The sequence below is a fragment of the Pseudaestuariivita atlantica genome, assembly GCF_001205715.1.
GTDB lineage: Bacteria > Pseudomonadota > Alphaproteobacteria > Rhodobacterales > Rhodobacteraceae > Pseudaestuariivita > Pseudaestuariivita atlantica.
Genome location: NZ_AQQZ01000003.1, coordinates 280,689 through 335,025 on the forward strand (window position 1 = coordinate 280,689; position 54,337 = coordinate 335,025).

Below are 54,337 nucleotides of genomic sequence, written 5' to 3' on the forward strand. Positions count from 1 at the left end.
GATGTTCGTCGATTTCAAGGACTTCAACAACAGCCAGTCGGGCGTGGCGCTCTTCATCCATGACCGCCGCCTGTATGACATCAACGGCAATGACATCACCGACGCCTACCTGACCGCGATCGACAACTCGTCGACCGGCGGCGGATTGCTGGGCGGCGGCGGCGCCACCGCGAACCCCGCCATTCGCGAAACCGATGCGGCGGGTAACGAGGTGTTGCCGAGCCTGCGGCCGGTCATCTCTCCCGACATCGCCGATGCGAATGGCGAGATGGTGGGCGAGTTGCAAAGCATCGTCACCCGGACCGACGGCTCGACCCAGACGCTGGCCACGGGCACCTATTACGCGATCATGTCCGGCACCAATGCCGAAGAGGTCGTGGGTGTGCTGGTCGTGACCGAGACCGATCCGCGCTTTAGCGGTGTAACGGCGCAGGAGACGGGTGGCTTCATCATCTACCGGCAATGATCCGGTCGCGCCTTCTGGCGCCGGCCCTTGCGGGGGTCACGGCGCTGGCCCTTGCCGTCACCACGACGCTGGCGGAAACCGTCACGCTGACCCCGGCGCAGATGCGCGTCGTGGCATCGGAATCCGTGGTCAAGGGGCTGACGCGGCAGGGCTATGACCTTGCCAGCGCGCTTCTGAAACGCGACTCCGACGATGTCGAGGCGCTTCTGATCCATTCCCGCGCGGCCCGCGACCTCGGCAAGCTGGAGGAGGCCGAAACCTCGGCGCGGCGCGCATGGTCGCTGGCCGCCGACAAGCCCGAGAAATACGCGGCGGCCAAGGCCATCGCACAGGCCCTGTCGAGCCAGCGCAAGCGCACCCGCGCGCAGCTGTGGCTGCGCCGCGCGGCGCATCACGCGCCATCGGACCTGAGCCGCAACCTTGCCATCCGCGATTTCCAGTACGTGCGCAGCCGCAACCCGTGGTCGACGCACCTGTCGTTCAACATCGCGCCCAGCGACAACATCAACAACGGCAGCCAGTCGCAGACCACCGAACTGTTCGGCCTGCCCCTGCAATTCGCGCTGAGCGGCACGTCGCGCGCCCTGTCCGGGACCGAGGTCTCGCTTGGGTTCGACACCCGCTACAGGCTGGTCGAGACCGAGCGCGGCACGCTGCACGCCACCTTCGGGCTGGACCATCGCACCTATGCCCTGTCGGCAGAGGCGCGCAGGCAGGCGCCGGGGACGCGGGGCAGCGATTTCAACACCACGCAGGCGACCGTCGGGCTGAAGGCGCGCACGGCGCTGACCGAGGACCGAAGGCTCAACTGGTCGGGCAATCTGGACACCGGCCGGGCGTGGTACGCGGGCGATCCCTATCTCGATTTCGTCCGGGTCGGCACCGGTCTGTCCTACGGGCTTTCGCCCCGCAGCCTCGTGCAGGCCGAGGTCACGCAGGAATGGCAGACGGGCATCGCGCCGCGTCCCGACGCGGATATCGCCCGCCTGCGCGCGGGCTTTGCCCACCTGTTGCCCGGCGGTTCACGCATCGACCTGTCGCTTGGCTGGGAAGAAAGCCAGTCCGCGGCCACGTACCTTGATTACACGCGCCGCGATGCCAGCCTGCGGCTGGCACTGGGCAAACCGGTCTGGGGCACGCAGGTGTCGTTCGGGGTGAACGCGTCTGAAAAGCATCACGACATGTCCGGCCTGACCGGCGGCGTGCGGACCGAGACGACGTTCGGCGCCGACATGACGGTGGTCTTCCCAAAGCTCGACATGATGGGGTTCGTGCCCTCCGTCACGCTGCGCGCATCGCGCACCGACGGCACGATCGATCTTCTCGACAAATCCGAAACGGGCATCGGGTTCGGCATCAAGTCCGCGTTCTGACGGGCAAAACCCGAATCTGTCGGCATCACGTGGGCGGGATTCGAACGCCTGCGGAAGCGCGCGAAACCTCTTCCTCACATCTGACGTTACGTTGACGTGGGCTGGCACCTACGTCATGCAATAAAGTGACGTGACGTCGTCGTTACGTCAACTTTGTCAGCCATTGTAGGGTTCTCTCGAAACACGCATGTCGGGAGCAGACAAAGAGATGTTTGACGAGTTCGTGGACATGACAGACGACACCATGACGATCCGCGCGATGTGCGACGCCTTCGATGTGACGCCCCGCACCTTGCGCTTTTACGAATCCAAGGAACTGCTGTTCCCGATCCGGGAAGGGCAGAAAAGGCTGTTCACCAAGCGTGACCGCGCCCGCCTGAAGCTGATCCTGAAAGGCAAGCGGTTCGGTTTCTCGCTGGAAGAAATCCGCCAGTTGCTCGACCTCTACGACATGGGCGATAACCAGCAGACCCAGCTGAAAGCCGCCTATGACGTCGCGCGCAATCGCCTTTCCGATCTGGAAAAGCAGCGCGCGGAACTCGATATCGCAATTGCCGACCTCAAAGACATGATGAAATGGGGCGAGGAAATCATCGCCCAGTTCAACGATTCCCGCGCGGCCTCGCGCTGACCCGAACATCCGACAGGAGGAGACACGAATGCCCAGCTACATCGCACCCGCCAAGGACATGCAATTCCTGCTGCACGACGTTCTGAAAGCGTCGGAAGCGGACATCCCCGGCTACGACGAACTGGAACGCGACTTTACCGGCGCCGTGCTGGACGAAGCCGGCAAGCTGGCCAGCGAGGTTCTGGCACCGCTGAACCCCGTGGGCGACAAGGAAGGGTGCCGGTTGGAAAACGGCATCGTCTACACGCCGACCGGGTTCAAGGAAGCGTTTGAACAGATGAAGGAAGGCGGCTGGACCGCGCTGGACTGCGACCCAGAATACGGCGGACAGGGCATGCCCTACCTGCTGGGTACCGCCGTGGGCGAAGTCTTCGTTTCGGCCAACATGGCGTTCAACATGTACCAGGGCCTGACGCACGGCGCCTATTCGGCGATCCACGCGCACGGGTCGGACGAGCAGAAGGCCAAGTACCTGCCCAAGATGGTGTCCTGCGAATGGACCGGCACCATGAACCTGACCGAACCGCATTGCGGCACCGATCTGGGCCTGATGCGCACCAAGGCGGTTCCGCAGGAAGACGGGTCGTTCAAGGTGTCGGGCCAGAAGATCTTCATCTCGGCCGGTGACCACGACATGAGCGAGAACGTGATCCACCTCGTGCTCGCCAAGATCCCCGGCGGCCCCGAAGGCATCAAGGGCGTGTCGCTGTTCATCGTGCCCAAGTTCCTCGTGAACGACGACGGCTCGCTTGGCGCGCGCAACGGCGTGTCGGTCGGCAAGATCGAAGAGAAGATGGGCATCCACGGCAACTCCACCTGCGTCATGAACTATGACGAGGCGACCGGTTACCTGATCGGGACCGAGCACAAGGGCATGCGCGCGATGTTCACCATGATGAACGAAGCGCGTCTGGGCGTGGGCCTGCAAGGCTATGCGCAGGCCGAAGCGGCGTACCAGAACGCCGTCATCTACGCCAATGACCGCCTGCAGGGCCGCGACGTGACCGGCGCCAAGAACCCCGACGGCCCCGCCGACCCGCTGATCGTGCACCCCGACATCCGTCGCAACCTGATGGATCAGAAGAGCTTTGTCGAAGGGGCACGCGCCTTCACCTTCTGGGGTGCCTCGCTGATCGACCGCGCTCACAAGAACGGCGATGCCGATGCCGAGGGCCTGATCTCGCTGATGACCCCGGTCATCAAGGGCTTCCAGACCGACAAGGGCTTCGAGATGTGCGTGAACGCCCAGCAGGTCTATGGCGGCCACGGCTATATCGAGGAATGGGGCATGTCCCAGTTCGCCCGTGATGCGCGGATCGCGATGATCTACGAAGGCGCGAACGGCGTTCAGGCGCTCGACCTCGTGGGCCGGAAGCTGGGCCAGGACGGCGGCAAGCACGTCATGGCGTTCTTCGACATGGTCAAGACGTTCTGCAAGGACAACGCGGGCGACGAGGCGTTCGACCGCGACTTCATCGAACCGCTCAAGAAGGCGTCGAAGGACCTGCAGGCGGCGGGCATGTACTTCATGCAGAACGGCATGAAGAACCCCAACCACGCGCTGGCGGGTTCGTACGACTTCATGCACATGTTCGGCCATGTCTGCCTTGGCTACATGTGGGCGCGCATGGGCCTCGCCGCGAAAGAGGCCTTGGCGAACGGCGCATCGGATGTAGACTTCTACGAGACCAAGCTCGCCACCGGTCGCTATTACATGTCCCGCCAGCTGCCCGCGACGGGCATGCACCTCGCCCGGATCGAATCCGGCGCGGACCCGGTGATGGCGCTGGAAGCGGCGAACTTCTGATCGCGCGGGCGCGCGGCGACGCGCGCCCGGTATCACTTGCGGGGGGGAACACGACCATGACAGCCCATTGGCGCACCGACGAACACCAGATGCTGGCCGATCTCACGGCCCGCTTCATCGGTGAGGAATGGGCCCCCCATTTCGATCGCTGGCGCAAACAGGGCGAAATGGACCGGGACACGTGGCAACAGGCCGGCGCGCTCGGCCTGCTGTGCCCGTCCATCCCCGAGGAATACGGCGGCGTCGGCGGCGATTTCGGGCACGAAGCGGTGATCCTCATGGAAGGGTCGAAAGCCAACCTCGCCTCATGGGGCCACGGCATCCATTCCGGCATCGTCGCGCATTACATCCTCGCCTACGGGTCCGAGGACCAGAAGCAGCGCTGGCTTCCCCGGATGGTGTCGGGCGAACTGGTGGGCGCGCTTGCGATGACCGAGCCTTCGGGCGGGTCCGACGTGCAGAACCTCAAGACCCGCGCGATCCGGGACGGCAACGTCTACCGGCTGTCGGGTCAGAAGACGTTCATCACCAACGGCCAGCACGCCAACCTGATCATCGTCGCGGCCAAGACCGACCCCACCAAGGGCGCCAAGGGCACCTCGCTTGTCGTCGTCGAAACCGACGGTGCCGAAGGGTTTTCGCGCGGCCGCAACCTTGAAAAGATCGGCTGCCACGCCGCCGACACGTCGGAACTGTTCTTCGACAACGTCGCGGTCCCGCCAGAAAACATCCTCGGCGGTGAAGAGGGCCAGGGCTTCTACCAGATGATGAAGCAGCTCCCGCAGGAGCGCCTGATCATCGCCTGCGGCGCGGTCGGTGCCATGCAGGGCGCCGTGGAACGCACCATCGCCTATTGCAAGGAACGCGAAGCCTTCGGCGGCCCCCTGACCCAGTTCCAGAACACCCGGTTCAAACTGGCCGAGTGCCAGACCAAGACCGCCGTTGCCGAGGCCTTCGTGAACGAATGCATCGCCGAACATCTCGACGGCAAGCTGACCGTCGAAAAGGCGGCGATGGCGAAATACTGGACAACCGACACGCAGGGCGAAGTGCTGGACGAATGCCTGCAACTGCACGGCGGGTACGGCTACATGCAGGAATACGCCGTGGCCGAAATGTGGACCGACGCCCGCGTGCAGCGCATCTACGGCGGCACGAACGAGATCATGAAAGAACTGATTGCGAGGGCGCTCTGACAGGCCAGATGACACCGCCGGCGGCACGGACAGGAGCCTCCGGCGGACATATTTTCAAAGAGAAGAAGACAACAGGGTACTCTCAGCTTCTTCTCTTTCAAAATATGGCACGGGGGTCCGGGGGTGTGAAACCCCCGGTCCGACACCAGGAGCGAGGACCAACCGATGACGATCAGGCTTTATTGCTTCGGGGAATCCGGCAACGCCTACAAGGCGGCGCTGGCGCTTGAATTGTCGGGGCTCGATTGGGAGCCGGTGAAGGTGGACTTCTTCGGTGGTGAGACGCGTGGCGAAGCCTACCGGACGCAGGTCAACGAGATGGGCGAGGCGCCCGTGATGGTTGACGGGGACCTGAAGCTCACGCAGTCGGGCGTGATCCAGCAATACGTGACGGACAAGACCGGCAAGTTCGGCGGGGGCGAGGATCATTACGAGGTCCTGCGCTGGGTCCTGTGGGACAATCACAAGCTGTCGAGCCAGGCCGGCATGACGCGCTTCCTGATGAACTTCCTGCCCGAGGACAAGCGCCCCGAGCCCGTGATCGCGTTCATGCAGGGGCGGCTCAAGGCAGCCTATGCCGTTCTGAACGACCACCTCGAGGGCCGCGACTGGATCGTGGGCGATGGGCTGACCAATGCCGACATCTCGTGCTGCGGCTACCTCTTCTACCCCGAACCGTTCGGGTTCGACCGCAACGACTGGCCCCATATCAACCGCTGGCTCGCCAATATTCAGGCGATCCCCGGCTGGAAACACCCTTATGACCTGATGCCCGGTTCCCCCGCGGACCGCGCCTGAGACGGAGACGACCAAGATGACCAAAGCCTATATCTATGACGCGCTGCGCACCCCCCGTGGCAAGGGCCGCAAGGATGGCAGCCTGCACGAGGTGACCAGCCTGCGCCTGTCCGCCGTGACGCTGAACGCCGTGAAGGAGCGCAACAACCTCGACGGGCACGCCGTCGAGGACGTGATCTGGGGCAATGTCACGCAAGTGGGCGAACAGGGCGGCTGCCTGGCGCGCTCTGCCGTGCTGGCCTCGGACCTGGACGAGCGCATTCCCGGCCTTGCCATCAACCGCTTCTGCGCGTCCGGCATGGAAGCCGTGAACCTCGCCGCCAATCAGGTGCAGGGTGGCGCGGGCGAGGCGTATATCGCCGGTGGGGTCGAGATGATGGGCCGCGTGGCCATGGGCAGTGACGGGGCGGCGATTGCCGTTGATCCGTCGATCGCGATGAACACCTATTTCGTGCCGCAGGGCATCAGCGCCGACATCATCGCCACCGAATACGGCTTCTCCCGCGATGACGCCGACGCGCTGGCCGTGGAATCGCAGAAACGCGCCGCCGCGGCGTGGGAAGACAAGCGGTTCGACAAGTCGGTCGTCACCGTGCGGGACATCAATGGCCTGCCGATCCTCGACCACGACGAATACATGCGCCCCGGTACCGACATGCAGGGCCTTGGCAGCCTCAAGGCGTCGTTCAAGGACATGGGCGAGGTTATGCCCGGCTTCGACAAGATCGCGATGATGAAGTACCCGCACCTGGAGCGGATCAACCACATCCACCACGCGGGCAACTCGTCGGGCATCGTCGATGGCGCGGCGGCCGTGCTGATCGGCAACAAGGAGTTCGGTGAAAAGCACGGGCTAAAGCCCCGCGCCCGCATCCGCGCAACCGCCAAGATCGGCACCGACCCCACCATCATGCTGACCGGCCCCGTCCCGGTGACCGAGAAGATCCTCGCCGACAGCGGCATGAGCATCAGCGACATCGACCTGTTCGAGGTGAACGAGGCCTTTGCTTCGGTCGTCTTGCGCTTCATGCAGGCGTTCGACGTGGATCACGACAAGGTCAACGTGAACGGCGGCTCGATCGCGATGGGGCACCCGCTGGGCGCGACCGGCGCGATCATCATCGGCACCCTGCTGGACGAGCTGGAGCGCACCGGCAAGGGCACCGGGCTTGCCACGCTCTGCATCGCGTCGGGCATGGGCGCGGCCACGATCATCGAGCGCGTGTAATCACGATGCAGGACGACACCCGCAATATCCCCTTCGCGTTGAGCGAGAAGATGGCCGATGTGCACAACATCGACCAGCTTCCCGACGCCGGGGATCGCACGGTCGTCCTGCATCCCAAGATGATCTACCAGGCCTTCATCGATGACCTGTCGGCGGTCAATCTCAGCGGCGATTTCGAGGCATGGGCCGGGATGAGCGAGTATCCCAACTCGGTCCATACCGACACCGTCGACAAGGTGATCGGCACGCCGGAAGATGCAAAGCCGTTCTTCGACATGGTCTGTGCGCTGATCGCGGAACACAAGATCGACACGTTCCACCGGGAGGCGGAAAATGCCGAGTTCCTCGATCCGTCGATGATCGTGGGGCACCACATGATCTACATGCGGTCGGGTGGCGTGGATGTCGTGCAACCGATGGCGAGCCGCATGGTGATCCGCAAGGCGACCGGTCGCTGGCGCATGATCTCGGTCACCAACGCCGTGGCCAATGACCGCTACCCCTATGACCGGCCCGAGCCGTCTGACGGGCTGATCCCCGACGCCAACGTGCGCGCCCGGCAACGTGACGCACAGGGTCCGGGGTCTGCGCGGCATCTTGGCATCGATCCGGAGGAAAGCGACCCGCTCACGATCTACGCGGCGTTCCTGACGGCCGTGACAGCGGCCAACAGGGAGGGTGATTTCGAATTGTGGGACGCGATGCATCTTGACCGCGTGCGCAAGCATACGCCCGAGGCGGACATGACGATCGACAGCCGGACCGAGCGGCGGGCGATCTTCGACGCGATAACGGACGAGATCCGCCGCGCCGGTGCGGACAGCTACGTGCGCCAGCCCGACTTTGCCGAATGGCTCGGTCCCGACCGTATTCGCGGCAAGCACAGGGCGATCATGTCCCGCGACGGTCAACTTGTCCGCCAACCCCTGGACAGCCAGTTCGTGCTGGTCCGCGAGGCCGGTGCCTGGAAAGTCGCCGACGTCACGAATTCCTTCGATCCGGGCAGTCGGGTCGACCTTTTGAGCCTGATGCAGGACCGCCTGACGCGCGAGGGAAAAACCTGATGCCCGTCCGCCTCCTGCCTCATCCCCGAACGACGCGCCAATCCTGCCGGCGCCACCACATGCAAGCGCCGGATGCCCGGCCCGCACACGTACGAAAAGGAGATATCCAATGACCGATTTCACCTACGAGGTCGACGCTGACGGCGTGGCCGTCGTCACCTGGGACGCCCCCGGCAAATCCATGAACGTGCTGACGCGCGAGGCGTTCTCGCTGGTCGAGGAATACATCGACCGCGCGCTGGCCGATGACGCGGTGAAGGGCGTTGTCATCACCTCCGGCAAGAAGGACTTTGCCGGCGGGATGGACCTGAATGTGCTCGCCTCGATCCGCGAGGAATCGGGCGACAACCCGGCGCAGGGCCTGTTCGACTTCACCATGAACGGCCACCGCATCCTGCGGAAGCTGGAACGTGCCGGGATGGACCCGAAAACCAACAAGGGCGGCAAGCCCGTCGCCTGCGCCATCAACGGCACCTGCGCGGGCATCGGCACGGAAATCGCGCTGGCCTGCCACCGCCGGTTCATGACCGACAACCCCAAGGCCAAGATCGGCCTGCCGGAAATCCTGCTGGGCATCTTCCCCGGCGGCGGCGGCACGATCCGGTACAGCCGCATGGTGGGCGCGATGGCGGCCTCTCCTGTCCTGCTCGAAGGCCGGATGATGGACCCCAAGAAAGCGAAATCGGCCCAGATGGTCGATGAAGTCAGCGCCGATCCGGTTGCGGATGCCAAGGCATGGGTCCTGTCGGCAACGGACGCCGACATCGTCAAACCGTGGGACGCGAAGGGCTACAAGATGCCCGGCGGCGCACCCTATCACCCCGCAGGGTTCATGACCTTCGTCGGTGCCTCGGCGATGGTGAATGGCAAGACGCAGGGCGTCTACCCGGCGGCCAAGGCGCTGCTCTCGGCGGTTTATGAAGGTGCGCTGGTGCCCTTCGACACCGCGCTGAAGATCGAAGCACGCTGGTTCACGCATGTCCTGATGAACCCGTCGTCATCCTCGATGATCCGGTCGCTCTTCATCAACAAGCAGGCGCTGGAAAAGGGTGCGAACCGCCCCGACGTGGCCGATCAGACCGTCAAGAAAGTTGGCGTTCTGGGTGCGGGCATGATGGGCGCGGGCATCGCGCTGGTGTCGGCGCAGGCCGGGATCGAGGTCGTGCTGATCGACCAGAACCAGGAAGCCGCCGACCGTGGCAAGGCCTATACCGCCAATTTCGCCGACAAGGGCATCAAGCGCGGCAAGACCACACCCGAGAAGAAAGAGGCGCTGCTGAACGCCATCACCGCGACCACCGATCTGGACGCGCTGAAGGGCTGTGACCTGATCGTCGAGGCGGTGTTCGAGGATCCGGGCGTGAAGGCCGAGATGACCAAGAAGGTCGAAGCCGTCGTGGGCGAAGACTGCATCTTTGCCACCAACACCTCCACCCTGCCGATCACCGATCTGGCGAAGGCATCGGTCCGGCCCGAGAAGTTCATCGGCATCCACTTCTTCTCCCCCGTCGAGAAGATGATGCTGGTAGAGATCATCAAGGGAGCGGAGACCGGTGACGTGGCCGTGGCCAAATCGCTCGACTACGTGCGCCAGATCCGCAAGACGCCCATCGTCGTGAACGACGCGCGCTTCTTCTATGCCAACCGTTGCATCATCCCCTACATCAACGAGGGCATCCGCATGGTCGGCGAAGGCGTCTCGCCCGTGCTGATCGAAAACGCGGCCCGCATGGTCGGCATGCCGCTGGGCCCGCTGCAACTGGTGGACGAGACCTCGATCGACCTGGGCGTGAAGATCGCCAAGGCGACCAAGGCCGCGATGGGCGATGCCTATCCCGACAGCGCGGTGGACGAAGTCGTGTTCTGGATGGCCGACGAGGGCCGCCTGGGCCGGAAATCGAACGCGGGCTTCTACAACTACGACGAAAACGGCAAGCGCGGTTACCTTTGGGAAGGTCTGGGCGACAAGTACCCGGTCGCCGACGACCAGCCCGACCTGCACGAGGTGCAGCACCGCCTGCTGTTTGCGCAAGTGCTTGAAGCCGTGCGCGCGTTCGAAGACGGCGTGCTGGAAGACATCCGCGAAGGCGACGTGGGCGCGATCCTTGGCTGGGGCTTCGCGCCCTGGTCGGGTGGCCCCTTCTCGTGGCTCGACATCGTCGGCGCGGCTTGGGCGGCGGAGCAATGCGACGCGCTGCAGGCCAAGCACGGCGACCGGTTCGCCTGCCCCGCGCTCCTGCGCGAGATGGCCGAAGCCGGTGACACCTTCTATGGCCGCTACGGCAACGGGGAACAGGCGAAAGCCGCCTGATCCCCGTTCACGCAACGCATGGGGCCGGCGTCCGAAAGGGTGCCGGCCCTTTGTCATTCCGGGCAGGTCCAAGGTACCGCGAGCTGCGAAAGGCGCGCCGAGCCTCTCTCACGACGCGCCCCGCCTGCACCGGGGGTAACTGGCAGCAGGCGTCAGGTCTCCGGGATCCTGTTTCAGCAGGTGCCGGTCATCCCGCCGGCACGGTGGCAAGACACTCCCGCGAGAAGGCGAAATTTCGCGGCAAATTTGATGAGAATCCGGCGGTGTTGCCAGACTGGCGACACTCCGCATGATAGACCGTGATTGTCGCGGGTTGGGAAACCAAAGCGATCAGCCGAAGCTGTAGCCGAAGGCGGCGATATCCTCGGCACAGATGTCCGCGACGAGTTCGGCGGTGGCATAGTCGTAGTACCGGCGGTAATCGCGGTGGCGCGCGCTGGCATTGGCGCGCGAAAGCTCGACCGGGAAGCCCAGATGGGCGGCCACAGGGGCAAGATCGGTGTCCAGATGCTCCAGCCTCACGAAATGCGCGCGGCAGTGGCCCGCCGCGTCCGTCACGTAGGACGCCGCGGGCGCGTTGCGGAAACTGGCGGCGATGATGCGGTCCGCGACGAATTCCCTGAACGGCAGCTCCTTGGCGAGATCGACCGCAACATGGGCAAAGTCCTGCGCCTGCAGCCAGTGATAGTAACTCACCAGCCGGTCCCACGGATTGCGCACGAGCGTGAAGATGAAAAAGGCGGCGGCCATGTCGCGGGTGACCAGCCCGTCGACATCGGCAAGGGTCGAATGTTTCCAAAGCGGCCCCGGTACCGAGATGCCCTTGAGCCGGTTGCGGCGCTTCAGCGCCTTGGGCGTGTCGCCGATCAGGATGTCGTCCTTCATCGCCCGCTCTTCCAGCGCCAGCGCCATCGCGGTGCCGCCCGTCTTGGGCGCGTGAACGAAGATGTAGCGCCGTCCCGGAGAGATGATCATTGGCCTGACCTCACGGCGATGACGGACCCGGCAAGCGCGATGAGCGCGATCCCCAGCATGGCAAGGGGCCCGACGTTCTGGCCGAAAGCCAGCCACGCGACGAGCGGTCCGAAGATGAAGACACTGTATTCGAACACCGCGACATGGCTGGGCTCACCGTTCTGGTAGGCCCAGATGATGAGCCCCACGCCCACCAGCGACAGCACCGCCTGCCCGATGATCCAGTGCAGGATCGGGCCCATCGCCCATGTCACGTCGCGGCTGATGAAATCGTCGCCACCGCCGGCCACAGCCATACCCGCCAAACCGAACACCGCCTGCGCGAGGAACATGCCCGCCAGAAGGGCCAGCGTGGGTTCGCGGGAGCAGTGGGACCGCGTGAGGACGGAGGCGAGGGCATAAAGCAGACCGCCGAGGACCGGCAGGATCATCCATGGCCGGAACGCCTCGGACCCCGGTTGCAGGACCAGAAGCACCCCGGCAAAGCCCAGCACCACGGCCAGCACGCGCCACGGGCCGATCCGGTCGCCCTGTACGAGGACGGTGATCAGAAGGACGAAGATCGGCGCGGTGAAAAGACCCGCCAGCGCCTGCGCGATGGGCAGGAACCCCAGCGCGCCGAAATAGAGGACCATCGCGGCGGCGACGAGGAGCGAGCGCAGGATCACCACGCTCCACCTGTCAGGCCTAAGGTCCGCGCCTGTCACCCGCGCGATCACCAGCACCATGGGCACGGCCAGCGCGGCGCGCACGACAAAGAATTGCCAGACGCTGATGACCTCGGCGATCTCGACCACGGTGCTGTCGATCGCGCCCACGATGGCCATCGCGCCGACCATCGCCAGCGCCGCCTTGCGGGGTTTCAGATCGACCGCGGCGATTGCCGTCATTTCGCGCCTTTCCATGGGCCGGGTTTTGCCCTTAAGTGCAGGTCTGTGACCGGCAGCGGGAGGACCACATGGGCTGGATGGCAGACGAAACCGGGCTGGGCAAGTGCGCGGCCAATTACGTGCCGCTGACACCGCTGTCGCATCTGCGGCGCGCGGCCATCGTGTTCCCCGACCGCCTCGCCGTGGTGTACGGCGCGCATCGTGCGACCTATGCCGAATATCACGCCCGCGTGTCGCGGCTGGCATCGGGGCTCAACGGCATCGGCATCGCGCCGGGCGACGTCGTCGCCACGATCCTGCCGAACATCCCCGCACAGGCCGAAGCGCATTTCGGCGTGCCCGCCTGCGGCGCGGTTCTGAACACGATCAACACCCGGCTCGACACCGACACGATCGCCTACATCCTCGACCATGGCGGCGCGAAGGCGGTGATCGTCGACCCGCAATTCCTTGGCCCGCTGAAGGATGCCATCGCCCTGATGGAAGGCTCCGCCCCCACCATCATCGAGGCGGCGGACGAGGCAGCAGGTTTCCCCGCCTCGGGCGCGCACCTGACCTATGAAGGGCTTCTTGCCTCGGGCGATCCGGCGTACCAGTGGATCATGCCGGAGGACGAGTGGGAGAGCCTGTCGCTCAACTACACTTCCGGCACGACGGGCCGGCCCAAGGGTGTCGTGTACCACCACCGCGGCGCCTACCTGATGACGATGGGCACGGTGATCTCGTGGCGGATGGTGCTGCACCCGGTCTTCATGGCCATCGTGCCGCTGTTTCACTGCAACGGCTGGAACCACACGTGGATGATGCCGCTGGTCGGCGGCACGCTGGTCTGTTGCCGCGACATCTCGGCCGAGGCGATCTATGCCGGGATCGCGGACGAGGGCGTGACCCATTTCGGCGGTGCGCCCATCGTGTTGAACATGATCGTGAACGCCCCCGCCGAGGCGCGGAAACCCTTCGACCACGTGGTCGAGGTCTTCACCGCCGGTGCGCCCCCCGCCCCGGCCACGCTCGCCAAGATCGAGAAGCTGGGGTTCAACGTCACGCAGGTCTACGGCCTGACGGAAACCTATGGCCACGTGACCGAATGCCTGTGGCGGTCCGACTGGGACAACCTGCCCGAGGCCGAGAAGGCCGCGATCAAGGCCCGGCAGGGCGTCGGCTTCCCGATGATGGAGGATATCGCGGTCGTCGATGCCGACATGAACCCCGTCGCGATGAACGGCACCGACCAGGGCGAGATCGTGATGCGCGGCAACTCGGTCATGAAGGGGTACCTCAAGAACCCCGAAGCGACGGCAGAGGCGTTCAAGGGCGGCTATTTCCATTCCGGCGACATCGCCATCCAGCATCCCGACGCCTACGTGCAGATCGCCGACCGGATGAAGGACATCATCATCTCGGGCGGGGAAAACATCTCGTCGGTCGAGGTCGAAAGCACGCTGATGGCGCACCCGGCGGTGTCGCTTTGCGCGGTCGTGGCAAAGCCCGACGAGAAATGGGGCGAAGTGCCCTGCGCCTTCGTCGAGCTTCTGGACGGGCACGACACGACCGAGGCCGAACTGATCGCCTTTGCCCGCGAACGGCTGGCCGGCTTCAAGGCGCCGAAGGCGGTCGTGTTCCAGGAACTGCCCAAGACCTCCACCGGCAAGATCCAGAAATTCGAGCTGCGCAAGTCGCTGACCGCCGGTTGATCCGGCGACGGTGTCACGCCTTCGCGTGAACCCAGATCTCCGCCTCCGGCTCATGCGGGGCGCGTGACCCGTCGGTCGTCGCGCCCAGCCGCCGCGCCACCGCACGGGAGCGGGCGTTGTCGACGTCGATATAGCTGTGAAGGTGGTCGAGCGTCAGGACATCGAAGGCCCATGATCTGACCGCGACTCCGGCTTCGGTGGCATATCCCCTGCCCTCGGCCCCTTCGAACAGGTGCCACGCCAGTTCGATATCGGGCCAGCCTTCGTGCCGGAGCAGGCCGACGCGCCCGACCGGAGCGCCTATCGCGCGCTCGACCAGCACGAAGAACCCGAAGCCGTGCCATCGCCAGTGGCCGATCCCTGCAAGGAACCCGAACCACGCCTCTGGCGCAGACACCGTTTCGCCCTGCGCCGCAAGGGACGGTGCGCTCGTCATGAAGCGGGTAAAGGGCGCAAGATCACCCTTTTCCGGCCCGCGCAAAACCAGCCTGTCGGTCGTCAGCACCGGCGCATCGGTCAAGGGCTGCTCTCTCGGGCCAGAAGGGGAGGTCATTCCGCGTCGATTGCCGCCTGCACCGCGTCCCAGAACGCGCTGCGCCCGGCGGACTGCCCTGCCGCCTTGCCGCGCGAATCCTGCCAGCTGGCATGCGTGACGGTCACCAGTTCGCGGCCCGGATCGACGAAGATGCTTTGCCCGAAAATGCCGATGGCGGCAAAAGTCCCCTGGTCGAGGATCCACCACTGGTACCCGTAATCGCGGCCGTCATCGTCCGGGATGGGCTGCTGCAGCCCCGTCGCCTCGGCGATCCAACCGTCCCGCAGGGGAGAGCCGTCGCCAATGCGCCCGTCCTCCAGCACGAACTGGCCGAACCGCGCGTAGTCCCGCGCCGTGGCCTGGATGCAGCATCCGCTGATCTCTTCGCCCGTGGACGAGGTGACCCACGATCCGTCATGCTCCATCCCGTAAGGCGTCCAGATCACCTGTGACAGGTAGGCGGCAACGCCCATGCCCACCGCTTCGGACACGAGCACGCCGACGAGGTTCGTCTCGCCGGTGCTGTAGTTGAACACCTCGCCCGGCGGATGCGCGCGCGGCAGGCGCTTCATGTAGGTGACGAGGGAGGCCTCGCCCGCCACCGGTTCGACACTGCGGAACAGCGCCACGTCCGACTGCGGGTCGGCGTAGTCTTCGAGCCAGCGCACGCCGGAGGTCATCGTTAGAAGCTGGCGGATCGACACGTTGTCATAAGCCGATCCCTTCAGCCCCGCGACATAGTCGGACACCTTGTCATCCAGCCCGCCGATATACCCGTCCCTGATCGCCGCACCCACGAGGGTCGAGGTCACCGATTTCGCGACCGAGAAACTGGTCCACCGCGCATCGCGGTCCTGGTGCAGCCCGTACCGCTCCAGCCGCAGCTTACCCTTGTGCAGGATAAGGACGGCGGCGCTGTTCTGTGCCGCCATGAAGGCGTCGATATCGACATCCAGCGCCAGCGGTGGCCCGTCCGGCAAGGGCCGTGCGGTGCCGTTCGCCGCGATGGGCCGGGTGTCGATGGTCGGGATGCGATCGGACAGGGCGAACCCGGCATCCCGCTGGCTCTGCGTCCAGAAGAGGACATTGGTGTCCGAGGGCGGATCGCTCAGGAACAATCGCCATTGCGGACCGATGGCCCACCACCCGATGCCCGCCGCCACGACCAGCACCAGAACACTCCACCCGATCTTTCGCATCACGTCCTCCCGCTGCGCGCAACTTGGCCCGGCGCGGCAGGCCTTGCCAAGCCCCTCGTGACGTCAGCGCAGGTTTGCGCCGCCCCCCGGCATTTGCTATCCTTGCCGCAATTCGAGGCAGAGCAGGCCCGCCCACATCATGACCGCGCTTGATGCGTACCAGAAGCTCGAAGCGCTCGGGCTGTGGCGCCCGTCGGAAGACGAGCAGCGGCGCGAGGTCGTCGTGGCACTGGGCGACGCGACGCTGACGGTACACTCCACCAACAACCAGCCCCTGGCGCACTGGTCGCTTGCCGCGATTGAGCGGAAGAACCCCGGCGAGCGCCCGGCGATCTTTCATCCGCACGGTGACGAGGGCGAGACGCTGGAACTGGGCGAGGATGCGGGCGAGGTCATCGACGCGCTGGAAAAGCTGCGCCGCGTGGTCGCGCGCCGCAGGCCGCGGCGCGGGCGGCTGCGGCTGGTCCTGCTGGTCGCGATGGTCCTCGCCGTGTCCGCCGGGATCTACGCATGGCTGCCGGGGGCGTTGCAGGCGCATGCACTGAACGTGGTGCCCGCCGTCAAACGGGCCGAGATCGGCGAGGCGCTGGTCGATCGCATCACCCGCGTCAGCGGCCCGCCCTGCGCCGCGCCCGACAGCCTGCCCGCGCTGCAGGCGCTCAGCCGCCGGGTGCTGGGCCAGTCGCGTGGTGATCGCCTGACCGTGCTGCATGCCGGTATCCGCCGGTCGGCGCACCTGCCGGGCGGGCGCATCCTGCTCAACAAGTCCCTTCTGGAAGACACCGAGGATCCGAACGTCCCCGCCGGGTACGTCATAGCCGAAGCGGTGCGGCTCACCGACCATGATCCGCTCGACGAACTCCTTGACCATGCCGGACTGTTCGCGACGATCCGGCTGCTGACCACCGGGACGCTGGAACAAGCGACGCTCGATGCCTATGCCGAGCATCTCGTCACCGCCGACATGCCGCCCCTTGCGACCGAACGCCTTCTCGACGGGTTCCGCGCGGCAGAGATCAGCGCCGCGCCTTACGCCTATGCGCTCGACCCGTCGGGCGAAACGGTCCTTTCACTGATCGAGGCCGACCCGTTCCAGGGACGCACGCCGCGCACGGTCCTGCCGGATTCGGCGTGGCTGCGGCTGCAGGCGATCTGCGAGGGCTGAACCGGGCGGGACCTCCGCCTTCCATTGGCCGAACCTGTCCAGCAGGCACCGGGATAAAGCGCGGCGAAGCCGCTCGATCTGGCAGGATCAGACCCGGCGGAAGGTCATGTAATGCGGCGTGCGGCCCTCGCGCAGGGCCTTCTGCTCGTACCGGGTGGACAGCCAGTCATCCCACGGCGCGCGCCAATCGCCCGGCCCTTCGGCCAGCCATTCGAACCCGGCGCGCGGCACCTCGTAAAGCGTCTGGCGCACGTAGTCGGGGATGTCCGTCGCAACGCGCAGCACCGCCCCTGGCTGCATGACGCGGTGCAGGGGTTCAAGATGTTCGGGCGTCACGAAGCGGCGGCGGTGGTGTTTCTTCTTCGGCCAGGGATCGGGGTACAGCAGGAAGGCCCGCGCCACCGATTGCGGCGGCAGGACGTCGAACAGGTCGCGCGCATCACCGGGATGGATGCGCACGTTGTCGAGCCCCTCGCGCCGCAGCTTGCCCAGAAGCATCGCGACGCCGTTGATGTAGGGCTCGCACCCGATGATCCCGACATCGCGATTCTGCGCGGCCTGGTGGACAAGGTGTTCCCCCCCGCCGAACCCGATTTCCAACCACAGGGGGCGGTCCCCGAACAGCGCCTTCAGATCAAGCGGCGTGCGGTCGGGGTTGCTGTCCCAGTCCACCGCGCCGGGGCTGAGCGCGGCAAGGTCCTCGTCCAGCCATTCGCGCTGCGACTTGCGCAGGGTCTTGCCCTTGATCCGGCCATAGAAATTGCGCCACGGCGGCGCGGACGTGCTGTTCTTCGGTTCGCTCATGCGGGGCGACCTACCGCTCCCGACCGGCGCGCGCAACCGCGTCAGTCGCGCAGGATGCCCGCCGCGCGCAACTCGGACCGGCGCGGGTACCACATGTCTTCCTCGCGCACCTTCATCGTCTTGATCGCGAAATCCGCCGTCACCCCGCGTTCGAGGTAGAATTGCAGCTCTTCATAGCTTTCCTGCTGCGTGTCGACGAAGAGCCACGCGGCGAAGTCGAACAGCGTCGTCCAGCCCTCGTCCTTGCGCCAGCGGTCGTAATAGGCCTGCAGGTCGCCCGCATCCCACGTCCGGTGGTGAAACCCGATCCGCGACCCGCCCGTCATCTGGCGCGACGTCCCGCCGAGGAACACGTAGACGCAGGAGGAAGAGCACACGCCGTCCACCACGGTTTTCAACCCGAAATCGATCACGATGTCGGCCATGCGGAACCCGGCATAGACACGCCCGCCATGGGAGTTGAGACGGAGCGTGGTGATGTCCGGGTTCGCCCGCAACAGGCGGCGCAGTTCCTTGTGGTCGCCGTGGTCGACCTCGGCATCGGGGTAGTCGTCAAGCGTGGCGGTGTCGTAGACCAGCACGGGGCCATCAACGGTGAACTTGGCCGCGCGTTCGGTCGTTTCCGCGTCGTCCTCTGCCGACGCCACGCCCGCAGCAAGGCCCATGGCCGCTGCAAGGATCAGCCCGCTCCACCGTCGCATGTCATACCCCTTCGCGTCGTCCCGACGGCAGGGATGCTACCGCGCGCGGGCGCGCGGACCAAATGCAAAGAGGGGTTGCGCCCCGGTTTTCCGGGGCGTTTGTGGCTCAGACGGCCTTTTTCAGCGCCTCGGCGAGGTCCGTGCGTTCCCACGAAAATCCGCCATCCGCCTCGGGCGCGCGGCCGAAATGGCCGTAGGCCGCCGTGCGCTGGTAGATCGGGCGGTTGAGGCCAAGGTGCTCGCGGATGCCGCGCGGCGTGAGGTCCATCGACAACGCCACCGCCGCTTCCACGGCGTCGGGTTCGACCTCGCCCGTGTCGTGCAGGTCGGCATAGATCGACAGGGGCCGCGCCACGCCGATGGCATAGCTCAGCTGGATCGTGCAGCGTTCGGCCAGCCCGGCGGCCACCACGTTCTTGGCGAGGTAGCGCGCGGCATAGGCCGCGGACCGGTCGACCTTGGTCGGGTCCTTGCCGGAGAACGCGCCGCCGCCATGGGGGGCTGCGCCGCCATAGGTGTCGACGATGATCTTGCGGCCGGTCAGGCCCGCATCGCCATCGGGTCCGCCGATCACGAACTTGCCCGTGGGGTTCACGTGCCACTCGGTCTCGCCGGTGATCCAGCCATCGGGAAGCGTTTCGCGGATATAGGGTTCGACCACGGCGCGGACGTCACCGCTGGTCATGTTCGGATCGAGGTGCTGGGTCGACAGCACGATCGAGGTCACGCCAACCGGTTTGCCGTCTTCGTACTGGACCGACAATTGCGACTTGGCATCGGGGCCAAGCGTCGGTTCGGCGCCGGATTTGCGCACCTCGGACAGCCGCCGCAGGATCGCGTGCGCGTACTGGATCGGAGCCGGCATAAGGTCGGCTGTCTCGGACGTGGCATAGCCGAACATGATGCCCTGGTCGCCCGCGCCCTCGTCCCCCTGTTCGCCGGTCACGCCCTGCGCGATATGCGCGGATTGTTCGTGCAGGAGGTTCGTCACCTCGCAGGTGTTCCAGTGGAACTTGTCCTGCTCGTACCCGATGTCGCGGATGCAATCGCGCGCGATCTGGTCGATGCGGCCCATGTATTCGGTCAGCTTGGCCTGGTCGGTCAGGCCGACCTCGCCGCCGATGACCACGCGGTTGGTGGTGGCAAAGGTTTCGGCGGCCACGCGCGCAAGGGGGTCCTCGGCGAGAAAGGCATCGAGGACGGCATCGCTGATGCGGTCACAGACCTTGTCGGGGTGCCCCTCGGACACGGATTCCGAGGTGAAAACGTAATTCTGCCGGCTCATGAAGTCGCTCCGATATATTTCGCATGAGACACCGTCAGGAAGCCGTTGGTGCCGCGTTCAAACCCGAGTACGCGGGGCGACCGGGCCGGTCAAACGGAAAGTGACCAGCGCCGTGCCGACAAGGCCCAGGACAAGCACAAGCGCCACAGGAAGATCGCCCATCCGCGCATAGAGTGTCGCGGGCAAGGCAGGCGGCAGCGCCGCGTCAAGCGCACCGTGGGTATCGAGAGGAATTTGACCCAGAACCTCGCCGCGGGCATCGATCACGGCGCTGACCCCGGTATTGGCGACGCGGATCATCGGCAACCCGTGTTCAAGGCTGCGCATGCGCGCCTGCGCGAGGTGCTGGTATGGCCCCGAAAACGAGCCGAACCACGCATCGTTGGTTAACTGGATCAGGACGTCCGGCCGTTCGGTGGCGTGGAAATATTGCGGGAAGACGACCTCGTAACAGATCAGCGGCAACGCGGTGGCAAAGCCGAGGTCGATCAGGCGCGGACCGGGTCCGGGCGTGTAGCCACCAAGCACCGCCGCCAGCCCTTCCATCCCCAGGTCGGAGGCCAGCGATTGCAAGGGCATGTATTCGCCGAACGGGACGAGGTGGTGCTTGTCATAAAGCGCCTGCGTCTGGCCGTCCTGCATGAGCACCGCCGAGTTGTAGTAGCGCTCCGCGTCATCGCGCCGCTGGACACCCACGAGGTAGGGAACGCCTGGCGCGCGCTCTGCCATGATGTCGAACGCGATCCCGGCGTGGTCGAGAAGCATAGGCAGCGCCGTTTCCGACCAGACGATCAGGTCGGGTTCGGGCCCTGCGCCAGTGGACAGCGCGATATGACGGTCGAAATAGAACTGCGCGCGGTTGGGGTCCCATTTGTCGGCCTGTGGCGCGTTCGGCTGGACCAGACGGATGATCGGCGCGTCTGCTCCGGCGGTCGGGGCGGCCCCCGGTGCCCACGTGACGGGAGATGCCAAGACCGCGACGGCAACGACCGGAGGGACTGCAGAGCGCATCGCGCCCTGCCACGGCAAAGCTCGCGCGACAAGTGCGCAGGCCACGAAGGTCAGAGCGGTTACTCCGTAGGAGCCGACAATCGTGACCGAGGACGCGACGGGTGTGTCGAGCCACGCATATCCCGGCATCGCCCATGGAAAACCGGTCAGGAGATAACCGCGCGCCATCTCTGCCAGCCCCAATGCCAGCGCGGTGGTCAGCACGCCGCCGCCAAGGCGCGCCGCGCCCCACGCCGCCGCAACCCAGAACAGGGCCAGCCCGGCAGAGAGGAACACCACCGCAAAGGGCGCCATCCAAGCGTGCCGCGCGGCATCGACTAGGAAGGGTTCGAACACCCAGTGCAGCGCGACAAGGAAATATCCCGTCCCGAAGGCCCATGTCACAAGCGCGGCGCGGCGCGGCGACGTGACCCCGCGCAACAGTGCGAACAGCACGACCAACCCGGCCAGCATGGCCGGCCAAAGGTCGAACGGGGATTGCCCCAGCGCGGCGACGGCCCCGGCGCCTGCGGCCCAGAGGGGCGCGCGACGCGGCAAGTCAGGCCTCGGCAGGCTGGGTTTGCGAGCCGGGCAGACGCACGCGCAACCGCTTGATCCGGCGCGGATCGGCGTCCACGACCTCGAACTCGACCCCGGTGGGGTGGGAGACGACCTCGCCACGGCTGGGCACGTGGCCCGACAGCATGAAGACCAGCCCGCCCAGCGTGTCGATCTCTTCGCCGTCGATGTCTTCATGCGCGGTCAGGTCGATGCCCGTCTCGTCGCGAAACTCGTCGAGCGGGGCGCGCGCGAAGGCGAGGTAGGAGCCCGGCTTTTCGAGGATCCAGTGCTTGTCCTCTTCGGCGTCGTGCTCGTCCTCGATCTCGCCGATGACCTGTTCGATCAGGTCCTCGATGGTCACCAGCCCGTCGACCCCGCCATATTCGTCGATCACCAGCGCCATGTGCCGGCGTTCGGTCTGCATCTTGGTCAGCAGGACACCGATAGGCATGGAGGGCGGAACAAACAGCAGCGGGCGCAGCATGGATTTCAGCACGAACCGGCCGCCAGTCCCGTTGAACCCGTGGCTGAGCGCGAAATCCTTGAGGTGCACGAACCCGATCGGGTTGTCGAGCGTGCCGGTGTAGACCGGCAACCGCGTCAGACCGCTTTCGCGGAACAGGGCCACCAGTTCGGCCTTGGTGATGGTGGAGGGCACCGCCACGATTTCGACGCGCGGGATGGCCACGTCCTCGACCCGCATGCGGCGCAGGTTGATCATGCCATGTCCGAACCCGGTGGTCGTCTGCTGCCCCGTTTCGTCCTGTTCCTGCTCGCCATCGGCGGGTTTGAAAGCGCCGATCAGGCGTTGCAGCAGGTTGCTAGAGCCCGGCGTTTCGCTTTCGCCGTCAGGTGTCTGCGGCGTCGAGCCGGGCACCTCGTTTGATCCGTCCATTTGTCCCATTCCGTCACACAGGCCCACAACGCGCGGGCCCGTTACGCGTTCTTGTCACCAGCATATGGATCCTCGATCCCCAATTGTCCAAGAAGATCGACTTCCAAAGCTTCCATACGAGCGGCATCTTGCCCGGTTTCGTGATCATACCCCAAAAGGTGCAAAATCCCATGCAAAACAAGGTGCGTGACGTGGTCGCTGGCCGTCTTGCCCTGTTCCTGTGCCTCGCGGTGGCATGTCTCGAACGCCAGGGCCACGTCGCCCAGTGACGTGACCGGCTCGAACGGGTCGGGTTCGGGCTGGGGCGGAAGCGCTCCGGGTGAGGCCGGCGCAAGCTCCTGCGCGGGCCAGCTGAGCACGTTGGTGGGCGCGGGTTTGCCCCGGAACTCGCGGTTCAGGCGGGCGATGTCGGCATCTGACGTGGCCATCAGGCTGACCTCGAATTCGCCCAAGAGGTCGAGACTCTGCACCACCAGGTCTGCAACCTGCGCGATGGCGTCGCGCGGCAGGGCATCGTCCCACCGGGGGTCTTCGATAATCAGGTCGATGTGCATCTTGTCGCGGGGGCGCTCACGCCTTGGCCTCTTCCGCCTCGTAGGCCTCGATGATCGCGGCCACCAGCGGGTGGCGCACCACGTCCTGCGCGGTGAAATAGGAAAACGAGATGCCCTTGATCCGCTTCAGCAGGTTCTCGGCGTCGCGCAGGCCCGATTGCACGCCGCGCGGCAGGTCCACCTGGCTGCGGTCGCCGGTGATGACCATGCGCGAGCCTTCGCCCAGACGGGTCAGGAACATCTTCATCTGCATGGCGGTGGCGTTCTGCGCCTCGTCGAGCACGACGAAGGCACGGCTGAGCGTGCGGCCCCGCATGAAGGCCAGCGGCGCGATTTCGATCCGCTTCTCCTCCATCAGCTTCTGCAACTGCTTGCCCGGCAGGAAATCGTTCAGCGCGTCGTAAAGCGGCTGCATGTAGGGATCGACCTTGTCCTTCATGTCGCCGGGCAGGTAGCCCAGCTTTTCGCCCGCCTCGACTGCGGGGCGGCTGAGGATGATGCGATCCACCTGCCCGCCCACCAGCATCGAGACACCCACCGCCACGGCGAGGTAGGTCTTGCCGGTCCCGGCGGGGCCGATGCCAAAGGCCATTTCCGTCCGGTAGAGGTTGCGCACGTATTCCTTCTGGGCGTCGGTGCGCGGTTCGATGGTTTTTTTGCGCGTCTTGATCTCGACCCGGCCGCCGGTGAACATTTCCAGCTGTTCGGCGGGCTCTGTCTCTTCGTTGCCGCCCATGCGCAATTCGCGGTCGACGTCCGCCGGTTCCACGTCGCGCCCCGCTTCGAGCCGGTCGTAAAGCGCCTGCAGCACCTGCACCGCTTCGGCGCGCGCGTCGTCGGCACCGTAGATGGCAAGCTGGTTGCCGCGCCGCAGGATCTGCACGCCGACCTTCTGCTCGATATCGGCGAGGTTGCGGTCATGCTCTCCGCACAGGTCGATCAGCAGGCGATTGTCCGGGAATTCCAGGAATGTCTCTTGGCTCCCCGTGGCGTCGGGCGGGGTCAGGACCGATGTGGGCACTCAAATCTCCGTTTGGGCATGGTCAAAGAGTATGCGCCGGGAGCGGGCAGGTTCAAGCGGACCCGGCAAAATGTCATGGAATTGCAACAAAAAACGCCGCGTGCCCCCGGCACGCGACGTCGTGAGATGCGGTGTACGGCGCACTGGATCAGATCGGATCCCCGATGATCGCGGTGGCCCCGCCCTTGAAGTTGCCGACGGCGGTGTTCGGCGGCGCGATGCCCGAGCAGACGGGCTTGCCGTACTTGTCGAGCCGTGCCGACAGGTAGCCTTCGACCCCGTCATCGATGATCCAGTGATCGCAACCGTTCGGATCGATCCAGATACCGGCCTTGAGCTGGCTGAGGTGCTTGCTGTCGAGCCCGCGGTCGACGGTCTTGTCGATCTTGTTGCCAAGGCAGCCCGACAGGGCGGTAGCGACAAGCGCGAGGGCGGTGAGTTTGGCGATGGTCATGTCCCGTCCTCCTGTCTCAGCGGATGCAGATGATTTCGACGCGGCGGTTCTTGGCCATGCCCGCCGCCGTCGCGTTGGTGGCGACGGGTGCCCGTTCACCGTATCCCCGCACATCCGCGATGCGTGCGCCCGTGGACGCCGCGACCTTGGCGACGGCGTTGGCGCGATTGTAGCTGAGGCGCATGTTGTAGCTGTCCGAGGCGCGGCTGTCGGTATGACCGGCGATGATGTAGGCCGTCGCGTTCGCCTGCTTGAAGAATTCGGCCAGCCGCGCCTTGCCCTTGCGGCTGATGCGGTGGCTGTCGGTGGCAAAGAACTGGTCGGAATACATCACCCCGCAGGCATTGGCCCGGCGGCAGACCGGGATACCGGCGCGCGTGACGTGAGGCGTCATGTAGCCTTCGACCCCGTCATCCATCACCCAGTGTTCGCACCCGTCGGGGTCGACCCAGATGGTGGGCGTGTAATCCTCGCCCTGCACGGTCACGGTGCCGGTGCCGGCCGCTTTGCCCGTCTTGTCCGCAAGCGCGGGCGCCGCGGTCAATGCAAGCGCCGATCCGATCGCCGCGATCGCAAGTGTCTTGAATGTCTGAACTGCCACGCGCATTCGTCCCCCATGCCATTCCGGTCTGTCGAGGCGGAGTGGAATCGCAGACCCGCCTCTTCTTTATATTCAAGACTTTAGCAAAGAATCGTAGGCTGTGAAGGAAAAAACACCAGATGTTGTGGCTGTCGCGGCCATTGCCGCCGGGTGCTGTGGATAACCCGGATTGGCAAAGCGGGTCAGGCAGTTAGGGCAAACGGCACCTGCCGGAGGTCAGGAAGGCGCGAGGATCCCGCCCAGCGAATTGGCCCCGCTTTCGACGATCCGCACCCGGTGAATGTCGCCTTTGGCGATTCTGTCGGACGTCACGTGCACGGCATGCAGGTATTCCGACTTGCCCACAATCTGGCCCGGATTGCGGCCTTCCCGTTCGAACAGGACATGCACGTCGCGCCCGACCATCGCGTCCTGCGTCGCGCGCTGCTGGCGGGTCAGAAGCGCCTGAAGGCGTTGCAGCCGGTCATCCGCGACCTCGGCCGGAACGGTGGCGCGTTCGGCGGCGGGCGTTCCGGGGCGTGCGGAATACTTGAAGGAATAGGCGGTGCCGTAATGCACCTCTTCGATCAGGGTGAGCGTGTCCCGGAAATCGTCTTCGGTCTCTTCCGGGAACCCCACGATGAAATCGCCCGAGATCAGGATGTCGGGGCGCGCGGCGCGGATGCGTTCGATCAGGCGGATGTAGCTTTCGGCGGTGTGCGAGCGGTTCATCCGCTTGAGGATCCTGTCCGATCCCGCCTGCACCGGCAGGTGCAGGTAGGGCATCAGCTTGGCACACTCGCCATGGGCCGCGATCAGGTCGTCGCTCATGTCGTTGGGGTGCGAGGTGGTGAACCGGATGCGTTCCAGCCCGTCGACCTTGTCCAGCGCCCAGATCAGCCGCGCCAGCGACCACGCCTCGCCGTCCGGTCCCGCGCCGTGATAGGCGTTCACGTTCTGGCCCAGCAGCGTGATCTCCCTCACGCCGCGTTCCACGAGGTCCCGCGCCTCGGTCACGATACGGTCGACCGGGCGCGACACCTCGGCACCACGGGTATAGGGCACCACGCAGAAGGCGCAGAACTTGTCGCAACCTTCCTGCACCGTCAGGAACGCGGTCGGCCCGCGTTTCGCCTTGGGGCGCGCGGCGAGGTGGTCGAACTTGTCCTCTTCGGGGAAATCGGTGTCGAGCGCCTTGGCCCCCTGCCCCGCCTTCGCCTCCAACTCGGGCAGGCGGTGATAGGATTGCGGGCCGACGACAAGGTCGACCATCGGCTGGCGCGCGATGATCTCGGCCCCTTCGGCCTGCGCGACGCATCCCGCGACACCGATCTTGAGGTCGGGCTTTTCGGTCTTCAGGTGCTTGAAGCGGCCCAGTTCGGAATACACCTTTTCCGCCGCCTTTTCGCGGATATGGCAGGTGTTCAGAAGGATCATGTCCGCCTCGTCCGGCGTCTTGACCTCCTCGTACCCGGCACCGCCCAGCGCCTCGACCATGCGTTCGCTGTCGTAGACGTTCATCTGGCAACCATAGGTCTTGATGAAGAGCTTCTTGGTCATGGGGGTCTCCGCGCGGAATGGGCGGCACCTATCGCAGGGGCGCGTCGCTTGCAATATCGCCCATTTTCACCGAATCTGCACCAAACCGCGCAACAAGCGGTCAGGAGGCGACGCGATGCGGTATTCCAACCTTCCGGATTTTCTGGCCCGCGGGCGCGATGTGCTGGCGAAAGGTCCCGTCGCGCTGATCTTTGCCGAGGACGCGGTCGAGATCGACACGACCCTGCGGCATCACCAGCAGCTGGGGTTCAAGGCCGTCGTGGCCTTCATGCCGGATGCCTTCGATCTTGCGCCCGACCTCGTGGAAAGCTGCCATCGCGTCACGCTCGACACGCTGGCCGAGAATGCCGTGATCGACACGGTCAACGCCGTGATCCCCGTGGCGGACGGCCAGTGGCTTTATTACTGCTACAACGCCGAATACCTGTTCCACCCGTTCTGCGAGCACCGGACGGTGGGCGAGATGCTCGCCTTCCATGCCGAGGAACGGCGGGACGCGATGCTGACCTACGTGATCGACCTCTACGCGGGCGACCTGGATCGCTGGCCCGACGCGGTGAGCCTTGACGATGCGTGGCTCGACAAGGCGGGGTACTACGCGCAGGCGCGGGAAGACCCGGACGACGGCTGGAAACCGCGCGACCGGCAGCTCGATTTCCACGGCGGTTTGCGCTGGCGGTTCGAGGAGCACGTGCCGTGGGAACGGCGCAAGATCGACCGGATCGCGCTGTTCCGCGCCAAGACCGGCCTGAAGCTGCGCGAGGATCACACGTTCTCGGACGAGGAATACAACACCTACGCCTGCCCGTGGCACAACAACATGACGGCGGCGCTTGCCTCGTTCCGCACCGCCAAGGCATTGCGCAAGAATCCCGGCTCGCGTTTCGAGATCGAGAATTTCCGCTGGCACAACTCGGTGCCGTTCGACTGGCATTCGCGCCAATTGCTCGACCTTGGCCTGATGGAGCCGGGCCAGTGGTTCTGAAGGCGGGGTCGGCTGGCGAGCAGCCGACCTACCTGTGGTTCGGGTTGTAGGTCGGCTGCTCGCCAGCCGACGCCCTTACGAGAAATCCTCGTGCACGATGCGATCCTCGGGCGCGCCGGCTGTCTTCGCCGCCTCCGCCATGTCAGACACCATCTTTTCGGGGCCGCAGATATAGACGTGTCCACCGGTGCCTGCACCGTGATTGGCCAGCATCTCCTTGTCGATGAAACCCGTCTGCACGCCGATGCCAGGTGTTTCCTCGTCGGTCACGGTGAAGACGGTTTTCAGCCCGTCCATATGCTCGAACGTGTCGCGCAGGATGATGTCGCGTTCGGTCTTGTTGGAAAACAGCAGGGTCGAGCCTTGCAAGGTGCCTTCCCGCTTCAGTCGCGCCTTCAGGATGGCGATGAAGGGCGTCACGCCCGCGCCGCCCGCGACGAACAGGCCCGGTCCCTTGTCCTCGATCGCGCCCCAGGCGTCGCCGATCAGCACGGTGTCACCGGCCTGCAGTTTCGCGATCTGCTCGGTCACACCGTCATGGTCGGGATAGGATTTGATGACGAATTCGAGCGTCTCGTCCTCGGGCAGCGAGGTGAAGGTGAACGGCCGCCCCTTGTCGCGCCATCCCTCGCGGTCGAGCGCGAGTTCGGTCGCCTGGCCGGGCGTGAAGTCGAAGCCGTCGGGCCGGTCGAAGACGAGGTGAAAGGTGTCATGGGTGACGGGGGTGATGTCGCGCAGTGCGAGTGTATGGGTCATGGGATGCCTCTGATGTCAGCTGTTGCGACACCAACGCAAGGCGCGAAGCCCGCGTTCCAGCGCGTCAGTCGCGGCGCGCGATCCCGAAGCCGGTGGCCGTGTCGAACGGCAGCACGCCGCCCGACATCTCCCCCGCCCGCCAGTTGAGCAGGAAGAGCGCGATGCCCAGCACGCCGTAGCCGAGCCATGGGTGGATCGCCTCGGCACCCCAGCCGAGAGCCGCGAGCACGATGAAGGGCCCGATGCGGCGCAGTTCGCGGCAGACGGCGCACCCGTCGCCTGTCAGGCGAAGACCGGATGCGAAAAGGCCCGGAGTGGTGCGTGCGAGGCGGATCGTGGCGAGCGACAGGAACAGGTAGACAAGCAGGCCCAGCGCCCAGCCCGGCCACGCGTCACGCAGCAGGTAGGTGGTCCCGAGCGTTACAAGAAATATGCCGATCCCGTCGATGACGCCCGCGAGGTACCGGCGGCGGTTCACAGGTTCTCGAGTTGCGGCATGCCGAGGACGTGGTAGCCCCCGTCGACCTGGATGACTTCACCGGTCGTGCAGCAGCCACCATCGGAGGCAAGGTAGACCGCCGTCGCGCCCACCGCTTCGAGCGTGGCATTGGCGCGCAGCGGGGCGTTCTGGCCCGTGTGCTTGTAGGTGCGGCGCGCGCCACCGATGGCCGCGCCCGCGAGCGTCTTCATCGGGCCGGGAGAGATCGCGTTCACGCGGATGCCGTCGGGGCCGAGATCGTTCGCAAGGTACCGCGTCGTCGCCTCCAGGGCGGCCTTGGCGACGCCCATCACGTTGTAGTTGGGCACGACCCGGTTGGAGCCGAGATAGGTGAGCGTCAGCAGGCACCCGCCATTGTCGACCATCATGGGATGGGCGCGGCGGGCGACCTCGATGAAGGAATAAGCCGAGATGTCGAGCGAGTGCTTGAAATTGGTGCGGCTGGTGTTCAGGAACCGACCGGTCAGTTCCGACTTGTCGGAAAACGCGATGGCGTGGACGAGGAAATCGATGGTCGGCCAGCGCTCTGCCAGGGCGGCAAAGCCCGCCGTGAGCGCGTCGTCGTCGGTGACGTCCATGTCGACCATGAAATCCGATCCGACCGAAGCCGCGAGCGGTTCGAGCCGCTTGCCGAAGGCTTCGCCCTGGTACGAAAACGCCAGTTCCGCGCCCGCGTCGGCCATCGCCTTGGCGATGCCCCATGCGATGGAGCGTTCGTTGGCGACGCCCATGACGAGGCCGCGTTTGCCGTGCATGTCACCCATCATACCGCCCCAGAACCATTGACCCGTTGGTACCGCCGAACCCGAAGGAGTTCGTCATCACCGCGTCCAGCCCGGCGTTTTCGACGAGGCTTGTCGCGATCTCGGACGGCTGAAGGGCCGCGTCCAGCGTTTCGACGTTGATCGACGGCGTGATGAAGTCGTGCTTCAGCATCAGGAGCGAGAACACCGCTTCCAGCGCGCCGGCCGCACCCTGCGCGTGGCCCGTCATCGACTTGGTCGAGGATACCGGCGGCGCGTCGTCGCCGAAGACGCGGCGGACCGCCTCGATCTCGCCGACATCGCCCACGGGGGTCGAAGTGCCGTGCGCGTTGATGTAGCCGACCTTGCGATCACCGACCGTTTTCAGCGCGCCGCGCATGGCGCGTTCGCCGCCCTCGCCCGAGGGCGCGACCATGTCGTGGCCGTCGGAGGTGGCGGAGAAGCCCAGCACCTCGGCATAGATCGGCGCGCCACGGGCCACGGCGCGGTCGAGGCTTTCCAGAACGACCATGCCGCCACCGCCCGAGATCACGAACCCGTCGCGGTCGGCATCGAAGGCGCGGGAGGCGCGTTCGGGCGTGTCGTTGAATTTCGAGGACATCGCGCCCATCGCGTCGAAGAGGCAGGACAGGGTCCAGTCAAGCTCTTCCCCCCCGCCCGCGAACATCACGTCCTGCGTGCCCAGCGCGATCTGCTGCGCGGCCATACCGATGCAGTGCAGCGAGGTCGAGCAGGCCGAGGTGATGGAGAAATTCATCCCCTTGATCTTGCAGGCGGTGGCGAGGTTGGCGCTGACGGTCGACGACATGCATTTCGGCACCGCGAAGGGGCCGATCCGCTTGGTCGCGCCGGTCTTCAGAACGGTCTGGTGCGCGGTCAGCATCGCGCTTGTCGACGGCCCGCCCGAACCGGCGATGAGGCCGGTCATCGGGTTGCTGACATCATCTTCAGACAGGCCCGCATCGGCAATCGCCTGCTGCATCGCGATATAGCTGTAGGCCGCGCCCGGCCCCATGAAGCGCAGGGTGCGCTTGTCCACGTGTTCGGTCACGTCGAGGTCGATCTTGCCCGCGACGCGGCTGCGAAAGCCGTGTTCGGCCATTTCGTCCGAGCCGACGATCCCCGAGCGCCCGGCCTTGAGCGAGGCGAGAACCTCGTCCGCGTTGTTTCCGATGGATGAGACGATGCCCAATCCCGTCACGACGACACGCCGCATGGGTCAAACCCTCCGTTGGTCTTGGGCTCTCATGTAGGACAGCGCCACGGCGCGGCGCAACCAGTTAAGCGCGGGAAAGGCGTTCAGCTTTCGCTGAGGGCGACCTTCATGTCCTTGACCTGGTAGATCACCTCGCCATCGGCCTCGACCCGGCCATCGGCCACGCCCATTGTCAGGCGGCGGGTCTGAACGGCCTTGGTGAAATCGACGTAATAGGTCAGCATCTTGCGGTCCGGGCGGACCATGCCGGTGAGTTTCACCTCGCCCACGCCCAGCGCGTAGCCCCGCCCCGTCCAGCCGCGCCAGCCGAGGTTGAAGCCGGTCAGTTGCCACAGCCCGTCGAGGCCGAGGCAGCCGGGCATGATCGGGTTGCCGGGAAAGTGGCAGTCGAAGAACCACAGGTCGGGCGTGATGTCGAATTCCGCCACCACGTGTCCCTTGCCATGGGCGCCGCCGTCACCGGAGATGTCGGTGATCCGGTCCATCATCAGCATCGGCGGTTCGGGCAGCTGGGCATTTCCGGGGCCAAACAGCTCGCCGCGCGCGCATTTCAGGAGTGCGTCCTTGTCGAAACTCGTAGGGTAGTCTGCCATGACCGGCGGTCCTTTGGATCATGTTCTGGCGATTGGGGGCGTCTAACATCGCGGCGTTGGCCGACGCAAGGGCGCTGCCGGTGCGGTGCGCGCGTGTAATCCGGTTGAATTCCATTGAATTCCAAGGGGCGGCGCGCTTATATCTCGAGTGATGACGACCGAACCCACACCCACGGACCGCGCGACACGCTGGTTGACGCAGGCCGGCGTGCGCCCGACGCGGCAGCGTCTGGCGCTGGCCGAGCATCTTGTGGGTGACGGGCAGCACCGGCATGTCACGGCGGAGAGCCTGTTCGCGGCGGCCCGCGATACCGGAGACGCGGTGTCGCTGGCGACCGTTTACAACACGTTGCGGGCGTTCTGCGATGCGGGGCTGATGCAGGAAGTCACGGTGGACGGGTCGAAAAGCTATTTCGACACCAACACCCACGACCACCCGCATTTCTTCTGGGAAGACAGCGCAACCCTGACCGACGCACCGGCCGAACAGCTGGTGATATCGAAACTGCCGGATGCGCCCGACGGGGCCGAGATCGCCTCGGTCGACGTGGTGATCCGCCTGCGTCGTCGCTGAGACCAGTAACCTGACCTGATCGAGCGCCTTTGGCGCGCATTTCCCTCGCGGGGGCAGGCCCCCGCACCCCCGTTGAGGGCGCTGCCCTCAAACTCCCGACATATTTTCAAAGAGAAGAACGGACCTAGTGCGTCCACGCGCCGCGGCGGTTGGTGGCGAAGTTTTCGCCGTAGCCACCCGGGCGGATGTTCGCCTTGCGTTTGGTCGGTTCGATCACGATGGCGTCGATGCCGTGGACGCGGGCGTAGTCGAGCGCGGCTTCCTTGGTGTCGAAGCGGAGCCGGACCTGGCTTTGCGTGTCGGTCGAGGATGTCCAGCCCATCAGCGGATCGACCTCGCGCGCCGTTTCGGGCGCGTAGTCGAGCACCCAGCCCCTGGTCTTGGCCTGGCCGGACGACATGGCGGTTTTGGATGGCTGGTAGATGCGTGCGCGCATGGGGTCCTCGATCACGAACGTGCGTGGGGACGTGGTACGCGGTTGCCGCGGCGGGATCAAGATGGGTCAGACGTGGGGTAGTCGTGACAGTTTTTGGCAGGAGCGCCGGTGACAGGGTTGAACCCGTGGTTCAACACGCCAATTCTGGTGGAGCCGTAAGCGGGGGCCTCGATGCACAACAATTCTCCGGAAGCCATGCCGGTTCTGAACCATGCGCCCGAGGGTGACGTGCGGGCGCGTGCGAAGCTGGAAGGCGGCGTGCCGCTGAGGATGCAGACCGAGTTCGCCCCGGCGGGCGATCAGCCGACCGCGATCGCGGAATTGTCGGAAGGGATCGTGTCGGGCGAGCAGAACCAGGTTCTGCTGGGGGCAACGGGCACGGGCAAGACGTTCACCATGGCCAAGGTGATCGAGGAGACGCAGCGCCCGGCGATCATCCTTGCGCCCAACAAGACGCTGGCGGCGCAATTGTATGGCGAGTTCAAGGGGTTCTTTCCGGATAACGCGGTCGAGTACTTCGTCAGCTACTACGATTACTATCAGCCCGAGGCCTACGTGCCGCGGTCGGACACGTATATCGAGAAGGAAAGCCAGATCAACGAGCAGATCGACCGGATGCGCCATTCGGCCACCCGCGCTCTGCTGGAGCGGGACGACGTGGTGATCGTGGCCTCGGTATCCTGCATCTACGGTATCGGGTCGGTCGAGACTTATGGCGCGATGACGCAGGATCTGTACGCGGGCAAGGAGTATGACCAGCGGCAGGTGATCGCGGACCTCGTCGCCCAGCAGTACCGGCGCAACGATCAGGCGTTCCAGCGCGGGTCGTTCCGGGTGCGGGGCGATTCGCTGGAAATCTGGCCTGCGCACCTTGAGGACCGGGCGTGGAAGCTGTCGTTCTTTGGCGAAGAGCTGGAGGGGATCACCGAGTTCGATCCGCTGACCGGGGCCAAGACGGACACGTTCGAGCGTATCCGCGTCTATGCCAACAGCCACTACGTGACCCCGCGCCCGACGCTCAACCAGGCGATGGTGAACATCAAGGCGGAGTTGCGCACGCGGCTCGACCAGTTGGTGAACGAGGGCAAGCTGCTGGAAGCGCAGCGGTTGGAGCAGCGCACGAATTTCGACCTTGAGATGCTGGAAGCGACCGGATCGTGCAACGGCATCGAGAACTACAGCCGCTATCTGACGGGCCGCGCACCCGGTGAGCCGCCCCCGACCCTGTTCGAGTTCATTCCCGATAACGCCATCGTGTTCGCCGACGAATCCCATGTCAGCGTGCCGCAGATCGGGGGCATGTACCGGGGCGACTATCGCCGCAAGTTCACGCTGGCCGAACACGGGTTCCGCTTGCCCTCCTGCATGGACAACCGACCGCTCAAGTTCGAGGAATGGGACGCGATGCGCCCGCAATCGATCTTTGTCTCGGCCACGCCCAGCGCGTGGGAGATCGAGCAGGCGGGCGGGGTGTTTGCCGAACAGGTGATCCGGCCCACGGGGCTTCTGGACCCGGAGGTGGAGATCCGGCCCGTGGAGATGCAGGTGGACGACCTGCTGGACGAGGTGCGCAAGGTCGCCGCCGCCGGGTACCGGACGCTTGCCACGACGCTGACCAAGCGCATGGCCGAGGACCTGACGGAATACATGCACGAACAGGGCATTCGCGTGCGGTACATGCATTCCGACATCGACACGATCGAGCGGATCGAGATCCTGCGCGACCTGCGTCTGGGTGCCTTCGACGTGCTGGTGGGGATCAACCTGCTGCGCGAGGGGCTGGATATTCCCGAATGCGGGCTGGTGGCGATCCTCGACGCGGACAAGGAAGGGTTCCTGCGGTCCGAGACCTCGCTGATCCAGACCATCGGGCGCGCGGCGCGGAACGCCGATGGCCGGGTGATCATGTATGCCGACAAGATCACCGGTTCGATGGAGCGGGCGCTGGCGGAGACCGAGCGTCGGCGGCAGAAGCAGATCGCGTATAACGAGGAGCACGGGATCACGCCGGAGACGGTGAAGAAGAACGTCGAGGACGTGCTGGCGGGGCTTTACAAGGGCGATACCGACCAGTCGCGTGTCACCGCCAAGATCGACGCGCCGCTGGCGGGGTCGAACATGCAGGCGGTGCTGGACGGGCTGCGCGAGGACATGCGCAAGGCGGCCGAGAACCTCGAATTCGAGGAAGCCGCGCGGTTGCGCGACGAGGTGCGGCGGCTGGAGGCCGTGGACCTCGCCGTCGCCGACGACCCGCTGGCCCGGCAATACGCGGTGGAGAAGGCGAGCGAAGAGGCGGTGAAGTCTCGTGGGCGGTCTACTGCGGGACGGGCCGGGCAAAGGGGTGGGAATGTGAAGCGGCGGAGGCGTTGACCCCCTCTCGCGCTCTCCCATAACCGGGATAACCGAGATAACGAAGATAACCGATGACGGATTACTCTGATAACAAGGCATCGCGCAACACTCTGAAAAGTAACCTACTTTGCGCAGATTCATCCCAACTCAACAAGTAAACCAGTCATTTATTTTGCGCGTTCAATAAATGGTAATGCAGTCAAATGCGCCCAACTGAACCCAGTCGGCAGACATAATCCATTGCTAAATCAGTGCCTTTTCTCTACAGGTAGATCATCAGCAGAGGCCGCCGGGCCAGAGTTCCAAACTCTGAAAACCCGGCGGAGAGGCAGGAAACCTAACTCTTGCTGAAGGGCGGGGCGTCCAAACCCCCGCCCGACACTAAAGGGAATACACTTATGGCAAGAAAATCTAAAGAGCTTAGTAAGGCCGATCAACGCAAACTTAAGCTTCGCGACCAGATATGGCCCGATGCTGAAGAGATTATTTGGAACTACAAAGACAGCCCAGGCTGGTTAAACATTCCGCGAACTATGCCAGCTATCACAAGAATCCTAGACGCATTAACCAAAGGGCAACCGGTATCAGGAACGTATTTGGAGTTGTGGTGTCGAACTTTCAATGATGGTTTTGTCGATGCTGCTCGATCCGGAGAAATGGCTTTTTTCTCAGGGTTTGACGGCGAACGAGCATACAGAACGTGGCTCTCTCGCATAAGAAGTCTTGAAGCGCTCGGCTTCATAAGAACTTCCGCTGGGGCATCAGGCGAAATAAACTATTTGCTTATTCTTAACCCGTATCCCGTCTTGCTGGAACACTATAAAGCAGGTCGAATAAACGCACGCTACTGGAACGCATTTACAAGTAGACTGATTGAAATTGGCGCTACAGATCTCGACGATTATTTTGCGCCAAACACTGAGCACTAATTTAAGTCAAGCCGCTTTCTCCTCCCTCAAAACACCCCCGCCACCTCATACATCACCGGCTCGAACCGGTCGCACAATGCGGCGATCTCGCGGTTGCGGGTGCGCATCTCGTCGGAGCGCAGCATCGCCTGGAAATCCTCGCGGCGGTGCCATTGGGAGTAGTTGGCGATGCGGGTCTGGGCGTCGTTCACGTGCAGGGCGGCGCCGAGGAAGCCGGGCTGGTGGGAGATGAAGGCGCTGTAGGCGTCCTGCAACCGCTCCATCAGGTCGGCGCAGGTGCCGGGTGAGCATTCGAAGGTGGTGATGACGGTCTGGCACGGAGTGTCTTGGGCGATGTCGAGCATGGGGCGACTCCTTCCTGTGCCCAGTATACCGCGAAATCCGCAGACGTGGTGCGCGGCGGGAGGCGGTTGCCAGAACGGGTGAAGCGACGCCGGGAGTGCAGATGCAAAAACGGCCCCGCGGGGCGGGGCCGTCATGCTGGCAGTGACCAAGGGTCAGTTCTGCGCGAAGTCCTCGTCCGACGGCGGATTGATCTCGATCGTCGGGGTGGTCAGTTCGACCTGATCGGTCGTCACTTCGACCTCGGGGACGGTCACTTCGGTGGTGGTGCTGCCCACCTCGACCGAACCGACTTCGGCATCGTATTCGGGCAGTTGACCGCCTTCGATCTTCACTTCGGGAAGCTGTGCTTCCTGCGTTTGGTCGATGTCGATCATGTAGACACCACCCGCGATCACGAGGGCGGCAACAACGGCTCCGATAATCGTCACAGCTTTCATAGCGACGTCCTTTCCATGTTCTGTGCCGGGCGTGGCCGGCGTTGGGGAAAAAACGGGCAGGTGCAGAAAAGGTTGCAAAAAATGTGTCGGGAACCTGAAGGGCGGTTGCCAAGTTTCCCTGCCAATTCCCGTCTGCAAAGAAAGGACCAAGACATGGAATATGGTATTCTCGGCCTGATCATCCTCGCGCTTGATATCTACGCGATCTATTCGATCATGACGTCCGGCGCGTCGGGTGGCGCCAAGATCCTGTGGACGCTCCTGGTGCTGCTGCTGCCGGTGATCGGCCTGATCATCTGGTTCCTTGCCGGACCGAAGGGCGCATCGGCCAGCGTGTAAGCACGCGGGCGCGGGATGTCCCGCACAGACCTGTAGTTCCGCGCGGCCGGAACCCGCGCGGAACCGTACCTTGCCGCGCGGGTTGAGCGGTCAGAGGTAAGAGGAGATTTTCATGGAAATCGGAATTTTCGGAGCGATCGTCCTCGCGCTCGACATTCTCGCGATCTATGCGATCGTGACGTCGCGCGCATCGGGACTGGCGAAGTTCCTGTGGATCGTGCTGGTGCTTCTGCTGCCGATCCTCGGCCTGATCATCTGGTTCGTGGCCGGCCCGCGGGGCGCGAAGCTGAAAACCTGATGACATAAACCGGGCGCCCGAAGGCGCCCGGTTGTCGTTTGGCGGATTACGAGTCGACCTTCGTCAGTTCAAGCGAGGTCAGACCGACGGCCAGGTTCAGGCCGCGTTTGCCTTCGATACGCAGCGGCTGCAGGCCCACGTTCTTGGCGTTACCACCGATCAGCGCGTTCGCGCCGAGGCCGATGCCAAGGGCCGCGTCAGCCGAGAAACCGGTGTAGTTGCCGGTCAGCGGCGCGTCGCCGGGGTTGTTGCCCTTCGGCGTGTAGACCACCCACGACATGAAGTTTTCGGCGGTCACACCCACGTCGATGCCCAGTTTCTTGAGCTTGCCGGTGTATTGTTCCTTGGTGCCGTCTTCGCGGGTGAAGCGGCAGTCGGCGTCACGGGACGAGCCCAGAAGCAGGCCGAATCCGCCTTCGATCGTGCAGTCGAGAACGCCGAGGCGCACGGCCTCGTTCTTCAGCCGGTTGGCATCCGGGCCGTTCGTATCGGCAAGCGCAGCAGGAGCTGCAACGGCGAGCGCGACAGCGACTTTGATGGCATTGGACAGTTTCATGTACTCATCCTTCCTTTGTGGAACGCCAGGCTGGAAACCAGCCGGACCTTGGCCCGAAGGCCGCAGTGCGCGGGATATAAATCCGATCCGCGCAACCAAGAAGCGCATTTGCGGAATGAGACCATTGCCGAAAATGCATAGCTGAACGTCTTGAAGGCGCGAAAGTTCCACGGGATCGGAAAACTGGCCTGGACGGGTCGAAAACCGGCAGAAGATTGCTAGTTTACGCGACATGCGCTGGCTTTTGCTGATCCTTCTTCCCGCCCCCGCCCTCGCCTGGGACCATACGATCGGGGATGTGTGCACGTTGTGGCATGTGACGGAGAGCGCAGAGATACGCCTGACCCATGATCCGTCGGGGCCGCTTTACACGATGACGGTGACGCGTGCGGCGGGTTGGCCTGACAGCCCGTGGTTCGGGATGCGGTTCGACGGGGCGCGCGGCAACGTGATCTCGACCACGCGGCATGTCCGGTCCGAGGACATGACCGGCATCTTCGTGGCCGATACCGGGTTCGGCAACGTGCTGGACGGGTTGCAGTTCAACGACGTGGCCTATGCGCTGACCGAGGGCGAGTTCGCCGCTTTCCCGCTGGAAGGCGCCGCCCCGCACGTGCAGGCCTTCCGCGAATGCGCGGGCGTGCCCGCCGTCTGAGGCACGGGGGCAGCGCACGGTCATCTCAGCCCCGGTTAACGGCTTGGCCTTACATCCCTTCCCCGCGCCGACCCACGCGGCGCGAGCGTCGAGGAAGGCCCGCATGGGGCCGGGAAGGGTGAGATGAACAAGGCGATTACCGATGGCGTCGTGCTGATGCCGACCCCGTTTGCGGACGGTCTGGATGTGTGGTCGAGCGGCGACGGTACGCCGGGATCGCCCACGTATGATAACGCGGCCAACGCGTCCTTTGTCCCGGCGGACCAGGATTTCGGCGGATGTCTGGAGATTGCCAAGCAATCCTCGGTCACCCGCGTGCGGTATACCGGCGAAACGCCGCTGCTGCCCGGCTGCTACTTGCGCATCACCGCGCGCGTGAAGGCCATTTCCGGAGCCCTGCCGCAGGTCCGGATCGGTGCATGGGCCGGGTTGCCGGGCGGGGCCAATGCCTCGGGCGTGGTGCAGGTCGGGCCAAGCGTCGACATCCTCACCTACGGCGACGTGGTCGAGGTGAGCGCCATTGTCGGCTCCGCAACGCGCACCGGCATCGACATGGCGTGGGGGATCGACCCGTCCTATGGCCATTTCGGCATCGACCTGACCGGTCCCAATGGCGGGATCGTGCGCATCGACGACATCGTGATCGAGGACATCACCGGCGCGTTCCTGCGCGACCTGATCCCGTTCGTCGACGTCCGCGACTACGGAGCCATCGGGGATGGCACGACCGACAACCGCGACGCGTTCGAAGCGGCGGATGCCGCAGCCGAGGGTCGCCGCGTGTTCGTGCCCGAGGGCGTCTATCGCCTGAATGGCAACCTGACCATGCAGTCCGAGATGGAGTTCGTGGGCACCCTGTCGATGCCCGACAGCGCGATCCTGAGCCTGATCAAGGACTTCTCCCTGCCGCCCTATATCGACGCGTTCGGTGACGAGGAAACGGGGTTCAAGAAGGCGTTCCAGGCGCTTCTGAACAACGTCGATCACGAGGTGCTGGATCTGCGCGGGCGCGTGGTGTCGATCACCCAACCGATCGACATGCAGGCCACCGTCGGCAACATCACCACCTTCAAGCAGCGCCGCCAGATCAAGAACGGGACCTTCTATGTCGAAGGGTCGGGCGGGCCGTGGTCCACCACCACCGTGACCAGCCAGGCGCAGTATTCGTCGAACGACAGCAAGAAGCTGACCAACGTCACCAACGTGAACAACATCCCCGTCGGGTCGCTGGTCACCGGCAACGGTGTCGGGCGCGAGGTGTATGTCACCTCGAAGAATGTCGGCGCGCAGGAAGTGTCGCTGTCATCGGCGCTTTACGACGCGTCGGGCACGCAGAGCTATACCTTCCGGCGGTTCAAGCCGGTCCTCGACTTTTCCGGCTTTGCCAGCCTGTCGAAATTCGAGGTGCAGGACATCGAGTTCGTCCTGAATTTCGAGGCGTCGGGCATCATGCTGGCGCCGACCGGGTCGATTTTCCACATCAAGGATTGCGTCTTCGACGAACCGAAGGACCGCGCGGTCTTTTCCATCGGGACGGGCTGCCAGGGCATGAAGATCGACCGGTGCCAGTTCCTGTCGGGCGAATTCGACGAGCTGGCGCAGAACCGGTCCTCGATTGCCGTGGTGGCGCATTCCAACGACGTGAAGCTGCGCAACAACCGGTCGACCCGGCTGCGGCATTTCGCGGTGCTGCGGTCGTCCCAGAACATCATCGCCAACAACCACTTCTTCCAGGGCGACACGGCGTCGAACGGCATCAGGACGGCGGGGATCGTGCTGGCGGACAACGCGGCCAACACCACCATTGTCGGCAACTATATCGACAATTGTTTCATCGAGTGGACGAACGAGGGGGACGCGACCCCCGATTTCACCAGCGGGTTCAGTTTCGCGGGCCTGTCGATCACGAACAACGTCGGCCTGTGTTCCAGCGTGGCGCCGTGGTTCGCGTTCATCGTGGTCAAACCCTACGGGTCGGGCAACTTCCTGAACGGGCTGAGTGTGAACGGCAACATGTTCCGGGCGCTGAACGGCCAGATCGACCGGGTCGAGCGGGTGGACACGACCTTTGCCGATCTCGATTTCACGCGCACCAAGGCGGTCGAGTTCCGGGGCAATACGTTCCACAACGTGGCCGACCAGGTTGAGAACCCGGCGCGGGCGGAGCACGACCAGAATTCGACCAGCACCACGTGGACGATCGATTGCACCGACATCCTTCCGTTCCGCGGGCGCGTCCGGTCGGTGGAGGGGTTCGCGGTGACATCGCGGCTGAGGAATTCCGCGAACGTGGGCGTGTACGAGAACCCCTATTTCGACACCGAGGAAGGCTCGAACGGGCGCGAGGTGCACGTGAAATGGGGCACGGCGGTGCGCGGCGACATCAACGTGATGGTGCGGATCGACAAGTGATCGAAGGGCCTGTGGCGGGGTCAGAATTCCCGCCACAGGCCGACCTTCATCTGGACCGAGTCGTCTCCGATCACGCCGTATTCGATGCCGATCTCGGTCGCGAAGCCGGTGCGCCGTGGCCGCAGCACCACGACACCCGCGACACGCGCGAATGCCTCGTCGCCCGATGGAAGCCCGGTTTGAAGCTGAGCATAGGTTTTCATCCCGTTGGGCCAGCCAAGGCCAAAGGTCAGGTCCAGCTTGTAATCGGCAGCGCCGTCTTCGAGCGTCACTTCGGCGACCGCGTCGGCCGCGAACCAGCCGGTGCTTTCCCCCCGCGCAAAGCCGTAGCCGTATGACAGACCGGGGCGCACGACACTGGCAGCGCCGATCTGGCCGATACCCAGTTCCACGCTGAGGACGTGTCCGCCCTCCGTCATCCTCACGGGCCAGCCCGCGAAAAGCACGAACTTGCCGTCGCCCGAGACCGAGCGGCCGGCATCGATGCCCACGGTCAGGCGCGGCGTCAGGCCGTATTCCAGGAAAAGCGCGGTGTATTGAGTGATCGGCACAGTCAGCGGATCGCTGCGATCCATGCCGGTGCGGTGGGTCAGGCTGACAAAGCCCGTGCCCTTTTCGCGCGGCCACGCCCCGGCCGAAAGCTCTGACGCGCAGAGGGCAAGGCAAAGGAGCAGGGCACGGGTCATGACCCGTTAACCCTCGGTCATCTTGGTGAACAACTGGTTAACGGGCGCGTTTGCGAACTGGCATCGGGCAAGGCGCTGGCGTATAGGCGGCGCATGTTGACCGACGTGACCCCCGAATTGCTGGCACAGGCCATTGCCGCGCACCGCGCCGCCGGGGGCGATGCGATCTCGAGGCTGGGATATTTCACCAAACCGTTCCGCGTGGCCGAAGGGCCGCTTGGCGGTCTCGTCGTCAAGAGGTACCGCGCGCCGGGTGATGCGGCGCTGCTGGACCGGATGGCGCGGGCGCACGATGCATACGTGGCGCTGCTGGCCGATGCGGGCGTGCCGGTGCCGGATACCGGGTTTCACTTGATCGACGGGGCGCCGGTCGTCGTGCAGGACGGGCTTCCCGACGCGTCGATGATGCGCCCGCTGATGCAGGACGCGACGCGGGACGAAGCGATCCGGTATTGCGACGCCGCCGGATCGGTCATCGCGCGGTTCTGGCACCACGTGACCGACCACCCCGAGCGCGTGGGTTTTCACCCCTCGATCCGCAACTTCGCGATTGTCGAGGACGAGGCGATCTTCTTCGACACGTTCCCGCCGCTGATCGGGTACAGCCGGGACGAGATGGGGCGACTGTTGCTCACCTTCTCGGAAAGCGCGCTGATGCGGGGGGTTGGGCCGTTCATCAAGGGCCGCGTGACGGCTATCCAGGACGAATGGTATTCCCCCGCCGGGACGCTGGTTGGCCTTGTCGGGTCGGCCTGCCGCCTGCGGCCCGACGATGCCGAGGCGTTCCTCGACTGGGGTCGCGGCTTTGCCAACCAGCACATGGCACCCTGGGCCGAGGAAGCGGTGGCCGAGATGCAGGAGCCGCCGCGCCTGTCGGGATTGTGGACAGGGATGCGGCGGGCGATGGGGCTTGTCGGCGAACCGAACCTCAAATCCGGTCAGTAACGCGCGTCAGACGGCCACATCCGGCGTGGGCAGCTTGGTCACGCCGTCGATCAGCCAGCCATCGGGCCCCTCGATCATGTAGTATTCCAGCACGTGCGTCTGACCGGCACGGTCGCGGATCAGGACCTTCTGGCGGCTGACTGGCCCCACATTGTCGCGTTCGAGGAACTGCACCTCGGCCGGGCGCCAGACCATCGGGTAGCCACGCTGCACCATCATGCCAAACCGGTCCGCCGATCCGAAGAGCCGCTGGATCGTGGGCGAGGCGAAGGTGAAGGCCGTGGCGAAATCATCGGCCTTGAATGCCTCGATCTGGCTTTCGATCGTGTCCTCGATCGTCGCGGACGATCCCTGCGCCAGCGTCACGCTCGCCGCGGCGAAAAACGTGACGCCCACCACCAGCGCGGCGTAGAAGAAGTTTCGCATCGTTCTGTCTCCCCGTTATCCATACCGGACTTACGAAGGGAGGTAGCCTGAAGTTTCACGCCGTCCACGCGGGGCCGGGTGGCGGAAATCAGCCGACGAGGTCGCCGGCCAGCGCCTTGTCGATCAGCGCGATGGTTTCGTCCACGCCGTAAAGCGCGATGAAGCCGCCGAACCGCGGGCCCTGGCTGGCGCCCAGAAGAACCTCGTAAAGCGCCTTGAACCAGTCGCGCAGCGGATCGAAGCGGTCACGCCCGACGGCATAGACCACCGATTGCAGCGCCTCGTCCTCGACCGGGCCGTCATAGGCGGCAAGCTCGGCCCGCAGGGCCTGAAGCGCCTCGCGCTCGGCATCGGTCGGCAGGCGGTGCTGCCGGGTGGGTTTGACGTGATCGTTGAAATAGCGCACGGCGAAGCCTGCGGCGGCGTCGAGGTCGGGGTTCGCCTCGGGCGTGGCGTCGGGTGCGTAGCGGCGAATGAAGCCCCACAGCTGCGCCTTGTCCTCGGCCCCCGACACGCTGGCGAGGTTCAGAAGCATCGCGAACGGCACGACGAGGTTCGACGCGGGCACGTTGTGCCCGTGGATGTGGAACACCGGGTTCGACAGGCGCGCCTTGGCGTCCTGACCGGGATAGGCGCGCAACTGCTGGTGGTACTCGTCAACCGCCTTGGGGATCACGTCGAAATAGAGCCGTTTTGCCGTCTTCGGCTTCTGGTACATGAAGTATTGCAGGCTTTCCGGCGCGGCATAGGCGAGCCAGTCTTCCATCGATAGACCGTTGCCCTTGGATTTCGAAATCTTCTGGCCGTGCTCGTCGTTGAACAATTCGTAGGACAAGGATTCCGGCGGCTGTTTGCCCAGCGCGCGGCAGATCTTGGTACTTTGGGTCACGCTGTCGATCAGATCCTTGCCGGACATCTCGTAATCGACGCCCAGCGCGGCCCAGCGCATGGCCCAGTCGGGCTTCCACTGCATCTTGACGTTGCCGCCCGTGACAGGGATTTCCACGCGCTCGCCATCGGGTTCCTCGTAGACGATGGTGCCCTTCGCCACGTTGCGTTCCAGCGTCGGCACCTGCAGGACGTGGCCGGTTTTCGGAGAGATCGGCAGGAAGCAGGAATAGGTCGCGCGCCGCTCTTCGCCGAGGGTGGGCAGCATGATCTCCTGTATCTTGTCGAAGCGTTCCAGCGCGACCAGCAGCATCTCGTCGAACTTGCCCGAGGTGTAATAGTCGGTCGCGCTTGCGAACTCGTATTCGAACCCGAAGCTGTCGAGGAAATCACACAGCATCGCGTTGTTGTGCTGCGCGAACCCTTCATGCGTGCCGAAAGGATCGCGCACCTTGGTCAGCGGCAGGTGCAGGTCCTGCTTCAGCTCTTCCTGCATCGGGACGTTGCCCGGCACCTTGCGGAACCCGTCCATGTCATCGGAGAAACAGATGAGCCGGGTGGGGATGTCCGACAGCAACTCGAACGCGCGACGGACCATGGTGGTACGCGCGACCTCCCCGAAGGTGCCGATATGCGGCAGGCCCGACGGGCCATAGCCTGTCTGGAACAGCACGTGCCCCTTTTCGGGCGGGGCCTTCTGGTAGCGTTTGAGCACCCGGCGCGCTTCTTCGAACGGCCAGGCCTTGGCGTCCATCGCCATCTCGCGCAGATCGGTCATGTCGGGGTCTCCGGGTCAGGTTCGGGTGCGGACGGCGTCTGGGCGCCCGCACCGCGCCGCTACCTATTGCGGCAGGCTTGGGACGTCAATAAATTGAGACCATCCTCCTCCGACGGAACCTGACCCAAATGACCGAGTCCCAGAATCCCCTGCTCAGTGCGCAGGACTGCCTAGTCGCGCTGATGATCGCCGTCTCCGCCTCTGACGAGAACCTGCGCACGGTGGAGCTTGTCAAGATCGAAACGGGCGTGAACACGCTGCCGATCTTTGCCGAGTACGACACCGACCGCATGCGCGAGGTGGCGGGGATCGTGTTCGACCTGTTCGAACAGGAGGACGGGCTGGACGCGCTGTTCGGCCTTGTCCGCGAGAACCTGCCGGAGCGGCTCTTCGAGACGGGATACGCGCTGGCCTGCGACGTGGCCGCGGCGGACGGAACGCTGCGCGAGCCCGAACTGCGGCTGCTGGAGGAGATCCGGTACGAACTGAATATCGACCGGCTGCACGCCGCCGCGATCGAACGCGGCGCGCGGGCGCGGCACCTGCGCGTCTGAACAAGGGGGTCGGCTGACGAGCAGCCGACCTACGCGGGGGTGTAGGTCGGCTGATCTCAGCCGACCTCCCACCTGACAGGAACGGAGACCGGGCCACGGAACGCCCATCCGTCGAACCGGACCTCGCCATCGAGGCGGAGCGAGGGAAGGCGTGCGAAGAGGCGCGGCAGGGCGATGTCGCCGATCAGGACCCGGCTGATCGCCGCGCCCGCGCAGAAATGCGGCCCCGCCCCGAAACTGAGCGCCTTGCTGCAATCCTGCCGCATGTCGAAGGCGTCGGGCGCCTCGAAGACCCGTTCATCGCGGTTGCCCGACCCGAACATCAGGAATACCCGGTCGCCCACCTGCATGTCCGCCCCGTGAAGGGTGCACGGCGCGCGCAATTCGCGGGGCGACATGCCGATGGGAGACATCCAGCGCGCGTATTCCTCGAACGCGTCGCGCCACGTGGCCGCGCCCTCCGCGATCAGGGCGCGCTGATCGGGGTGTGCCAGAAGTGCATAGGCTGCGCCCGCGATGGCGTCGCGCGGCTCGTTCTGGCCGCCGGAGATGGCAAGTTTGACGTTGGCGCGCAGCTGTGCGCCCGAAAGGCCCGCCCGGCGCTGCACCTCGACCAGCCCGAATTCCGGCCCGTCACCCGCCGCCAGCATCGCGTCGATATGCCGGTCGATGGAAGCGGTGCAGTCGTGGCACCGCGCCTCCGTTTCGGGGTGACCGGCATAGTTCGCGCAGCCGTCGATCATGCCCTGGCTGACGCGGTCCATCTCTTGCCAGTCCATGTTCGGCAGGCCGGTCACCGCCTTCAGCGCCTCGGCCGACACCGGCATCGCGTAGTCGCGCACAAGGTCCGCCCTGCCCCGGCCCTCGATCCGGTCGAGCACCGCCTCGGTCGCGTCGGCAAAGGCCGCCGTCCACACGTCGCGCACCGTGCGCGGGCTGACCGAGGGAAAAATCGCGCGGCGTTCGGCCTGGTGCGCGTCGCCATCGCGGCGCATCATGTTCTGCCCCATCAGGCGCGTCATCAGCCCCTCGGGCTGGTCGGAGGAAAACACCTCGATCCGCTTTTCCTCGCGGAAGATGTCGTCGCGCCGGGTGATCAGCCACGCGCCCAGTTGCGGCACGAAGGCGACCGGCATGTCGGCGCGCAGCGTCCGCAGAACGGGATAGGGATCGGCGCGGAACGCGTCCGGATCGATGTCGAATACCGGTCCCCGCGCGCCCATGGTCAGGAAATCCAGACCCGGTTCGGCCGCCGAAGTCGGGAAAACCGCACCTCCGAACCAATTGACCGGAAACCGAAAACTGGCCACGCTTGATCCCGATTTAAGACCTTTATTCCGGAGACTGCCATGCCCCGCAACCTGACACATTTGCTTGCTGCATTCGCCCTGATCCTTTTGCCCGTGATGGCCCCGGCCGCGGCGCTTGTCGCCAAGGTGGACATCTCTTCACAGACCATGACGGTCATCCAGAACGGTCGCGTGACCCATCGCTGGCCCGTCTCCACCGCCCGCGCGGGCAAGTGGACGCCGCGCGGGTCGTGGTCGGCGAAGTGGCTGTCGAAGAACCACAAGTCGTCGCTCTACAACAACGCGCCGATGCCCTATTCGATTTTCTTCCGCGGAAACTACGCGATCCACGGCACCAACCAGGTGTCCAAGCTTGGACGTCCGGCCTCGGCCGGGTGCGTGCGGCTGCATCCCGACCACGCGCAGGTCCTGTTCAACCTGACCCGCAATGTCGGTATGAAGAACATGCGCGTCGTGATCCAGAATTGAGGCCAAGCGCCTCGCCCCCAAAGGGCCGTGCATTCCCCAACATGGCAGCCTAGCTGCCATAGACGGCCCCCCAGCGCTGCAGCAGTTTTTGCTGCAGCGCTTTGGCGTTGCGGTTGTAGCGCCGCGCGCCGGGCGGGGATTCGCGATCGCTCTTGGCGATTGCCGCGCGCGCCCGCGTATCGGCGGCGAAGATCGTGAAGACAAGCGGCGTTCCGTCTGCGGCCGTCGCGTATCCCGCAAGCGCGGACACGAAATTGAGCGTTCCGGTCTTGGCGCGCACCTTCACCGGGTGACCCTTGATCACCTTCCGGTCAGGCCCGCGCATCTGGATCTTGCGCATCAGCGGACCGATCCCCGTGGGCCGCGCGCGCATCAGGACTTCGGTCATCGCGGTGGCTGACAGGCGCGAGGCATCGCCGAGGCCCGAGTGATCGACCAGCGTCGCATCCGTCAGCGCGTACTTGGCGGCGGCCCAGCGCCGCATCTCGGACGCGGACGCGCGAAGCGTCGCGGGCATCCGGCCGGTCCGCCGGGCGGTGGCGGCGAGGCCCAGCACCTCGGCCGTGAGATTGGTGGAGAACTTGAGCATGTCGCGCACGATCTCGGTCACCGGGGGGCTGGCATGGGCGGCAAGCTGGCGTCCGCCGGGTTCGCGGGTGGCCAGAACCGGCGACGGCAGGGTGATCCCCTGCCCCAGCGCCACGGTGCGGAACACGTCGCCCGCATAAAGCGCGGGCTTGCGCACCGGCAGCCAGCGCGCCCCGCCATTGCCCAGCGCGCCACGCGCCACGCTCCAGCTGTCGAACGCGCCGCCGTTGCGGTAGGTGTAGACGGGGATATCCCGGTCCGCGATCACCATCTTGGCCATCGAGACATCGGGGCGCAGCGTCTCTGACCGGGCATCCATCGTCACGCGGTAGGATCCGCCCGTGCGCCGCCACTCGAAATGCACCCGGTTGAAATTGAGGTTCAGGCCCGACAGCGCCGGGTTGTAGCCGACATGTTCGGGTTGCGACCCGTCGATCCGGTCCAGCCGGGGCAGCGCCCCGTCCCAGACGCGGAACGCGCCCGTCACGCCGGTGACGCCCGCAGCCTTCAGCGCGGCGGCAAGCGCGGCCAGCGCGTCGGTGTCGAGCGTCGGATCGCCGCCGCCCGCCAGCACGAGGTCGCCTTGCACGATCCCGCCCGCCACGGGGCCGGTCGCCAGAAGCCGCGTGCGGAACGTGTGGGAGGGCCCAAGCACGTCCAGCGCGTAAAGCCCGGTCAGCGCCTTCATGACCGAGGCCGGCGGGAGCGACAGGTCGGCATTCACCGCCTCGCGGATCTGGCCGGTGCGCGCATCGGCCACGACGAACCCCACCTTGCCGGACAGCCCGGCCTCGGCGATCAGCTCTTCGCCGGTCGCCTGTCGCGGGCGGCCCTGCGGGCGCACGTCGCCGTTGGGGCCCTTCGGCGCGGGCCGCAGCATGGGTTTCAGCGAGGTTTCGGGCGCGTTGGCGCATGCGCTCGTGGCCGCGGAAGCCATCAGCGCCGCGAGAAAGAACCGGCGGGAATACGTGCTGCTCATGACCCGGACGTTAGCCATATTGGATGGCCCCGAACAACCGGGTTCTGATCACGCTTCGCGGAGATCGCCCGCCTTTTCAACGCGGTCGCGTTCGCTTAAGGCCCGCACGCATGTGGAAACTCGCGCTTCTTCTTGTCTTCGGCATGTCGCTGATCCCGTCGGGCGACGCGGCGGGCAAGCTGTTGCAGGCCCGCGGGGTCGAGGCGCCGTTCATCGCCTGGGCGCGCTTCGTGGTGGGGATGCTCGCCGTGCTGCCGTTCCTGCCGCGCGGCGAGGCGCGGCATTTCCGCGACTGGCGGCTTTGGGTCCGGGCGGCGCTGATCGCGGGCGGCATCCTGTCGATCCTGACAGCCCTGTCGGGCGCGCCCCTTGCCGACGCCTTTGCCGGGCTATTCGTGGGCCCCATCGTCAGCGTCGTGCTGTCGGCCATCTTCCTGCGTGAAGAGGTCACGCCGCTGCGCTGGCTTCTTGTGATCGCGGGGTTCGCGGGGGTGCTGATGGTCGTCCGGCCCTCGGGCGAGATGAACCCCTACCTGCTGTTCGCGCTGATGGCCGGGACGTTCTATGGCGGGTTCCTGACCGCGTCGCGCTGGCTGGCCGGGGTCGCGCGGCCCCTGACGCTGCTGGCGTCGCAGCTTCTGGGCGCGGCGGTTCTGACCTTGCCGTTCGGCCTGTGGTTCTGGCCCGACTTCACGTGGGAGATCGCGGCGCTGCTGGCCGTGTCGGGCCTGTGTTCGGCGGGCGGGAACCTGACCCTTGTCATCGCCTACCGGCAGGCCAGCGCGGCGCAGGTGGCACCCTTCGTCTATTTCCAGCTGCTCGCGGCGACGGCGCTGGGATACGCGGTGTTCGGCGACGTGCCCGTGCCGCTCAGCTGGGCGGGCATGGTGCTGATCGCGGCGGCGGGGATCCTGTCAGCCCGACTGCCAGCCACCCGCGGCGCGAATGGCGCTTGAGCTGACATTGCGCATCGACAGGGACACGAAGGCCCATGCCGGCGCCTCGGCCTGCGCAAGAAGCCGCGCACGCCGCCCCTTCAGCCGCGCATGCCGGTAGATGCGCGCCGTCTTGGAGTTGAGCGCCGCCTGCCGGTCACCGGGTCGCGCGAAAACGCCCACCGGGACGCGGGCGAGGATGTCTTCCCAGTTCTGCCAGCGATGGAACTGCGCGAGGTTGTCGGCCCCCATCAGCCACACGAACCGCTCCCGCGGATAGGCGCGGGTCAAAAGCGCCAGCGTTTCTGCGGTATAGTGCGAGCCCGCCCGCGCCTCGAAATCGCTGACCTTGATGCGGGGCGTGTCGATCAGCGCCTCGGCGGCGGCGATGCGCCGCCCCAATTCGGCGGGCCCGCGCGCCTTCAACGGGTTGCCGGGCGACATGAGCCACCAGACCTCTCGCAGACCGAACACGCGCAGCGCCGCTTTCGAGATGTGCAGATGCCCGGCATGGGCCGGGTCGAACGACCCGCCCAGGATGCCGATCGCGCGGCGGGACTGGAAACCTGTCTGCATCGCCGACAGGAAAATCGCCTGTTTCACCGAATGTCCAGTGCCACGGCTTGCGTTGATGCCCTGCACCGCTATCGTCTGGCGCTGTTGGGAGTCCGGTGCATATGACGGAAGAGATGCTTGAGACGACGGTGGATCGCTACCACCTGCGTGCGCCGAAATCGCTGGTGAAACCCTACCACCTTATGGCGCTGGCAACGGGCAGCTATGAATGGCCCGAGCGCGCGCTGGCCCGCGAACATGTCGCGGCGGGGGATACCGTGCTCGATTTCGGGGCGGGCCTTGGCATCGTGGCAAGCGACATCGCCGACAGCGAGGCGAAGGCGAAGGTCTACAGCATCGAACCCGCGCATGCCTCGTATCTTGCAGCGCGCGACACGCTGGCGCTGAACCGGTCCGACACGATCGAGTTGCGCCACGGGCTGGTTCAATCCCGTGCGGGCGCCGCCCGGAACCCCGATCCCGTCCTTTACAAGGACGACGAGAATTATCTTGGCCACGGGCAATCCATTGCAACCGGGTCAGGAGCCGAAAGCGAGCATCCGCCCGTGATGCTGCTGGACGACCTGATCGCGGAGACCGCGCCGACCGTGCTCAACATCGACATCGAAGGCGGCGAGGCCGACATCTTCGAAGGGGTGGACCTGAGCGGCGTGCGCACCGTGATCGTGGAATTCCACCCCGACATCCTTGGCATCGACGGCTGTCGTGCCGTGGCCGACACCCTGATCGCCGCTGGCCTCGCGCTAGATTTCGACGCCTTCTATCACACGACCGGGCTGTTCCAGCGCGCGCCGGGATCGACGCTTGCCCTCCCGGAAGATCGCGCCGCGTTCGATCGCCTTCTCGAATACGCGATGGCCCCCGACAACGTGCGGCCCCGGTTTCGCAAGGCCGCCTACGCCGCGCATCCGCACAACCTGTACCTGCGTTACCGGAACTTCCTGCGCGACTGGACGGATGGCGAGGCGCCGCAGGCGGTGGTCCGCACCTGCCGTAACAGCCCGTTCGCGGCGCTGGCGCGGTCCACGGCGACCAACATCGCGCTTGAACGGCAGAACATCGCGGCGGCGCGCATCCTGTGCGACACGGTCTCGCCACGGCAGCGCACGGGGTTCGACCATTTCCTGAACGCGCGGGTGCTTCTGGCCGAGGGTCAGCAGGAGCAGGCGCTGGGCGTGGTCCGCCGTGCCTGCACGGGCTTTCCCGCGTTCGGACCGGCCCACCTGCTGCGCGGATACCTTGCCGCGGCGTCGGGCGACATGGCGCAGGCGAAACAGGCGGTCGACTCCGCCTCCCGCGCCTATGTGCCCGCGCCCGAAGAGGACATCCGCACCGCGCGCGCCGAGATCGGCCTCGACTGACCGGTACCCGATGTCAGGTATCGGGATCAGTGAAATCGCCGTCCTCGCCGCCGGTCGTCGGCGTGTCCGGCTCATCCGGCGGGGTATAGGGATCATCCGGCGGGGTATATGGCTCGTCCGGGGGCGTGTATGGATCGTCAGAGCGGTTGGACGGCGTCGACATCTGCGCCTCGCGCCGCTCACGTTCCTGACGTTCAAGCGTGCGCCGGATCGCTTCGGCGCAATCCGAGCGCTCGCAAGAGATGCTGAAGCCGTTGACCGAGACGCTGCACCACCTGATCTTCGAACCGTCCCGGCGCTGGTCTTCGTAAGGACCGACAAGCACCGGGGCGCAGGTCCCCCGGAACGATTGGTCATTGACGATGAAATACGCGGGCTCCGGTATGCCAAGCGTCGCGCATCCCTGCAGAACAAGGGCCGCCATTCCGAAGCCGGTGCCAAGGCGTGCTGAAAAATCCATCATGAAAATCACCTTTCGCCTGTCTATCGGCGAAAGGTGGCCGCTGGTTCGGGGCCTGTCCGCCCATCCTTGGCAAGGATTGTCCACATTTGGCAGGATTCCGGCAGGCCGCGCGCCAAAGGGCATTACGGTGACGGCAGTCGATTTCAGCACGGTACCGGGTGTTTCCCATGCTTTCGCACTACGCCTACCTCGACACGACCGATTTCGAAGTCTCGCGCGCCTATCACGCGGCGGCCCGGTTCGACCTCCGGCCGCTCGCCCCTGTCGGACGCGACGGGCACCTCAGCAGCCGCGTGAACGCGATGTTCGAGCGCCACTTCCAGCTTTACTTCTTCAGCTACTCCGCCTCGATCCGGCTTGATGCGCTGTCCGACAACGCCAATTACGTGATCCCCGTCCGGCTTGAAGCCGGGTCCACCGGGCACGACGTCGCTCGGTTCGACGGGCGGATCGGATCGCCCGGCCGCGCCGACCCGCTTCTGGTGCCCGCGGGATATGCGCATCTGGGTCTCGGGATCGATGCCGCGCTGCTGCGCGCGCATGCCGAGTTGCTGCTGGGCGAATTGCCGGACAAGCCGATCTCGTTCACGCCCGACTTCTCCACCGACCGCTCGCTGCACCGTACCCTCGCGCACCTGATCAAGCACGCCGCCGAGGAAGAAGAGGCAGAGCCCTGGTCCCTGCGCGACCCGATCCGCGGGCAGAGCTTCCTGTCCTCGGTGATGAACCTTCTGCTGCTGCACCAGCCGCACTCCCTCTCCCACCTCGCCCTTCCGGGTGCCGGTCCGGCTCCGCGCGACGTCAAACGGGTGCTCGACTATATCGAGGCGCATCTCGACCGTCCCGTGACGCTGGCGACGCTGGTGGCGGTGGGCGGCGTGCCGGGGCGCACCCTGAACGAACATTTCCGCCGCTTCACGGGCCTGTCGCCCATGGCGTACCACCGCAAACGCAGGCTCGAAGCCGCGCACCGCGCGCTCTGTGCCGGTGACGGGACATCGGTGACCGACATCGCGCTGCGGTTCGGGTTCAACAATGTCGGCCGCTTTGCCGCGCTCTACCGGCAGGCCCATGGCGTCACCCCGGCGCAGCACCTGCGGCGCTAGCCACGCTTGCCCATCCCGCGACCGCTGACTAAACACGCACATCGGCCTTCAAGCAGCGGAGCGGTCCCATGGCAGCCTACCAGTACGTTTACCACATGGATGGAGTGTCCAAGACCTATCCCGGCGGCAAGAAGTGCTTTGAAAACATCCGCCTGTCCTTCCTGCCCGGCGTGAAGATCGGCGTCGTCGGCGTGAACGGCGCGGGCAAGTCGACCCTGATGAAGATCATGGCCGGGCTTGATACCGATTTCACGGGCGAGGCATGGGCCGCCGAAGGCGCCAAGGTCGGTTACCTCCCGCAGGAGCCGCAACTGGATGAAAGCCTGACCGTGCGCGAGAACGTGATGCTGGCCGTGGCCGACAAGAAGGCCAAGCTGGACCGGTTCAACGAATTGGCGATGAACTATTCCGACGAGACCGCCGAGGAAATGGCCGCGTTGCAGGACGAGATCGACGCGAACAACCTCTGGGATCTCGACAGCCAGATCGACGTCGCGATGGAGGCCCTGCGCTGTCCGCCGGACGACGCCGATGTCAGCACGCTGTCGGGTGGTGAGAAACGCCGCGTGGCGCTGTGCAAACTGCTGCTCGAAGCGCCCGACATGCTGCTTCTGGACGAACCGACCAACCACCTCGACGCCGAAACCATCGCGTGGCTGCAGCAGCACCTGATCGACTACAAGGGCACGATCCTGATCGTCACGCACGACCGCTACTTCCTCGACGACATCACCGGCTGGATCCTCGAGTTGGACCGCGGCCGCGGGATTCCCTACGAGGGCAATTATTCGTCCTGGCTGGAGCAAAAGGCCAAGCGCCTCGCCCACGAGGCCAAGGAAGACAAGGCCAAGCAGAAAACGCTGGAACGCGAACTGGAATGGATGCGGCAGGGGCAAAAAGCCCGTCAGGCCAAATCCAAGGCCCGGATCGCCGCCTACGAGGAAATGGCCAACCAGTCCGAACGCGAAAAGATCACCCGCGCCCAGATCGTGATCCCCAACGGCCCGCGTCTGGGGTCGAAGGTGATCGAGGTCGAAGGCCTGAAAAAGGCCATGGGCGACAAGCTGTTGATCGAGGATTTGACGTTCTCCCTCCCCCCCGGCGGCATCGTCGGCGTCATCGGTCCCAACGGCGCGGGCAAATCGACGCTTTTCAAGATGCTGACCGGGCAGGAACAACCCGACGCTGGAACCATCGAATACGGCGACACCGTGCAACTCAGCTACGTCGACCAGTCCCGCGACGACCTGAACGCCGATGACACCGTGTGGGAGGCGATCTCCGGCGGGGCCGAAATCATCGAACTCGGCGACGCGCAGGTCAACTCCCGCGCCTATTGCTCGTCCTTCAACTTCAAGGGCGGCGACCAGCAGAAGAAGGTTGGGCTCCTC

The 54,337-nt window shown here is 65.2% G+C and carries 56 protein-coding genes (2 of these 56 only partly in view); 26 read left to right on the forward strand and 30 right to left on the reverse strand.

The window, feature by feature from the left end; translation table 11 throughout:
- The 9 genes from ATO11_RS07955 to ATO11_RS07995 all read left to right on the forward strand — a co-directional run.
- Nucleotides 1-466 carry the final stretch of a hypothetical protein gene (locus tag ATO11_RS07955; RefSeq protein WP_050530305.1) on the forward strand. The gene continues 695 nt to the left of window position 1, outside the view, so only the last 466 of its 1,161 coding nucleotides appear in the window; its start codon lies off the left edge, out of view; it ends in the stop codon at nt 464-466.
- Entirely contained in the window at nt 463-1,839 is a 1,377-nt protein-coding gene (locus tag ATO11_RS07960) for a porin family protein (RefSeq protein WP_050530306.1), read from the forward strand. Before ATO11_RS07955 ends, ATO11_RS07960 begins: the two co-directional genes overlap by 4 nt.
- Before the next feature lie 229 nt (nt 1,840-2,068).
- The gene (locus ATO11_RS07965) at nt 2,069-2,470 is read left to right on the forward strand and encodes a MerR family transcriptional regulator (protein ID WP_050530601.1); all 402 of its coding nucleotides are present in this window, start codon (nt 2,069-2,071) and stop codon (nt 2,468-2,470) included.
- A gap of 28 nt (nt 2,471-2,498) precedes the next feature.
- Complete coding sequence (locus ATO11_RS07970) at nt 2,499-4,277, forward strand: acyl-CoA dehydrogenase C-terminal domain-containing protein (RefSeq protein WP_050530307.1); 1,779 nt, start codon at nt 2,499-2,501, stop codon at nt 4,275-4,277.
- A gap of 56 nt (nt 4,278-4,333) precedes the next feature.
- Nucleotides 4,334-5,473, forward strand: coding sequence for an acyl-CoA dehydrogenase family protein (locus ATO11_RS07975; protein WP_050530308.1), 1,140 nt, complete (start codon nt 4,334-4,336; stop codon nt 5,471-5,473).
- A 165-nt stretch (nt 5,474-5,638) separates the two neighbouring features.
- Nucleotides 5,639-6,271 carry a glutathione S-transferase family protein gene (locus tag ATO11_RS07980; protein ID WP_050530309.1) on the forward strand — a complete coding sequence of 211 codons (633 nt, stop codon included), beginning with the start codon at nt 5,639-5,641 and terminating at the stop codon, nt 6,269-6,271.
- 16 nt (nt 6,272-6,287) lie between these two features.
- A complete protein-coding gene (locus ATO11_RS07985) occupies nt 6,288-7,499 on the forward strand; it encodes an acetyl-CoA C-acetyltransferase (RefSeq protein ID WP_050530310.1) in 1,212 nt (403 codons plus the stop codon).
- A gap of 5 nt (nt 7,500-7,504) precedes the next feature.
- A complete protein-coding gene (locus ATO11_RS07990) occupies nt 7,505-8,563 on the forward strand; it encodes a hypothetical protein (protein WP_050530311.1) in 1,059 nt (352 codons plus the stop codon).
- Between the two features lie 109 nt (nt 8,564-8,672).
- Nucleotides 8,673-10,874, forward strand: a complete 2,202-nt coding sequence (locus tag ATO11_RS07995; protein ID WP_050530312.1) for a 3-hydroxyacyl-CoA dehydrogenase NAD-binding domain-containing protein — start codon at nt 8,673-8,675, stop codon at nt 10,872-10,874.
- Between the two features lie 330 nt (nt 10,875-11,204).
- On the opposite strand, the gene ATO11_RS08000 is transcribed toward ATO11_RS07995, so the two are convergent.
- Together ATO11_RS08000 and ATO11_RS08005 are read right to left on the reverse strand one after the other, a co-directional pair.
- Nucleotides 11,205-11,849 carry a sulfotransferase family 2 domain-containing protein gene (locus ATO11_RS08000; RefSeq protein WP_050530313.1) on the reverse strand — a complete coding sequence of 215 codons (645 nt, stop codon included), beginning with the start codon at nt 11,847-11,849 and terminating at the stop codon, nt 11,205-11,207.
- On the reverse strand, nt 11,846-12,739 hold the full coding sequence (locus ATO11_RS08005) for a DMT family transporter (RefSeq protein ID WP_050530602.1): 894 nt from the start codon (nt 12,737-12,739) through the stop codon (nt 11,846-11,848). The genes ATO11_RS08000 and ATO11_RS08005 overlap by 4 nt, the downstream gene beginning before the upstream one ends.
- 68 nt (nt 12,740-12,807) lie before the next feature.
- On the opposite strand from ATO11_RS08005, the gene ATO11_RS08010 reads away from it, so the two are divergent.
- On the forward strand, nt 12,808-14,433 hold the full coding sequence (locus tag ATO11_RS08010; protein ID WP_050530603.1) for an AMP-binding protein: 1,626 nt from the start codon (nt 12,808-12,810) through the stop codon (nt 14,431-14,433).
- A gap of 13 nt (nt 14,434-14,446) precedes the next feature.
- Here the strand turns inward: ATO11_RS08010 and ATO11_RS08015 are convergent, their stop codons facing one another.
- Together ATO11_RS08015 and ATO11_RS08020 are read right to left on the reverse strand one after the other, a co-directional pair.
- Entirely contained in the window at nt 14,447-14,986 is a 540-nt protein-coding gene (locus ATO11_RS08015) for a GNAT family N-acetyltransferase (protein WP_050530314.1), read from the reverse strand.
- Nucleotides 14,983-16,167: a serine hydrolase domain-containing protein gene (locus ATO11_RS08020; protein ID WP_050530315.1), complete on the reverse strand. Its 1,185-nt coding sequence runs from the start codon at nt 16,165-16,167 to the stop codon at nt 14,983-14,985. The genes ATO11_RS08015 and ATO11_RS08020 overlap by 4 nt, the downstream gene beginning before the upstream one ends.
- A gap of 139 nt (nt 16,168-16,306) precedes the next feature.
- On the opposite strand from ATO11_RS08020, the gene ATO11_RS08025 reads away from it, so the two are divergent.
- Nucleotides 16,307-17,332 carry a hypothetical protein gene (locus ATO11_RS08025; RefSeq protein ID WP_050530316.1) on the forward strand — a complete coding sequence of 342 codons (1,026 nt, stop codon included), beginning with the start codon at nt 16,307-16,309 and terminating at the stop codon, nt 17,330-17,332.
- An 87-nt stretch (nt 17,333-17,419) separates the two neighbouring features.
- Here the strand turns inward: ATO11_RS08025 and trmB are convergent, their stop codons facing one another.
- The 10 genes from trmB to miaB form a co-directional block, all read right to left on the reverse strand.
- Nucleotides 17,420-18,136 (reverse strand): tRNA (guanine(46)-N(7))-methyltransferase TrmB, encoded by a 717-nt coding sequence (trmB, locus tag ATO11_RS08030; protein ID WP_050530317.1) that lies wholly within the window; start codon nt 18,134-18,136, stop codon nt 17,420-17,422.
- A gap of 41 nt (nt 18,137-18,177) precedes the next feature.
- Nucleotides 18,178-18,837 carry a COG3904 family protein gene (locus ATO11_RS08035; protein ID WP_242601386.1) on the reverse strand — a complete coding sequence of 220 codons (660 nt, stop codon included), beginning with the start codon at nt 18,835-18,837 and terminating at the stop codon, nt 18,178-18,180.
- A gap of 106 nt (nt 18,838-18,943) precedes the next feature.
- On the reverse strand, nt 18,944-20,122 hold the full coding sequence (metK, locus tag ATO11_RS08040; protein WP_050530319.1) for a methionine adenosyltransferase: 1,179 nt from the start codon (nt 20,120-20,122) through the stop codon (nt 18,944-18,946).
- Nucleotides 20,123-20,179: 57 nt separating this feature from the next.
- Nucleotides 20,180-21,670 carry an apolipoprotein N-acyltransferase gene (gene lnt, locus ATO11_RS08045; RefSeq protein ID WP_278044288.1) on the reverse strand — a complete coding sequence of 497 codons (1,491 nt, stop codon included), beginning with the start codon at nt 21,668-21,670 and terminating at the stop codon, nt 20,180-20,182.
- A gap of 1 nt (nt 21,671) precedes the next feature.
- On the reverse strand, nt 21,672-22,577 hold the full coding sequence (locus tag ATO11_RS08050) for a hemolysin family protein (protein WP_050530320.1): 906 nt from the start codon (nt 22,575-22,577) through the stop codon (nt 21,672-21,674).
- A gap of 32 nt (nt 22,578-22,609) precedes the next feature.
- Nucleotides 22,610-23,122: an rRNA maturation RNase YbeY gene (gene ybeY / locus ATO11_RS08055; protein ID WP_050530321.1), complete on the reverse strand. Its 513-nt coding sequence runs from the start codon at nt 23,120-23,122 to the stop codon at nt 22,610-22,612.
- A gap of 16 nt (nt 23,123-23,138) precedes the next feature.
- Nucleotides 23,139-24,143, reverse strand: coding sequence for a PhoH family protein (locus tag ATO11_RS08060; RefSeq protein WP_050530322.1), 1,005 nt, complete (start codon nt 24,141-24,143; stop codon nt 23,139-23,141).
- A 148-nt stretch (nt 24,144-24,291) separates the two neighbouring features.
- Nucleotides 24,292-24,597: a hypothetical protein gene (locus ATO11_RS08065; protein ID WP_050530323.1), complete on the reverse strand. Its 306-nt coding sequence runs from the start codon at nt 24,595-24,597 to the stop codon at nt 24,292-24,294.
- Nucleotides 24,598-24,613: 16 nt separating this feature from the next.
- The gene (locus tag ATO11_RS08070; RefSeq protein WP_082176217.1) at nt 24,614-25,204 is read right to left on the reverse strand and encodes an OmpA family protein; all 591 of its coding nucleotides are present in this window, start codon (nt 25,202-25,204) and stop codon (nt 24,614-24,616) included.
- A gap of 210 nt (nt 25,205-25,414) precedes the next feature.
- Nucleotides 25,415-26,737 (reverse strand): tRNA (N6-isopentenyl adenosine(37)-C2)-methylthiotransferase MiaB, encoded by a 1,323-nt coding sequence (gene miaB / locus ATO11_RS08075; protein WP_050530324.1) that lies wholly within the window; start codon nt 26,735-26,737, stop codon nt 25,415-25,417.
- A 115-nt stretch (nt 26,738-26,852) separates the two neighbouring features.
- Here miaB and ATO11_RS08080 point away from each other — a divergent pair, with 115 nt between their 5' ends.
- Nucleotides 26,853-27,722, forward strand: coding sequence for a glycosyltransferase family 2 protein (locus ATO11_RS08080; RefSeq protein ID WP_050530606.1), 870 nt, complete (start codon nt 26,853-26,855; stop codon nt 27,720-27,722).
- Nucleotides 27,723-27,797: 75 nt separating this feature from the next.
- Here ATO11_RS08080 and ATO11_RS08085 read toward each other — a convergent pair whose 3' ends face one another.
- From ATO11_RS08085 to fabA, 5 genes are all read right to left on the reverse strand, one after another.
- A complete protein-coding gene (locus ATO11_RS08085) occupies nt 27,798-28,478 on the reverse strand; it encodes a ferredoxin reductase domain-containing protein (protein WP_050530325.1) in 681 nt (226 codons plus the stop codon).
- A 64-nt stretch (nt 28,479-28,542) separates the two neighbouring features.
- Complete coding sequence (locus tag ATO11_RS08090) at nt 28,543-28,956, reverse strand: hypothetical protein (RefSeq protein WP_050530326.1); 414 nt, start codon at nt 28,954-28,956, stop codon at nt 28,543-28,545.
- On the reverse strand, nt 28,953-29,744 hold the full coding sequence (locus tag ATO11_RS08095; protein ID WP_050530327.1) for an enoyl-ACP reductase FabI: 792 nt from the start codon (nt 29,742-29,744) through the stop codon (nt 28,953-28,955). Before ATO11_RS08095 ends, ATO11_RS08090 begins: the two co-directional genes overlap by 4 nt.
- Nucleotides 29,734-30,957, reverse strand: a complete 1,224-nt coding sequence (locus tag ATO11_RS08100) for a beta-ketoacyl synthase N-terminal-like domain-containing protein (RefSeq protein WP_050530328.1) — start codon at nt 30,955-30,957, stop codon at nt 29,734-29,736. The genes ATO11_RS08095 and ATO11_RS08100 overlap by 11 nt, the downstream gene beginning before the upstream one ends.
- Nucleotides 30,958-31,040: 83 nt before the next feature.
- Nucleotides 31,041-31,550 carry a bifunctional 3-hydroxydecanoyl-ACP dehydratase/trans-2-decenoyl-ACP isomerase gene (gene fabA / locus ATO11_RS08105; RefSeq protein WP_050530329.1) on the reverse strand — a complete coding sequence of 170 codons (510 nt, stop codon included), beginning with the start codon at nt 31,548-31,550 and terminating at the stop codon, nt 31,041-31,043.
- Nucleotides 31,551-31,701: 151 nt separating this feature from the next.
- On the opposite strand from fabA, the gene irrA reads away from it, so the two are divergent.
- Nucleotides 31,702-32,124 (forward strand): iron response transcriptional regulator IrrA, encoded by a 423-nt coding sequence (gene irrA / locus ATO11_RS08110; protein WP_050530330.1) that lies wholly within the window; start codon nt 31,702-31,704, stop codon nt 32,122-32,124.
- Between the two features lie 124 nt (nt 32,125-32,248).
- Here irrA and ATO11_RS08115 read toward each other — a convergent pair whose 3' ends face one another.
- Nucleotides 32,249-32,560, reverse strand: a complete 312-nt coding sequence (locus tag ATO11_RS08115) for an ETC complex I subunit (RefSeq protein WP_050530607.1) — start codon at nt 32,558-32,560, stop codon at nt 32,249-32,251.
- Between the two features lie 171 nt (nt 32,561-32,731).
- Here ATO11_RS08115 and uvrB point away from each other — a divergent pair, with 171 nt between their 5' ends.
- Nucleotides 32,732-34,930 carry an excinuclease ABC subunit UvrB gene (gene uvrB, locus ATO11_RS08120; protein ID WP_050530331.1) on the forward strand — a complete coding sequence of 733 codons (2,199 nt, stop codon included), beginning with the start codon at nt 32,732-32,734 and terminating at the stop codon, nt 34,928-34,930.
- Between the two features lie 380 nt (nt 34,931-35,310).
- Entirely contained in the window at nt 35,311-35,841 is a 531-nt protein-coding gene (locus ATO11_RS21195) for a hypothetical protein (protein ID WP_207382949.1), read from the forward strand.
- A 26-nt stretch (nt 35,842-35,867) separates the two neighbouring features.
- Here the strand turns inward: ATO11_RS21195 and ATO11_RS08125 are convergent, their stop codons facing one another.
- Together ATO11_RS08125 and ATO11_RS08130 are read right to left on the reverse strand one after the other, a co-directional pair.
- Nucleotides 35,868-36,185, reverse strand: a complete 318-nt coding sequence (locus tag ATO11_RS08125; RefSeq protein ID WP_050530332.1) for an antibiotic biosynthesis monooxygenase family protein — start codon at nt 36,183-36,185, stop codon at nt 35,868-35,870.
- Between the two features lie 153 nt (nt 36,186-36,338).
- Entirely contained in the window at nt 36,339-36,623 is a 285-nt protein-coding gene (locus ATO11_RS08130) for a hypothetical protein (protein WP_050530333.1), read from the reverse strand.
- A gap of 153 nt (nt 36,624-36,776) precedes the next feature.
- Here ATO11_RS08130 and ATO11_RS08135 point away from each other — a divergent pair, with 153 nt between their 5' ends.
- Together ATO11_RS08135 and ATO11_RS08140 are read left to right on the forward strand one after the other, a co-directional pair.
- Nucleotides 36,777-36,962, forward strand: coding sequence for a PLDc N-terminal domain-containing protein (locus ATO11_RS08135; RefSeq protein WP_050530334.1), 186 nt, complete (start codon nt 36,777-36,779; stop codon nt 36,960-36,962).
- A gap of 112 nt (nt 36,963-37,074) precedes the next feature.
- Nucleotides 37,075-37,260, forward strand: a complete 186-nt coding sequence (locus ATO11_RS08140; protein WP_050530335.1) for a PLDc N-terminal domain-containing protein — start codon at nt 37,075-37,077, stop codon at nt 37,258-37,260.
- A 46-nt stretch (nt 37,261-37,306) separates the two neighbouring features.
- Here the strand turns inward: ATO11_RS08140 and ATO11_RS08145 are convergent, their stop codons facing one another.
- Nucleotides 37,307-37,816: a DUF992 domain-containing protein gene (locus ATO11_RS08145; RefSeq protein ID WP_050530336.1), complete on the reverse strand. Its 510-nt coding sequence runs from the start codon at nt 37,814-37,816 to the stop codon at nt 37,307-37,309.
- Between the two features lie 232 nt (nt 37,817-38,048).
- On the opposite strand from ATO11_RS08145, the gene ATO11_RS08150 reads away from it, so the two are divergent.
- The gene (locus ATO11_RS08150; RefSeq protein ID WP_050530337.1) at nt 38,049-38,471 is read left to right on the forward strand and encodes a hypothetical protein; all 423 of its coding nucleotides are present in this window, start codon (nt 38,049-38,051) and stop codon (nt 38,469-38,471) included.
- A gap of 123 nt (nt 38,472-38,594) precedes the next feature.
- Nucleotides 38,595-40,883: a right-handed parallel beta-helix repeat-containing protein gene (locus tag ATO11_RS08155; RefSeq protein WP_050530338.1), complete on the forward strand. Its 2,289-nt coding sequence runs from the start codon at nt 38,595-38,597 to the stop codon at nt 40,881-40,883.
- A 20-nt stretch (nt 40,884-40,903) separates the two neighbouring features.
- Here the strand turns inward: ATO11_RS08155 and ATO11_RS08160 are convergent, their stop codons facing one another.
- A complete protein-coding gene (locus ATO11_RS08160; protein WP_050530339.1) occupies nt 40,904-41,569 on the reverse strand; it encodes a hypothetical protein in 666 nt (221 codons plus the stop codon).
- Between the two features lie 93 nt (nt 41,570-41,662).
- Between ATO11_RS08160 and ATO11_RS08165 the strand changes: the two genes are divergently transcribed.
- Nucleotides 41,663-42,514, forward strand: a complete 852-nt coding sequence (locus ATO11_RS08165; RefSeq protein WP_050530340.1) for a DUF6206 family protein — start codon at nt 41,663-41,665, stop codon at nt 42,512-42,514.
- 6 nt (nt 42,515-42,520) lie between these two features.
- Here ATO11_RS08165 and ATO11_RS08170 read toward each other — a convergent pair whose 3' ends face one another.
- Both ATO11_RS08170 and ATO11_RS08175 read right to left on the reverse strand, forming a co-directional pair.
- The gene (locus ATO11_RS08170) at nt 42,521-42,940 is read right to left on the reverse strand and encodes a DUF4864 domain-containing protein (protein WP_050530341.1); all 420 of its coding nucleotides are present in this window, start codon (nt 42,938-42,940) and stop codon (nt 42,521-42,523) included.
- 88 nt (nt 42,941-43,028) lie between these two features.
- Complete coding sequence (locus tag ATO11_RS08175; protein ID WP_050530342.1) at nt 43,029-44,606, reverse strand: lysine--tRNA ligase; 1,578 nt, start codon at nt 44,604-44,606, stop codon at nt 43,029-43,031.
- Nucleotides 44,607-44,734: 128 nt separating this feature from the next.
- Between ATO11_RS08175 and ATO11_RS08180 the strand changes: the two genes are divergently transcribed.
- Nucleotides 44,735-45,160, forward strand: coding sequence for a tellurite resistance TerB family protein (locus ATO11_RS08180; RefSeq protein ID WP_050530343.1), 426 nt, complete (start codon nt 44,735-44,737; stop codon nt 45,158-45,160).
- 56 nt (nt 45,161-45,216) lie between these two features.
- On the opposite strand, the gene ATO11_RS08185 is transcribed toward ATO11_RS08180, so the two are convergent.
- Nucleotides 45,217-46,470 carry a cytochrome P450 gene (locus tag ATO11_RS08185; protein WP_341271325.1) on the reverse strand — a complete coding sequence of 418 codons (1,254 nt, stop codon included), beginning with the start codon at nt 46,468-46,470 and terminating at the stop codon, nt 45,217-45,219.
- Between the two features lie 39 nt (nt 46,471-46,509).
- Between ATO11_RS08185 and ATO11_RS08190 the strand changes: the two genes are divergently transcribed.
- Nucleotides 46,510-46,938, forward strand: a complete 429-nt coding sequence (locus ATO11_RS08190) for a L,D-transpeptidase (protein WP_050530345.1) — start codon at nt 46,510-46,512, stop codon at nt 46,936-46,938.
- A gap of 49 nt (nt 46,939-46,987) precedes the next feature.
- Here the strand turns inward: ATO11_RS08190 and dacB are convergent, their stop codons facing one another.
- Entirely contained in the window at nt 46,988-48,505 is a 1,518-nt protein-coding gene (dacB, locus tag ATO11_RS08195; protein ID WP_050530346.1) for a D-alanyl-D-alanine carboxypeptidase/D-alanyl-D-alanine endopeptidase, read from the reverse strand.
- Nucleotides 48,506-48,615: 110 nt separating this feature from the next.
- Between dacB and ATO11_RS08200 the strand changes: the two genes are divergently transcribed.
- The gene (locus ATO11_RS08200) at nt 48,616-49,461 is read left to right on the forward strand and encodes a DMT family transporter (RefSeq protein ID WP_050530347.1); all 846 of its coding nucleotides are present in this window, start codon (nt 48,616-48,618) and stop codon (nt 49,459-49,461) included.
- Here ATO11_RS08200 and ATO11_RS08205 read toward each other — a convergent pair.
- A complete protein-coding gene (locus ATO11_RS08205; RefSeq protein ID WP_050530608.1) occupies nt 49,420-50,016 on the reverse strand; it encodes a nicotinate-nucleotide adenylyltransferase in 597 nt (198 codons plus the stop codon). The two genes, ATO11_RS08200 and ATO11_RS08205, sit on opposite strands and share 42 nt — an antisense overlap.
- 101 nt (nt 50,017-50,117) lie before the next feature.
- Between ATO11_RS08205 and ATO11_RS08210 the strand changes: the two genes are divergently transcribed.
- Nucleotides 50,118-51,377 carry an FkbM family methyltransferase gene (locus ATO11_RS08210; protein WP_050530348.1) on the forward strand — a complete coding sequence of 420 codons (1,260 nt, stop codon included), beginning with the start codon at nt 50,118-50,120 and terminating at the stop codon, nt 51,375-51,377.
- 13 nt (nt 51,378-51,390) lie between these two features.
- On the opposite strand, the gene ATO11_RS22300 is transcribed toward ATO11_RS08210, so the two are convergent.
- Complete coding sequence (locus ATO11_RS22300; RefSeq protein ID WP_050530349.1) at nt 51,391-51,840, reverse strand: hypothetical protein; 450 nt, start codon at nt 51,838-51,840, stop codon at nt 51,391-51,393.
- Between the two features lie 167 nt (nt 51,841-52,007).
- On the opposite strand from ATO11_RS22300, the gene ATO11_RS08220 reads away from it, so the two are divergent.
- Together ATO11_RS08220 and ettA are read left to right on the forward strand one after the other, a co-directional pair.
- Nucleotides 52,008-52,946 (forward strand): helix-turn-helix domain-containing protein, encoded by a 939-nt coding sequence (locus tag ATO11_RS08220; protein WP_050530350.1) that lies wholly within the window; start codon nt 52,008-52,010, stop codon nt 52,944-52,946.
- A 68-nt stretch (nt 52,947-53,014) separates the two neighbouring features.
- Nucleotides 53,015-54,337: the 5' portion of an energy-dependent translational throttle protein EttA gene (gene ettA / locus ATO11_RS08225; RefSeq protein WP_050530351.1), read on the forward strand. 333 nt of this gene lie beyond the right edge of the window; 1,323 of the gene's 1,656 nt are visible here — the first part of the coding sequence; its start codon is at nt 53,015-53,017; its stop codon lies off the right edge, out of view.

Excerpts from the sequence above, each read along its gene's own strand:
- ATO11_RS08170 (WP_050530341.1), bottom strand. The coding sequence starts at position 42,940 with ATGCGAAACTTCTTCTACGCCGCGCTGGTGGTGGGCGTCACGTTTTTC.
- ATO11_RS08150 (WP_050530337.1), top strand. The coding sequence starts at position 38,049 with ATGCGCTGGCTTTTGCTGATCCTTCTTCCCGCCCCCGCCCTCGCCTGG.
- uvrB (WP_050530331.1), top strand. The coding sequence starts at position 32,732 with ATGCACAACAATTCTCCGGAAGCCATGCCGGTTCTGAACCATGCGCCC.
- ATO11_RS08205 (WP_050530608.1), bottom strand. The coding sequence starts at position 50,016 with ATGCAGACAGGTTTCCAGTCCCGCCGCGCGATCGGCATCCTGGGCGGG.
- ATO11_RS08200 (WP_050530347.1), top strand. The coding sequence starts at position 48,616 with ATGTGGAAACTCGCGCTTCTTCTTGTCTTCGGCATGTCGCTGATCCCG.
- ATO11_RS08160 (WP_050530339.1), bottom strand. The coding sequence starts at position 41,569 with ATGACCCGTGCCCTGCTCCTTTGCCTTGCCCTCTGCGCGTCAGAGCTT.
- ATO11_RS07985 (WP_050530310.1), top strand. The coding sequence starts at position 6,288 with ATGACCAAAGCCTATATCTATGACGCGCTGCGCACCCCCCGTGGCAAG.
- ATO11_RS07995 (WP_050530312.1), top strand. The coding sequence starts at position 8,673 with ATGACCGATTTCACCTACGAGGTCGACGCTGACGGCGTGGCCGTCGTC.
- ATO11_RS22300 (WP_050530349.1), bottom strand. The coding sequence starts at position 51,840 with ATGATGGATTTTTCAGCACGCCTTGGCACCGGCTTCGGAATGGCGGCC.
- ATO11_RS08135 (WP_050530334.1), top strand. The coding sequence starts at position 36,777 with ATGGAATATGGTATTCTCGGCCTGATCATCCTCGCGCTTGATATCTAC.
- ATO11_RS07965 (WP_050530601.1), top strand. The coding sequence starts at position 2,069 with ATGACAGACGACACCATGACGATCCGCGCGATGTGCGACGCCTTCGAT.
- ATO11_RS08100 (WP_050530328.1), bottom strand. The coding sequence starts at position 30,957 with ATGCGGCGTGTCGTCGTGACGGGATTGGGCATCGTCTCATCCATCGGA.
- ATO11_RS08145 (WP_050530336.1), bottom strand. The coding sequence starts at position 37,816 with ATGAAACTGTCCAATGCCATCAAAGTCGCTGTCGCGCTCGCCGTTGCA.
- irrA (WP_050530330.1), top strand. The coding sequence starts at position 31,702 with ATGACGACCGAACCCACACCCACGGACCGCGCGACACGCTGGTTGACG.
- ATO11_RS08025 (WP_050530316.1), top strand. The coding sequence starts at position 16,307 with ATGACCGCGCTTGATGCGTACCAGAAGCTCGAAGCGCTCGGGCTGTGG.
- ATO11_RS08085 (WP_050530325.1), bottom strand. The coding sequence starts at position 28,478 with ATGACCCATACACTCGCACTGCGCGACATCACCCCCGTCACCCATGAC.
- ATO11_RS08130 (WP_050530333.1), bottom strand. The coding sequence starts at position 36,623 with ATGAAAGCTGTGACGATTATCGGAGCCGTTGTTGCCGCCCTCGTGATC.
- ATO11_RS08015 (WP_050530314.1), bottom strand. The coding sequence starts at position 14,986 with ATGACCTCCCCTTCTGGCCCGAGAGAGCAGCCCTTGACCGATGCGCCG.
- fabA (WP_050530329.1), bottom strand. The coding sequence starts at position 31,550 with ATGGCAGACTACCCTACGAGTTTCGACAAGGACGCACTCCTGAAATGC.
- ATO11_RS08140 (WP_050530335.1), top strand. The coding sequence starts at position 37,075 with ATGGAAATCGGAATTTTCGGAGCGATCGTCCTCGCGCTCGACATTCTC.
- ybeY (WP_050530321.1), bottom strand. The coding sequence starts at position 23,122 with ATGCACATCGACCTGATTATCGAAGACCCCCGGTGGGACGATGCCCTG.
- ATO11_RS08080 (WP_050530606.1), top strand. The coding sequence starts at position 26,853 with ATGCGGTATTCCAACCTTCCGGATTTTCTGGCCCGCGGGCGCGATGTG.
- ATO11_RS08065 (WP_050530323.1), bottom strand. The coding sequence starts at position 24,597 with ATGACCATCGCCAAACTCACCGCCCTCGCGCTTGTCGCTACCGCCCTG.
- ATO11_RS08220 (WP_050530350.1), top strand. The coding sequence starts at position 52,008 with ATGCTTTCGCACTACGCCTACCTCGACACGACCGATTTCGAAGTCTCG.
- ATO11_RS07960 (WP_050530306.1), top strand. The coding sequence starts at position 463 with ATGATCCGGTCGCGCCTTCTGGCGCCGGCCCTTGCGGGGGTCACGGCG.
- ATO11_RS07980 (WP_050530309.1), top strand. The coding sequence starts at position 5,639 with ATGACGATCAGGCTTTATTGCTTCGGGGAATCCGGCAACGCCTACAAG.
- ATO11_RS08155 (WP_050530338.1), top strand. The coding sequence starts at position 38,595 with ATGAACAAGGCGATTACCGATGGCGTCGTGCTGATGCCGACCCCGTTT.
- ATO11_RS08050 (WP_050530320.1), bottom strand. The coding sequence starts at position 22,577 with ATGGGACAAATGGACGGATCAAACGAGGTGCCCGGCTCGACGCCGCAG.
- ATO11_RS08125 (WP_050530332.1), bottom strand. The coding sequence starts at position 36,185 with ATGCTCGACATCGCCCAAGACACTCCGTGCCAGACCGTCATCACCACC.
- ATO11_RS07975 (WP_050530308.1), top strand. The coding sequence starts at position 4,334 with ATGACAGCCCATTGGCGCACCGACGAACACCAGATGCTGGCCGATCTC.
- ATO11_RS08000 (WP_050530313.1), bottom strand. The coding sequence starts at position 11,849 with ATGATCATCTCTCCGGGACGGCGCTACATCTTCGTTCACGCGCCCAAG.
- ATO11_RS07970 (WP_050530307.1), top strand. The coding sequence starts at position 2,499 with ATGCCCAGCTACATCGCACCCGCCAAGGACATGCAATTCCTGCTGCAC.
- ATO11_RS08165 (WP_050530340.1), top strand. The coding sequence starts at position 41,663 with ATGTTGACCGACGTGACCCCCGAATTGCTGGCACAGGCCATTGCCGCG.
- ATO11_RS08035 (WP_242601386.1), bottom strand. The coding sequence starts at position 18,837 with ATGCGACGGTGGAGCGGGCTGATCCTTGCAGCGGCCATGGGCCTTGCT.
- ATO11_RS08190 (WP_050530345.1), top strand. The coding sequence starts at position 46,510 with ATGCCCCGCAACCTGACACATTTGCTTGCTGCATTCGCCCTGATCCTT.
- ATO11_RS08175 (WP_050530342.1), bottom strand. The coding sequence starts at position 44,606 with ATGACCGATCTGCGCGAGATGGCGATGGACGCCAAGGCCTGGCCGTTC.
- ATO11_RS08010 (WP_050530603.1), top strand. The coding sequence starts at position 12,808 with ATGGGCTGGATGGCAGACGAAACCGGGCTGGGCAAGTGCGCGGCCAAT.
- ATO11_RS08210 (WP_050530348.1), top strand. The coding sequence starts at position 50,118 with ATGACGGAAGAGATGCTTGAGACGACGGTGGATCGCTACCACCTGCGT.
- ATO11_RS08005 (WP_050530602.1), bottom strand. The coding sequence starts at position 12,739 with ATGACGGCAATCGCCGCGGTCGATCTGAAACCCCGCAAGGCGGCGCTG.
- ATO11_RS08020 (WP_050530315.1), bottom strand. The coding sequence starts at position 16,167 with ATGCGAAAGATCGGGTGGAGTGTTCTGGTGCTGGTCGTGGCGGCGGGC.
- ATO11_RS08180 (WP_050530343.1), top strand. The coding sequence starts at position 44,735 with ATGACCGAGTCCCAGAATCCCCTGCTCAGTGCGCAGGACTGCCTAGTC.
- ATO11_RS08095 (WP_050530327.1), bottom strand. The coding sequence starts at position 29,744 with ATGATGGGTGACATGCACGGCAAACGCGGCCTCGTCATGGGCGTCGCC.
- dacB (WP_050530346.1), bottom strand. The coding sequence starts at position 48,505 with ATGAGCAGCACGTATTCCCGCCGGTTCTTTCTCGCGGCGCTGATGGCT.
- ATO11_RS08070 (WP_082176217.1), bottom strand. The coding sequence starts at position 25,204 with ATGCGCGTGGCAGTTCAGACATTCAAGACACTTGCGATCGCGGCGATC.
- ATO11_RS07990 (WP_050530311.1), top strand. The coding sequence starts at position 7,505 with ATGCAGGACGACACCCGCAATATCCCCTTCGCGTTGAGCGAGAAGATG.
- miaB (WP_050530324.1), bottom strand. The coding sequence starts at position 26,737 with ATGACCAAGAAGCTCTTCATCAAGACCTATGGTTGCCAGATGAACGTC.
- trmB (WP_050530317.1), bottom strand. The coding sequence starts at position 18,136 with ATGAGCGAACCGAAGAACAGCACGTCCGCGCCGCCGTGGCGCAATTTC.
- metK (WP_050530319.1), bottom strand. The coding sequence starts at position 20,122 with ATGAGCCGGCAGAATTACGTTTTCACCTCGGAATCCGTGTCCGAGGGG.
- ATO11_RS08115 (WP_050530607.1), bottom strand. The coding sequence starts at position 32,560 with ATGCGCGCACGCATCTACCAGCCATCCAAAACCGCCATGTCGTCCGGC.
- ATO11_RS21195 (WP_207382949.1), top strand. The coding sequence starts at position 35,311 with ATGGCAAGAAAATCTAAAGAGCTTAGTAAGGCCGATCAACGCAAACTT.